General features: G+C 63.2%; 56 protein-coding genes (2 of these 56 cut by a window edge). 41 read left to right on the top strand and 15 right to left on the bottom strand.

Features of this window, described 5'->3' with window-relative positions; all coding sequences use genetic code 11:
- The 14 genes from NKI50_RS11005 to NKI50_RS10940 all read left to right on the top strand — a co-directional run.
- Window positions 1–287, top strand: partial view of a DUF2628 domain-containing protein gene (locus NKI50_RS11005; RefSeq protein WP_023718262.1) — the 3' portion only. Its footprint begins 187 nt before the window's first position; 287 of the gene's 474 nt are visible here — the last part of the coding sequence; its start codon lies beyond the left edge, outside the window; its stop codon occupies window positions 285–287.
- A 1-nt stretch (window position 288) separates the two neighbouring features.
- A complete protein-coding gene (gene hisH, locus NKI50_RS11000; protein WP_023718263.1) occupies window positions 289–939 on the top strand; it encodes an imidazole glycerol phosphate synthase subunit HisH in 651 nt (216 codons plus the stop codon).
- 3 nt (window positions 940–942) lie between these two features.
- Window positions 943–1,233 (top strand): DUF1330 domain-containing protein, encoded by a 291-nt coding sequence (locus NKI50_RS10995; RefSeq protein ID WP_352716511.1) that lies wholly within the window; start codon window positions 943–945, stop codon window positions 1,231–1,233.
- A gap of 2 nt (window positions 1,234–1,235) precedes the next feature.
- Window positions 1,236–1,985 (top strand): 1-(5-phosphoribosyl)-5-[(5-phosphoribosylamino)methylideneamino]imidazole-4-carboxamide isomerase, encoded by a 750-nt coding sequence (gene hisA / locus NKI50_RS10990; RefSeq protein WP_023718265.1) that lies wholly within the window; start codon window positions 1,236–1,238, stop codon window positions 1,983–1,985.
- Complete coding sequence (locus NKI50_RS10985; protein WP_023718266.1) at window positions 1,982–2,818, top strand: arginase family protein; 837 nt, start codon at window positions 1,982–1,984, stop codon at window positions 2,816–2,818. Before hisA ends, NKI50_RS10985 begins: the two co-directional genes overlap by 4 nt.
- Window positions 2,815–3,609: an imidazole glycerol phosphate synthase subunit HisF gene (hisF, locus tag NKI50_RS10980; protein WP_023718267.1), complete on the top strand. Its 795-nt coding sequence runs from the start codon at window positions 2,815–2,817 to the stop codon at window positions 3,607–3,609. The genes NKI50_RS10985 and hisF overlap by 4 nt, the downstream gene beginning before the upstream one ends.
- Window positions 3,610–3,645: 36 nt before the next feature.
- Window positions 3,646–3,972, top strand: a complete 327-nt coding sequence (locus NKI50_RS10975) for a phosphoribosyl-ATP diphosphatase (protein WP_254815934.1) — start codon at window positions 3,646–3,648, stop codon at window positions 3,970–3,972.
- 18 nt (window positions 3,973–3,990) lie between these two features.
- Entirely contained in the window at window positions 3,991–4,950 is a 960-nt protein-coding gene (gene coaA / locus NKI50_RS10970) for a type I pantothenate kinase (protein ID WP_023718269.1), read from the top strand.
- Between the two features lie 76 nt (window positions 4,951–5,026).
- Window positions 5,027–6,034 carry a glycosyltransferase family 2 protein gene (locus NKI50_RS10965; RefSeq protein WP_352716509.1) on the top strand — a complete coding sequence of 336 codons (1,008 nt, stop codon included), beginning with the start codon at window positions 5,027–5,029 and terminating at the stop codon, window positions 6,032–6,034.
- Window positions 6,034–6,804: a class I SAM-dependent methyltransferase gene (locus NKI50_RS10960; protein ID WP_023718271.1), complete on the top strand. Its 771-nt coding sequence runs from the start codon at window positions 6,034–6,036 to the stop codon at window positions 6,802–6,804. The genes NKI50_RS10965 and NKI50_RS10960 overlap by 1 nt, the downstream gene beginning before the upstream one ends.
- Window positions 6,805–6,811: 7 nt before the next feature.
- The gene (locus NKI50_RS10955) at window positions 6,812–7,207 is read left to right on the top strand and encodes a GtrA family protein (protein WP_023718272.1); all 396 of its coding nucleotides are present in this window, start codon (window positions 6,812–6,814) and stop codon (window positions 7,205–7,207) included.
- On the top strand, window positions 7,197–8,771 hold the full coding sequence (locus tag NKI50_RS10950; RefSeq protein WP_156948044.1) for a hypothetical protein: 1,575 nt from the start codon (window positions 7,197–7,199) through the stop codon (window positions 8,769–8,771). Before NKI50_RS10955 ends, NKI50_RS10950 begins: the two co-directional genes overlap by 11 nt.
- 91 nt (window positions 8,772–8,862) lie before the next feature.
- A complete protein-coding gene (locus NKI50_RS10945; RefSeq protein WP_023718274.1) occupies window positions 8,863–10,461 on the top strand; it encodes a hypothetical protein in 1,599 nt (532 codons plus the stop codon).
- A gap of 75 nt (window positions 10,462–10,536) precedes the next feature.
- On the top strand, window positions 10,537–11,280 hold the full coding sequence (locus NKI50_RS10940; RefSeq protein ID WP_352716506.1) for a hypothetical protein: 744 nt from the start codon (window positions 10,537–10,539) through the stop codon (window positions 11,278–11,280).
- Here NKI50_RS10940 and NKI50_RS10935 read toward each other — a convergent pair.
- The 3 genes from NKI50_RS10935 to NKI50_RS10925 form a co-directional block, all read right to left on the bottom strand.
- Window positions 11,202–11,819, bottom strand: coding sequence for an alpha-ketoglutarate-dependent dioxygenase AlkB (locus tag NKI50_RS10935; protein WP_352484500.1), 618 nt, complete (start codon window positions 11,817–11,819; stop codon window positions 11,202–11,204). The two genes, NKI50_RS10940 and NKI50_RS10935, sit on opposite strands and share 79 nt — an antisense overlap.
- Before the next feature lie 131 nt (window positions 11,820–11,950).
- Window positions 11,951–12,388, bottom strand: coding sequence for an alternative ribosome rescue aminoacyl-tRNA hydrolase ArfB (arfB, locus tag NKI50_RS10930; RefSeq protein WP_023718277.1), 438 nt, complete (start codon window positions 12,386–12,388; stop codon window positions 11,951–11,953).
- Window positions 12,389–12,457: 69 nt separating this feature from the next.
- Window positions 12,458–14,068 (bottom strand): phosphoenolpyruvate carboxykinase, encoded by a 1,611-nt coding sequence (locus tag NKI50_RS10925; RefSeq protein ID WP_352484483.1) that lies wholly within the window; start codon window positions 14,066–14,068, stop codon window positions 12,458–12,460.
- A 342-nt stretch (window positions 14,069–14,410) separates the two neighbouring features.
- Here NKI50_RS10925 and NKI50_RS10920 point away from each other — a divergent pair, with 342 nt between their 5' ends.
- The 13 genes from NKI50_RS10920 (at window position 14,411) to NKI50_RS10860 (ending at window position 32,343) form a co-directional block, all read left to right on the top strand.
- Entirely contained in the window at window positions 14,411–15,112 is a 702-nt protein-coding gene (locus NKI50_RS10920) for a response regulator transcription factor (RefSeq protein WP_023677547.1), read from the top strand.
- A gap of 22 nt (window positions 15,113–15,134) precedes the next feature.
- The gene (locus NKI50_RS10915; protein WP_352484482.1) at window positions 15,135–16,919 is read left to right on the top strand and encodes a sensor histidine kinase; all 1,785 of its coding nucleotides are present in this window, start codon (window positions 15,135–15,137) and stop codon (window positions 16,917–16,919) included.
- Between the two features lie 31 nt (window positions 16,920–16,950).
- Window positions 16,951–17,397: an HPr kinase/phosphorylase gene (locus NKI50_RS10910; RefSeq protein WP_352516065.1), complete on the top strand. Its 447-nt coding sequence runs from the start codon at window positions 16,951–16,953 to the stop codon at window positions 17,395–17,397.
- Window positions 17,398–17,561: 164 nt separating this feature from the next.
- Window positions 17,562–17,963 carry a PTS sugar transporter subunit IIA gene (locus NKI50_RS10905; protein WP_023718280.1) on the top strand — a complete coding sequence of 134 codons (402 nt, stop codon included), beginning with the start codon at window positions 17,562–17,564 and terminating at the stop codon, window positions 17,961–17,963.
- Entirely contained in the window at window positions 17,960–18,256 is a 297-nt protein-coding gene (locus NKI50_RS10900; protein ID WP_023718281.1) for an HPr family phosphocarrier protein, read from the top strand. The genes NKI50_RS10905 and NKI50_RS10900 overlap by 4 nt, the downstream gene beginning before the upstream one ends.
- Before the next feature lie 168 nt (window positions 18,257–18,424).
- Window positions 18,425–19,825, top strand: a complete 1,401-nt coding sequence (gene ahcY / locus NKI50_RS10895; RefSeq protein WP_352591225.1) for an adenosylhomocysteinase — start codon at window positions 18,425–18,427, stop codon at window positions 19,823–19,825.
- A gap of 188 nt (window positions 19,826–20,013) precedes the next feature.
- A complete protein-coding gene (locus tag NKI50_RS10890) occupies window positions 20,014–22,575 on the top strand; it encodes a sensor histidine kinase (RefSeq protein WP_352591223.1) in 2,562 nt (853 codons plus the stop codon).
- Between the two features lie 8 nt (window positions 22,576–22,583).
- A complete protein-coding gene (gene tsaE, locus NKI50_RS10885; RefSeq protein WP_352716503.1) occupies window positions 22,584–24,095 on the top strand; it encodes a tRNA (adenosine(37)-N6)-threonylcarbamoyltransferase complex ATPase subunit type 1 TsaE in 1,512 nt (503 codons plus the stop codon).
- 50 nt (window positions 24,096–24,145) lie between these two features.
- A complete protein-coding gene (locus NKI50_RS10880; protein ID WP_352716576.1) occupies window positions 24,146–24,889 on the top strand; it encodes a nucleotidyltransferase family protein in 744 nt (247 codons plus the stop codon).
- The gene (gene addB, locus NKI50_RS10875; RefSeq protein ID WP_352716501.1) at window positions 24,886–28,023 is read left to right on the top strand and encodes a double-strand break repair protein AddB; all 3,138 of its coding nucleotides are present in this window, start codon (window positions 24,886–24,888) and stop codon (window positions 28,021–28,023) included. Before NKI50_RS10880 ends, addB begins: the two co-directional genes overlap by 4 nt.
- Complete coding sequence (addA, locus tag NKI50_RS10870; protein WP_352716499.1) at window positions 28,020–31,532, top strand: double-strand break repair helicase AddA; 3,513 nt, start codon at window positions 28,020–28,022, stop codon at window positions 31,530–31,532. The genes addB and addA overlap by 4 nt, the downstream gene beginning before the upstream one ends.
- A 73-nt stretch (window positions 31,533–31,605) precedes the next feature.
- Window positions 31,606–31,929 (top strand): thioredoxin, encoded by a 324-nt coding sequence (gene trxA / locus NKI50_RS10865; RefSeq protein ID WP_023677558.1) that lies wholly within the window; start codon window positions 31,606–31,608, stop codon window positions 31,927–31,929.
- Window positions 31,930–32,061: 132 nt separating this feature from the next.
- Window positions 32,062–32,343 carry a cupin domain-containing protein gene (locus tag NKI50_RS10860; RefSeq protein ID WP_352484475.1) on the top strand — a complete coding sequence of 94 codons (282 nt, stop codon included), beginning with the start codon at window positions 32,062–32,064 and terminating at the stop codon, window positions 32,341–32,343.
- 47 nt (window positions 32,344–32,390) lie between these two features.
- On the opposite strand, the gene NKI50_RS10855 is transcribed toward NKI50_RS10860, so the two are convergent.
- The 6 genes from NKI50_RS10855 to NKI50_RS10830 all read right to left on the bottom strand — a co-directional run bounded on the left by NKI50_RS10855 (window position 32,391) and on the right by NKI50_RS10830 (window position 38,068).
- Window positions 32,391–32,810: a VOC family protein gene (locus NKI50_RS10855; RefSeq protein ID WP_023718288.1), complete on the bottom strand. Its 420-nt coding sequence runs from the start codon at window positions 32,808–32,810 to the stop codon at window positions 32,391–32,393.
- Between the two features lie 62 nt (window positions 32,811–32,872).
- Complete coding sequence (locus tag NKI50_RS10850) at window positions 32,873–34,198, bottom strand: bifunctional folylpolyglutamate synthase/dihydrofolate synthase (protein WP_352716496.1); 1,326 nt, start codon at window positions 34,196–34,198, stop codon at window positions 32,873–32,875.
- Between the two features lie 62 nt (window positions 34,199–34,260).
- Window positions 34,261–35,187, bottom strand: a complete 927-nt coding sequence (gene accD, locus NKI50_RS10845) for an acetyl-CoA carboxylase, carboxyltransferase subunit beta (protein WP_023718290.1) — start codon at window positions 35,185–35,187, stop codon at window positions 34,261–34,263.
- Window positions 35,188–35,282: 95 nt separating this feature from the next.
- Window positions 35,283–36,122 (bottom strand): tryptophan synthase subunit alpha, encoded by an 840-nt coding sequence (trpA, locus tag NKI50_RS10840; RefSeq protein WP_352484473.1) that lies wholly within the window; start codon window positions 36,120–36,122, stop codon window positions 35,283–35,285.
- A 2-nt stretch (window positions 36,123–36,124) separates the two neighbouring features.
- Window positions 36,125–37,375, bottom strand: a complete 1,251-nt coding sequence (trpB, locus tag NKI50_RS10835; RefSeq protein WP_023718292.1) for a tryptophan synthase subunit beta — start codon at window positions 37,373–37,375, stop codon at window positions 36,125–36,127.
- A 33-nt stretch (window positions 37,376–37,408) separates the two neighbouring features.
- Complete coding sequence (locus tag NKI50_RS10830) at window positions 37,409–38,068, bottom strand: phosphoribosylanthranilate isomerase (RefSeq protein WP_352484498.1); 660 nt, start codon at window positions 38,066–38,068, stop codon at window positions 37,409–37,411.
- A 167-nt stretch (window positions 38,069–38,235) separates the two neighbouring features.
- Between NKI50_RS10830 and NKI50_RS10825 the strand changes: the two genes are divergently transcribed.
- Window positions 38,236–38,454, top strand: a complete 219-nt coding sequence (locus tag NKI50_RS10825; RefSeq protein ID WP_023718294.1) for a hypothetical protein — start codon at window positions 38,236–38,238, stop codon at window positions 38,452–38,454.
- A gap of 9 nt (window positions 38,455–38,463) precedes the next feature.
- Here NKI50_RS10825 and NKI50_RS10820 read toward each other — a convergent pair whose 3' ends face one another.
- The 4 genes from NKI50_RS10820 to NKI50_RS10805 all read right to left on the bottom strand — a co-directional run bounded on the left by NKI50_RS10820 (window position 38,464) and on the right by NKI50_RS10805 (window position 41,830).
- Window positions 38,464–39,222, bottom strand: a complete 759-nt coding sequence (locus NKI50_RS10820) for a M48 family metallopeptidase (protein ID WP_023718295.1) — start codon at window positions 39,220–39,222, stop codon at window positions 38,464–38,466.
- 97 nt (window positions 39,223–39,319) lie between these two features.
- Window positions 39,320–39,796 (bottom strand): DUF2852 domain-containing protein, encoded by a 477-nt coding sequence (locus tag NKI50_RS10815; protein WP_352495238.1) that lies wholly within the window; start codon window positions 39,794–39,796, stop codon window positions 39,320–39,322.
- A 116-nt stretch (window positions 39,797–39,912) separates the two neighbouring features.
- On the bottom strand, window positions 39,913–41,055 hold the full coding sequence (locus NKI50_RS10810) for a benzoate/H(+) symporter BenE family transporter (protein ID WP_352484470.1): 1,143 nt from the start codon (window positions 41,053–41,055) through the stop codon (window positions 39,913–39,915).
- A 4-nt stretch (window positions 41,056–41,059) separates the two neighbouring features.
- The gene (locus tag NKI50_RS10805; protein ID WP_352591209.1) at window positions 41,060–41,830 is read right to left on the bottom strand and encodes an alpha/beta hydrolase; all 771 of its coding nucleotides are present in this window, start codon (window positions 41,828–41,830) and stop codon (window positions 41,060–41,062) included.
- Between the two features lie 214 nt (window positions 41,831–42,044).
- On the opposite strand from NKI50_RS10805, the gene infC reads away from it, so the two are divergent.
- The 7 genes from infC to NKI50_RS10770 all read left to right on the top strand — a co-directional run bounded on the left by infC (window position 42,045) and on the right by NKI50_RS10770 (window position 48,695).
- Window positions 42,045–42,581 carry a translation initiation factor IF-3 gene (gene infC, locus NKI50_RS10800; RefSeq protein WP_023677573.1) on the top strand — a complete coding sequence of 179 codons (537 nt, stop codon included), beginning with the start codon at window positions 42,045–42,047 and terminating at the stop codon, window positions 42,579–42,581.
- A 202-nt stretch (window positions 42,582–42,783) separates the two neighbouring features.
- Window positions 42,784–43,425, top strand: a complete 642-nt coding sequence (locus tag NKI50_RS10795) for a methyltransferase family protein (RefSeq protein ID WP_023718299.1) — start codon at window positions 42,784–42,786, stop codon at window positions 43,423–43,425.
- Between the two features lie 178 nt (window positions 43,426–43,603).
- Window positions 43,604–43,807, top strand: coding sequence for a 50S ribosomal protein L35 (rpmI, locus tag NKI50_RS10790; protein ID WP_006201248.1), 204 nt, complete (start codon window positions 43,604–43,606; stop codon window positions 43,805–43,807).
- A 147-nt stretch (window positions 43,808–43,954) separates the two neighbouring features.
- Complete coding sequence (gene rplT / locus NKI50_RS10785; RefSeq protein WP_006201247.1) at window positions 43,955–44,356, top strand: 50S ribosomal protein L20; 402 nt, start codon at window positions 43,955–43,957, stop codon at window positions 44,354–44,356.
- 96 nt (window positions 44,357–44,452) lie between these two features.
- Window positions 44,453–45,538, top strand: a complete 1,086-nt coding sequence (gene pheS, locus NKI50_RS10780) for a phenylalanine--tRNA ligase subunit alpha (protein WP_023718300.1) — start codon at window positions 44,453–44,455, stop codon at window positions 45,536–45,538.
- A 106-nt stretch (window positions 45,539–45,644) separates the two neighbouring features.
- Window positions 45,645–48,053 (top strand): phenylalanine--tRNA ligase subunit beta, encoded by a 2,409-nt coding sequence (pheT, locus tag NKI50_RS10775; RefSeq protein ID WP_352484468.1) that lies wholly within the window; start codon window positions 45,645–45,647, stop codon window positions 48,051–48,053.
- A 39-nt stretch (window positions 48,054–48,092) separates the two neighbouring features.
- Window positions 48,093–48,695, top strand: a complete 603-nt coding sequence (locus NKI50_RS10770) for a nucleotidyltransferase family protein (protein WP_352484467.1) — start codon at window positions 48,093–48,095, stop codon at window positions 48,693–48,695.
- Between the two features lie 268 nt (window positions 48,696–48,963).
- Here NKI50_RS10770 and NKI50_RS10765 read toward each other — a convergent pair whose 3' ends face one another.
- The gene (locus tag NKI50_RS10765; RefSeq protein ID WP_023718302.1) at window positions 48,964–49,959 is read right to left on the bottom strand and encodes an aldo/keto reductase; all 996 of its coding nucleotides are present in this window, start codon (window positions 49,957–49,959) and stop codon (window positions 48,964–48,966) included.
- A gap of 105 nt (window positions 49,960–50,064) precedes the next feature.
- Here NKI50_RS10765 and NKI50_RS10760 point away from each other — a divergent pair, with 105 nt between their 5' ends.
- From NKI50_RS10760 to NKI50_RS10740, 5 genes are all read left to right on the top strand, one after another.
- On the top strand, window positions 50,065–50,955 hold the full coding sequence (locus tag NKI50_RS10760; protein WP_352484687.1) for a LysR family transcriptional regulator: 891 nt from the start codon (window positions 50,065–50,067) through the stop codon (window positions 50,953–50,955).
- Between the two features lie 60 nt (window positions 50,956–51,015).
- Entirely contained in the window at window positions 51,016–51,594 is a 579-nt protein-coding gene (locus NKI50_RS10755; protein WP_352484688.1) for a cytochrome b, read from the top strand.
- A gap of 68 nt (window positions 51,595–51,662) precedes the next feature.
- Complete coding sequence (locus NKI50_RS10750; protein WP_352484690.1) at window positions 51,663–52,238, top strand: YceI family protein; 576 nt, start codon at window positions 51,663–51,665, stop codon at window positions 52,236–52,238.
- Between the two features lie 154 nt (window positions 52,239–52,392).
- Window positions 52,393–53,379, top strand: a complete 987-nt coding sequence (locus tag NKI50_RS10745) for a Gfo/Idh/MocA family protein (protein ID WP_352484691.1) — start codon at window positions 52,393–52,395, stop codon at window positions 53,377–53,379.
- Between the two features lie 59 nt (window positions 53,380–53,438).
- The gene (locus tag NKI50_RS10740) at window positions 53,439–55,097 is read left to right on the top strand and encodes an FAD-binding dehydrogenase (protein WP_352716492.1); all 1,659 of its coding nucleotides are present in this window, start codon (window positions 53,439–53,441) and stop codon (window positions 55,095–55,097) included.
- Between the two features lie 66 nt (window positions 55,098–55,163).
- Here the strand turns inward: NKI50_RS10740 and NKI50_RS10735 are convergent, their stop codons facing one another.
- The gene (locus NKI50_RS10735) at window positions 55,164–55,910 is read right to left on the bottom strand and encodes a GntR family transcriptional regulator (RefSeq protein WP_352591855.1); all 747 of its coding nucleotides are present in this window, start codon (window positions 55,908–55,910) and stop codon (window positions 55,164–55,166) included.
- Window positions 55,911–56,010: 100 nt separating this feature from the next.
- Here NKI50_RS10735 and NKI50_RS10730 point away from each other — a divergent pair, with 100 nt between their 5' ends.
- Window positions 56,011–56,210: the 5' portion of an autotransporter gene (locus NKI50_RS10730; protein WP_352716490.1), read on the top strand. 355 nt of this gene lie beyond the right edge of the window; only the first 200 of its 555 coding nucleotides appear in the window; its start codon is at window positions 56,011–56,013; its stop codon lies off the right edge, out of view.

Raw genomic sequence — 56,210 nt, 5'->3', positions numbered from 1 at the left:
TGGGCCTGGAAAGCGCAGGCTCGCTTTTGTCCCTCCTTGTCATGCTCTTTGTCGGACTGGAAGGGCAGGCCCTGCGGATCGCAGCACTGCGCCGCCGTGGCTGGCGTGAATGGGGTGTCGTCGAGGCCGACAGGCTCGACGATGCCGACATTCGCTACGCGTTGGAAACCGATGCGGATTCGAATGCACGGTCCCCCGCACAGCGCATCGTCCCGGACGCAGCACTTGCCCGGCCGACGCCGATGGGCATGGCACTGGGGCTGACCCATATTCCGGGAAGGCGCTGAGATGCGGGTCGCGATCATCGATTACGGGTCGGGCAATCTGCGCTCGGCCACCAAGGCCCTCGAGCGTGCCGCTCATGAAGCCGGCATTGCCGCCGCGATTGAACTCACAGCCGATGCCGAGCGGGTCAGGACCGCCGACCGCATCGTCCTGCCCGGCGTTGGCGCCTATGCCGATTGCGCCGCTGGACTGCGCGCTGTGGCCGGCATGTGGGAAGCGGTCGAGGAGGTCGCGATCGTCAAGGGACGGCCGTTCCTAGGCATCTGCGTCGGCATGCAGCTGATGTCGGAGCGAGGCTTGGAGAAAACGGTTACGAAAGGGTTTGGCTGGATCGCCGGCGACGTCAAGGAGATCACGCCGGCCGATCCGACACTGAAGATCCCGCAGATCGGCTGGAACACGATTGACCTGAAGCGCAAGCATCCGCTGTTTTCCGGCATTGCGACGGGCGGGAAGGGGCTGCACGCCTACTTCGTCCACTCCTACCATCTCGATGCACGGAAGGAGGACGAGGTGCTGGCGGTCGCCGACTACGGTGGCCCGGTGACGGCCGCTGTCGCCCGCGGCAATCTCGCCGGAACGCAATTCCACCCCGAGAAGAGCCAGGCGCTCGGCCTCGCTTTGATCACCAACTTCCTGCAATGGAGGCCCTAGGTCATGAGCAAGAAGGGCTATTGGATGGCGATGGTCGATGTCCGCGACCCCGAGGTCTACAAGCAGTACATCGAGGCCAATGCCGCGGCTTTTGCGAAATACGGCGCGAAGTTTCCCGTGCGCGCCGGACAGTATACCAGCCCGGAAGGGCCGACAGGCAATCGCCACGTGCTGGTGGAATTCGAATCCTACGAGACGGCGATCGCCTGCTACGGCTCGCCTGAATACCAGGAGGCCTTGAACTACAGGCTCGCCGGCTCGACCGGCCACTTTGTCATCGTCGAAGGCGCCTGAAGGTGATCCTGTTTCCGGCGATAGACCTCAAGGACGGCAAATGCGTGCGCCTCAAGCATGGCGACATGGCGACCGCGACGGTCTACAATGACGATCCCGCCGCTCAGGCGCGCGCCTTCGAAGAGCAGGGCTTCGAATGGCTGCACGTCGTCGACCTCAACGGCGCCTTCAAGGGCCAGAGCGTCAACAGCGCGGCAGTCGGCGCCATCCTCAAGGCGACGAACAACCCGGTGCAGCTCGGCGGCGGCATCCGCACTCTGGCGCAGATCGAGGACTGGCTCGACCGTGGGCTGGCCCGCGTCATTCTTGGCACTGTGGCGGTGCGCGATCCGGATCTGGTCAGGCAGGCTTGCAAGGCATTCCCGGGCAAGATCGCCGTCGGCATCGACGCCAAGGGCGGCAAGGTCGCGGTCGAAGGCTGGGCGGAGGCCTCGAGCCTCGGCGTCATCGAACTGGCGAGGAAATTCGAGGGCGCCGGCGTTGCTGCCATCATCTACACCGACATTGATCGAGACGGGGTGCTGACCGGCATCAACTGGGACGCCACCATCGATCTCGCCGAGGCGGTTTCGATCCCGGTCATCGCCTCGGGCGGGCTCGCCTCGATCGCCGACATTGTGCGCATGACCATGCCCGATGCGCGGAAGCTCGAAGGCGCGATCTCCGGCCGCGCGCTCTACGACGGCCGCATCGACCCGGCCGAGGCACTGGCGATCCTGCGTGGCAAACCGATGGCAGGGGCGTCATCATGAAAGTCTCGATTATCCTCGCCCCCTATGACAGCGGGCACCATCATGAAGGGTGCGGCCAGGGGCCGGACGCCATCATCGGCGGTGGGCTCGTCGAAGCTCTGACCGTGGCCGGCCATGACGTCGCCGTCGAAGATATCGGCAAGGTGGGAGACGAGCAGGGGCGCGAAATCGCAACCGGCTTCGCCGTCTGCAACGCCGTCGCGGCCAAGGTCGGCCTCGCCCGCGACGGAGGAGGCTTCCCCATTGTCCTTGCTGGAAATTGCCTGACCGCCGCCGGTGCGGTTGCCGGTGAAGACGCGGATTCGATTATCTGGATCGATCAGCATGGCGATCTCAACACGCCAGAGACGTCCGCCTACGGCTTTCTCGACGGCATGGCGCTGGCGGCGACACTCGGGCTCTGCTGGCGTCCGATGGCGGCAGCAATTCCGGGATTCCGGCCGATGGACCCGGCGCACTGCATGCTGGTCGATGCCCGCGACCTCGATCCCGACGAAAAGCGCCTGCTGGAAACTTTGCCGATCGTGCGCGCCGAATGTGCCGGTGCGCTCGATATGGTGGGAAAGCTCACAGCGGCAGGGGCTGTTCGGGGACATCTGCATCTGGACCTGGATGTCCTCGATCCGGATGTGCTGCAGGTGAACCGCTACACGCATCCGGGCGGTCCGAGTCCGGAACAGCTGCGGCAGCTTGCCTGCGGGCTGGCCAGATCCATCCCGATCGTGGGCGTGACGCTCTCGGCCTACGATCCGGCCTTTGATTCCCAGTCCGAGGTTCCGTCCGTCGTCGGCCAGCTGCTTGTCGACTTTCTTGCGGCGATCGAGAGGATCTGATGCTGAAAGCCCGCGTCATCCCCTGTCTCGACGTCAAGAACGGTCGCGTCGTCAAGGGCGTCAATTTCGTCGACCTGGTCGATGCCGGCGATCCCGTCGAAGCGGCAAAAGCCTATGACGCGGCCGGCGCCGACGAGCTCTGCTTTCTCGACATCACTGCCTCGTCGGAAAACCGCGAGACCATCTTCGATGTCATTACCCGAACGGCCGAACAATGTTTCATGCCGCTGACTGTCGGTGGTGGCGTCCGCCAGGTCGCCGACATCAGGAAGCTGCTTCTGGCCGGCGCCGACAAGGTGTCGATCAATACGGCGGCGGTGAAAACCCCAAATTTTGTCGCCGAGGCTGCCGACAAGTTTGGCAACCAGTGCATCGTCGTCGCCATCGACGCCAAGAAAGTGTCCGCTGCGGGCGAGGCTGATCGCTGGGAGATCTTCACCCATGGCGGCCGCGAGAAGACCGGCATCGATGCCGTCGAGTTCGCTCGGCGGATCGTCGATCTCGGCGCCGGCGAGATCCTGTTGACGTCGATGGACCGCGACGGCACCAAGGCCGGCTACGACATAGCGCTTACCCGCGCGGTCGCCGACGCCGTACGCGTGCCGGTCATCGCTTCCGGTGGCGTCGGCACGCTCGATCACATGGTCGAAGGCATTCGCGACGGCCATGCGGGCGCGGTGCTGGCAGCCTCGATCTTCCATTTCGGCACCTACAGCATCGCCGAAGCCAAGATGCATATGGCTCAGGCCGGACTGCCGATGCGGCTGGACTCGCCGGGTAATCGGTCCTAGAGCCTTTCCGGCTAAGAAGAGGCTGTAAACGCCGTTATGACCGAGTTCTCACTCTCCGATCTGGAGAAGATCATTGGCGAACGCGCACGTTCCGGCGATCCGGATTCGTGGACGGCCAAGCTCTTTCAGCGCGGCATGAGCAAGGCAGCGCAGAAACTCGGCGAAGAGGCGGTCGAAACGGTGATCGCAGCCGTCAGCGCCGACCGGGACGCGCTTGTTTCGGAAAGCGCCGATCTCATCTATCATTGGCTTGTCGTTCTCGGCATAGCGGACATTCCGCTGAGCGATGTGCTCAACGAGCTTGAACGCCGCACCGGTCGTTCGGGCATCGCCGAAAAGGCGTCTCGGCTGGACCGGGGCTGATCGCTGCGGAGGAACTCGATGGACCAGCTCGCTCCTACCGAGAAGTATTCACCCTATCGGTTCTTCTCGGCGGAGCAATGGTCGCGGTTCCGCGCCGATACGCCGATGACGCTCACCGAGGACGAGGTCCGTCGTCTGCGGTCGCTGAACGATCCGGTCGATCTCCACGAGGTCGAGCGCATCTACCTTTCGATGTCGCGGCTGTTGTCGGCCCATGTCGAAGCCAGTCAACTCCTGTTCAGGCAACGCCAGGTTTTTTTCAACGCGCTGGACGTGGCCAAGACACCGTTCATCATCGGCATTGCCGGTTCCGTGGCGGTTGGCAAATCGACCACGGCGCGCGTGCTAAAGGAGCTGCTGGCGCGCTGGCCGTCGAGTCCCAAGGTCGATCTGGTCACCACCGACGGTTTCCTGCTGCCGAACGAAGTCCTGCGCCGCAACAATCTGATGGAGCGCAAGGGCTTTCCCGACAGCTACGACGTCGGCGCGCTGCTGCGTTTCCTGTCCGGCATCAAATCGGCGCAGCGCAACGTCCGCGCGCCGGTCTATTCGCACCTGACCTATGACGTTATCCCGGGCGAGTTCCAGACCATCGACAGGCCGGACATCCTGATCTTCGAGGGCATCAATGTCCTGCAACCTGGCAAGCTGCCGAAGGACGGCAAGATCGTGCCTTTCCTGTCAGATTTCTTCGACTTCGCCATCTATATCGATGCCGAGGAGGCGCTTATCCATCACTGGTATATCGCCCGCTTCATGCGGCTGCGCGAAACCGCCTTCCGCGACCCAGCCTCCTTCTTCCACCGCTATTCGCAACTTTCCGAGGATGCGGCCCGCGCCATCGCCGAGGGCCTGTGGACCAACATCAACCTGAAGAACTTGCGCGAGAATATATTGCCGACCCGCGCCCGCGCCGATCTCATCCTGCGCAAGGGCGCCAATCATCTGGTCGAGGAAGTGGCGCTCCGAAAACTGTGAAATCCCGATTCATTCCTTAAAGTCATCTTAACCCCGTCTTCCTATTGTCAGGCCTGATCTGCGGGCTCGGCAAACAATGAATGCGCCATTCCTAAATATTGATCGGCCGGCAGCGGACCGCGTCGCACATCCGGGCAGCGGCGCCGCCACGATTGCCCTGATCGTGCCGGTCCACAATGAGGAAGGCGCGATTGCCCCGTTCCTGAAGGCGGTGTGCGAAAGCACCGCTCCGCTGAAGGACAATGGCGTTGCCCTCGAGTTCATCTTCGTCAACGACGGCAGCAGCGATACGACGCTCGAAAAGCTGATCGAAGCCCAACAAGCAGACCCTCGCATCCACATAATCGACCTTTCACGCAATTTCGGCAAGGAAGCCGCGATGACCGCGGGCCTCGACAGCTGCGATGCCGATGCCGCGATCCCGATGGACGTCGATATGCAGGATCCGCCGCATGTCATCCCCTTGCTTGTGGAAAAGTGGCGCGAGGGGTTCGAGGTTGTTCTTGCCAAGCGAGCCAACCGGTCGAGCGACAGCTTTCTCAAGCAGCGCTCCGCCTCGATGTTCTACCGCGTTCACAACTGGATCGCGCAGCAGAAGATCCCGCACGATGTCGGCGACTTCCGTTTGATCGACCGTCAGGTCATCCAGGCGCTGCGGTCTTTGCCCGAACGCCGTCGTTTCATGAAGGGCCTGTTCGCCTGGGTCGGGTTCCGCACCGCAAGCGTCGAATATGTCCGCGATCAGCGGATCGTCGGCCAGTCGAAATTCTCCGGCTGGAAGCTGTGGAACTTCGCGCTCGAAGGCATCACCAGCTTCTCCACCGCTCCGCTTGAAATCTGGACCTATGTCGGCGCGACGATTTCCGCGCTGTCGTTCCTCTACGGCCTGCTGATCGTCGCCAAGACAATGATCTTTGGCGTTGATGTGCCCGGCTACGCCTCGCTGCTGGTCAGCGTTCTTTTTCTTGGCGGCATCCAGTTGCTCGGCATCGGCATCATCGGACAATACCTCGGCAGGGTCTACGCCGAGATCAAGCAGCGTCCGATCTACATTGTGCGCCGCAAATATGAGGGAATGAGCTAATGGAGCTCGACGCCTACCGACAGATGGCCGCCACCGAAGACGAGCATTGGTGGTTCTGCGGGCGTCGCGCCATCGCAGAGGCGGTCATTCGCAGCATCGACCTGCCCGAAAAGGCGCGCATCGTCGAGATCGGCGCCGGCACCGGCGGCAACATCCGGATGCTGGAGCAGTTCGGCACCGTGACGGCAGTCGAGATGAGCGATCTCGCACGCAGGATTGCCTGGGAAAAGACCGGCCGCGACTTCCTTGCCGGACATCTGCCGGACAACATTCCTGTCACGCCGCAAAGCTGCGACCTGGTTTGCCTGTTCGACGTGCTGGAACATGTCGCCGAAGACGAGGCATCGCTTGCCGCGATCCGCCAGATGCTGAAACCAGCCGGCAGCGTCATCCTTACGGTGCCCGCACACCAATGGTTGTGGAGCACGCATGATGTGGGGCTGCATCATATGCGGCGCTATTCACGCAATCTGCTGCGTGAACGAATTGAAAGGGCTGGTTTCAGGATCGACCGGCTGAGCTACACAAATGCCGCACTCTTTCCTGTAGCGGCACTGGCACGGCTGGTGGATAGGTTGCGCAAGCCCGCCTTGCCAGCCGGCCATGCAACGCCGTCGAAACCACTGAATGCGGCGATGAAGGCAGTGTTTTCGGCGGAAGGCCGCATCATACCAAATGCAAGCCTGCCCTTCGGTGTTTCGCTGCTGGCGGTATTCCGCAAGGACGACGCCGTCGAAACCGGTCGCCTCGACGAGAAATTGGCAGCTTGACCGCGCAATGGGCACCGGTTCGTATCGTCGACTATCGCGCTTTGCGCTAATTGGCATTGCGTCGACGCTGATCTATGCCGTTTGTGCTCTCCTGCTGTCGCGTGGGCAGGCGACGGCGGCCCTGCCGGCGGCGCTCACATCGTTTGCGGCCTACGCCGTTGCCGCGCTGTTTTCTTACACCGGGCATAAATATTTCACCTTCACCTCGGGCGGCAGCCACGCGATGGAACTGCCCCGCTTTCTCCTGCTCACCGCTTCCGGCCTCGCTGTCGCAATCGCCCTGCCGGGGCTTTTGACCCAGATGCTCGGCGTCCCTGCCGCAGTCCCGATCCTGCTTACCTGCATTGCCGTGCCGGTCATCAACTATGTCGTCCTCGGACGCTGGGTGTTTCGTGGTCTCTAGCGCGCGATCCCTCAGTGAACTGCTGCCCGGTGCCAACCGTTTCTCGCCGTTTGCGGGCGTGGCGGGCGCCCCGTTGCTGCTGGCCTGCCTGGTCGTCATATACGCCGTCTGGCTGACAACAATTGCGATACCGACCAATGTCGACGTGTCATGGCTTCTGGTCGTCTGTGATCGGCTGCTTGGCGGAGAGCGGCTCAACACCGACATCATGGAGACCAACCCACCTTTCTCGATCTGGCTCTACATGCCGTTCATGCTCCTGGAAAAGCTCACCGGCATACGTGCGGAATTCTGGCTGACGCTTGGTGTCGTTTGCCTGAGCCTGGCCAGTCTTTTCGTTTCTGTCCGCATTCTCGCGCGCGATGAACCGGTTTACCGGCAGCCCCATGCGTTCTGGGCAGCAGCGGCGGCCCTGGGCTGGGTTCTCTGTTTCATGCCGGATCAATTCGGCCAACGCGAGCACTTCGCGTTGATTGCCATTCTGCCTTGGGTGGCGTTGCAATGCACACGTCAGCGGAACCCGGATTTCAGCGCCGGCTCGCGCCTGGAGCACATGGTCGCGGGCTTCGGCGCGGCGATCGTGGTCATGGTCAAGCCGCCCTATTTTGCGCTGGCCTTCATGTTGCCGTCACTCTGTCTTGCGGTTGAAAGGCGGTCGCTGAAACCGCTCTTCGTCGTGGAGAACCTGCTTGGCGCTACGATCGTGGCCGCCTATGTCGCGTCCATCGCGCTCTTCGACCGTGCTTATTTAAGCGAAGTCCTGCCCTTGGTCAGCGAGGTCTATCTTCCGTTGAGGGCCTCTACCGCCGATATGCTGGCGAACTGGCCGAAAGTGGTGCTGCTTCTGGCCGCCGCTACCGTGCTTGCGGCCGGCGGCCTGAGGCAGACGAACTGGGACGTCAGGATTCCGCTTCTGACCGCACTGGGGTTCATTCCGGCCTTCATCGTCATGGGCAAGGGTTGGCCCAATCACGCCCTGGCGATGGTCGTTGTTGCAACACTTGCATTTGGCATCCAGCTTCTGCGGTTCGGCACATTCCGCAGTGCAGGCTTCATTCGCAAGGCCGCCCTGATCTTCGGCTGCGTGCTGGTGCTGCAACTAGCGGTCAGGGCACAGTACGCGGCGCTGACGACGGACAACGGCCCGATCGGGCGCTCTGTCGCCGCGATCCGCGCAACGGTCGAAACCCCGACCATCATGTCGATCGCCGACCGGATGCAGGTTGCCCATCCCCTCGCCAGGCTGGTCGACGGCAGGTTCATATCACGCCATCCGAGCGCCTGGGCGGTCTCCAACGCTGACACGCTCGCCCGCGCCACCGGCGATCTCGAACGGAGACGGGAACTTGAAAGCATCCGCGATCGGGTGATCGGCGAATACGCCGCCGAGATATCAGCGAAGAAGCCCGATGTCGTGCTGTCAGGCTCGCCCGCGCGGACAGCCCTGATGCTGCAGGACAAGCGGATCGGAGCCGCCTTGGCCGACTATCGTCTGCTGCACCACGAGCCGGAAATCACTGTCTATCTGCGTTACACGGCGCCTGCGCCGCTCCAAACCAATTGAGCAGAGGCTCCCGGAAGACCATGGCACGGCTGGATCCAATCGCTCCGCTGGACGACGTATGGCTCGAGCTCGAGAGCCTCGGTGCAACATCATGAGCGTCTCGAACGACATTGACGGCTTGAGCCGGTGGCGCGGCCGGAATATCGCGGCGGCGCTGCTTCCTAGCCGCAATGTCCTGGCCATTGCCGCAGTCACCGTGTTCTCCATCGTCTGGCAGCGGCGTTGGGGGACTGTTCCCGATACTAGCTGGCTGATCACGGTATGCGAGCGGATGCTCTCCGGTGAGCGGCTTTACTCGCAGATCCACGAGACCAACCCTCCATTCAGCGTATGGCTCTATCTGCCGCCAGTGGCTGTGGCCAGATTGCTGGGCGCCGCCCCGGAAATCCTGGTTGAGGCCTGGACATACCTTGCCGTGCTTATCGGACTTTCGCTCTCGGGCGTGATCGTCAAGCGCGGGGGTTTCACCGAAACTGCATCACTGTTTGCACTGGGGCCAGCGTTTTGCGCAATGCTGGTGATCTTCCCCGGCAACGCCTTCAGCGAGCGAGAGCATATCGGCATGGCGCTTTTCATGCCGCTGCTTGCGCTTCACGCCTGGCGTGCGCGCAGAGATGCAGCCGCCCAACCAGGCCCGGGGATCGCCGTACTCGCCGGCCTGTCGGGCAGCATTTTGCTGCTGGTCAAGCCCTACTATGCGATCATGGTGTTGGCGCCAGCGCTGGTCGTTGCAGTGCGCCGGCGCAGCCTGAAATCGATCTTCGCCCTGGAACACTGGGTCATTGGCGGCATCTGCATTGTCTATCTCGGCGCGGTCACGCTGATCCATCCGGAATTCCTGCGCGACATCTATCCCCTCTTGGCGGATGTTTATGGAAAGCTCGGCATCTTTTGGCCCATCGTGATCGGCCACGGTTTCGCGTGGTGTTTCCTCGTCTTCCTGATTTGGTGGCTGTGGCCGGCCGGGCGGTTTCCAGAGCTGGCGGCGGTAGCGCTGGCTGCATCGATCGCCGGCATGTTTCCCCTGTTCTACCAAGCGAAAGGCTGGTCTTATCATGCCTATCCCGCGATCTTTTGCGCCGTGGCAGCCATTTTGTGCCTGCTGGCAGTGCCCAGGATCGTGCGGCAGCCGTCGAAGCTGTTGGCGTTCGTGACGGCGCCTTCGCGAGCTTGGGCACTGGCGGGGGTGGCAATCGCTTTCTTGCCATACTGGAGCACCCAGAAACCGGGGCCGGCGCTGGTTGCCGCCATTCGCGCCGCGACCGATCGGCCTACTATTGCGTTGATCAGTTCGGATATGTCCTCGGGACATCCGTTGACCCGCATGATCGATGGGCAGTTCGTTTCGACCCATGTCAGCGATTGGCTCGGAGTGTTCGCGCTTTCCCTGTCCCGGCAGGCAGCCCTTTCCGGTGATACCGCTGAAGCCACGCGTTACCAGGCCATCATGGCGCGTTACGTCGAAAGCAAACGCAAAGAATTCGCGCGTCTGCGCCCGGATATCATTGTCTTCAAGAAAAACAACGCGATGTGGACAAGCCAACTGACAGAGCGTTTTGGCTTTGACGCCATCCTGGCGCACTACCGCATTCTCGTCGAGGACGAGACCGAGCGCATCTATCTGCGCGACGATTATGTCCGGTCGGGCGACCGGCCACCCGAATTGAGCAAGGCCTCGGAAAAACCATGACGCGGCTGGTGGTCGTGGCCGGTCGGCCATTTCCCAGAGCTGGCTGCCGTAGCGCTGGCAGCATCTATTGCCGGCTTGTTCCCGCTGTTCTACCAGGACAAAGGCTGGACGTATCATGCCTACCCATCGATTTTTTACGCTGTAGCGGCTAGTCTTTGCTTGCTGGCCTTGCCGAGAAGCGAGCGGCAATCGGCAGGGCTGCTCTCCCGCCTGGCGGCTCCCCCGCGAGCCTTGGTGTCGCTGGCGATTGTGGCTGCCTTCTTACCGAACTGGGGCACTCAGAAGCCAGGCGCGGTGTTGGTCGCCGTGATACGCGCCGCGACCGATCGACCAAACGTCGCCTTGATCAGTCCAGATATAGACACTGGACATCCACTAAGCCGCATGATCGGCGGCCAGTTCGTTTCGGCCGATCCCAATGACTGGCTTGGAGCGTTTGCAATGGCTCTGTCCCGGCAAGCCACGCTTTCGCGTGACGTCGCCCAAGCCACGCATTACGAGATGATCATGGAGCGTTACGCTGAAAGCAAACGCCAAGAATTTGAGCGTCTGCGCCCTGATATTATTATCTCTACGAAAGTTATCAGGAAAGATGATGGCCCTTGGACAAGCCAACTGATGGAGCGTTTTGGCTTTGACGCGATCCTGGCGCACTTATCGCATTCTCGTCGAGGACGAGACCGAGCGCATCTATCTGCGCGACGATTATGTCCGGCCGGGCGACCGGCCACCCGAACAGCCTATTTCGGCATCGTCACCCGACGCAGCGTCAGATTGATGCGGCCGCCGTTCTTGAGCAATGCCGAGGTCGAGGGGTAGATGCGGTCAACGCCGTGAAAGCAGAGGCGGCCTTCGCCGCCGAGCACGACGACGTCGCCGCTCTTCAATCTGAACGATTTGGTGGCGCCGTCGCGCATGGTCTGGCCGACCCGGAACAGGCAATCGTCGCCGAGTGAGGCCGAGACGACAGGCGCGGAGAAATCGCTCTCGTCGCGATCCTGGTGAAGACCCATCTTGGCATCCTGGGAATAGAAATTGACCAGGCAGGCCTCCGGCGGGTGCGCATAGGCAGATACGTCCCGCCACAGTTCGAGCAGCATCTCCGGGATCGGCGGCCATGGCCTTCCGGTCACCGGGTGAGTCGGCTGGTAGCGATAGCCGTGCTCCTTGTCGGTGACCCAGCCCAGCGGGCCGCAATTGGTCATGCGCACGCTCATCTCCTTGCCGGTACGCGGCATCGCCGGCACGAACAGCGGGGCTTCCTGCACGACCTCCCTGATATCTTCCACCAGCACTTCCTGCATGGCGCGCGACAGGTAACCAGGCATATGGCGGACGCCTTTGGGCAGCACGAGCATCGGGTCGCTTGATCCGTTGGTCTGGAAAATCAGAATGCCACCGTCAAACGAAAACGGCGACCCGAAAGCCGCCTCCGGCAGTGGCTGCACATTTCACACCGGCGATCTGGGATCCGAAGCCGATTCGGCTGTCAGTCATCCTCGACCCGGCCACGCATTTTCTTGATCGAGCCGCGCCCGGCTTTGCTCTTCAGCCGTCTTTCGACCGCGCCCTTGGACGGCCTTGTCTTCTTGCGCGGCGGTGGCGGCGGTTCGGCGGCCTTGGCGACCAGTGCCGTCAGCCGCGCCCGGGCGTCCGCCCGGTTCTGCTCCTGCGTGCGGAAGCGTCCGGCTTCGATGACGATGACGCCGTCCTTGGTGGCGCGCTGGCCGGCAAGCTTGATGGTCCGTTCGCGCACACGCTCCGACAGGCCCGGTGCATTGGCAGCATCGAAGCGCAATTGCACCGCCGTCGCCACCTTGTTGACGTTCTGGCCGCCCGGGCCGGACGAACGGATGAAGTCCTCGTGCAGGTCACCCGGATTAATCACCGCATCGTCGGTGATGATGATTTTTTCGTCGGCGTTCATGCCGCAGTCATGGCGCGGCAGGCGAAAAAAGAAAAGGCCCGATCGAAGCCGGGCCTTGAAGCGCGACGGCTATTCAGCCGCTACCTGCATGCGTGGTGCAGCGCCGAGCACGGTTGCGTCGACATGGGCCTCGAACTTTTCGAAATTGTCGACGAACATGCCAACCAGCCTTGCCGCCTGCCGGTCATAGGCGGGCTTGTCGATCCAGGTCGATCTCGGGTCGAGAATGGCGCGGTCGACGCCGGTAACCGTCACCGGCACGTCGAAACCGAAATTGGCGTCGGTCCGGAAGTCGGCCGCTTTCAGCGAGCCGTCGAGTGCTGCCGCAAGCAGCGCCCGCGTTGCCTTGATCGGCATCCGCTTGCCGGTGCCGTAAGCGCCGCCGGTCCAGCCGGTGTTGACCAGCCAGCAATCGACGCCGTGGCGGGCGATGAGCTCGCGCAGCAGATTGCCGTATTCCGACGGATGCCGCGGCATGAACGGTGCGCCGAAGCATGTCGAAAATGTCGCTTCGGGTTCAGTAACGCCTTTCTCGGTCCCCGCCACCTTGGCGGTATAGCCGGAGAGGAAATGGTACATCGCCTGCGCCGGGGTCAGCCGCGCGATCGGCGGCATCACGCCGAACGCGTCGGCGGTCAGCATGATGATATTCTTCGGGTGGTTGGCGCGCCCCGTCTTGCTGGCGTTCGGAATGAAGTGGAGCGGGTAGGCGCAGCGTGTGTTTTCGGTCAGCCCGCCATCGTCGAAATCCGGCACGCGACCGGCGTCGAGCGCGACATTCTCCAGCACCGTGCCGAAGCGCTGGGTGGTGGCGAAGATCTCCGGCTCGGCTTCGGCCGAAAGCTTGATCGTCTTGGCATAGCAGCCGCCTTCGAAATTGAAGATGCCGTGCGGTCCCCAGCCATGCTCGTCATCGCCGACCAGCGTGCGCGACGGGTCGGCCGACAACGTCGTCTTGCCGGTCCCGGAAAGGCCGAAGAAGACGGCCGCGTCGCCGGCGAGTCCTTCATTGGCAGAGCAATGCATCGGCATCACGCCTTTTGCCGGCAGCAGATAGTTGAGCACGGTGAATACCGACTTCTTCATCTCGCCGGCATAGGAGGTACCGCCGATCAACACGATCATGCGCGAAAGATCGACGGCGATCACCGTTTCGCCGCGCGTGCCGTGGCGGGCGGGATCGGCGCGGAACGACGGCAGGTCGATGATCGTCAAATCGGGCACGAAATGCTCGAGTTCGGCGGCTGCCGGCCGGATGAGCAGATTGCGGATGAACAAGGAGTGCCAGGCAAGCTCCGTGATCACCCGGGTCGGCAGCTTCAGCTCCTCGTCGGCGCCGCCGACCAGGTCCTGCACATAAAGGTCCTTTCCAGCCGCATGGGCGCGAAAATCGGCAAGCAGCGTATCGAACTGCCCCGGCGAAATCGCTTTGTTGTTGTCCCACCATACATGCGGCGCGGTGCTTTCGTCGCGCACCACGAATTTGTCCCTGGGCGAGCGGCCGGTGTGCTGCCCGGTTTCGGCGGCAAGCGCGCCATGCGCGGTGAGTCGGGCCTCGCCACGGCGGATTGCCTCCTCGTAGAGCGCGGCCGCGCCGAAATTATAGCGCACCACGCCCGTGGTTCTCAGGCCGATCCGATCGATTGTACATGCAGGATTGCGTTTGCCGGCTTCCGACATGGGTGTCCCTTCTTCGATTTACCGCGTCTTTACCGGCGAATTCCGGAACCCCCATTGCAGGAGCTAAAAACGTCAAAACCAGAAAAGGCGAATGATATCAAATCATTAATCGATTTAAATATTTTGAAAGTTGTTTAAATCGTTTATATGTGCAAAAACACTGATGGTTGCCCAAAGGATTGGCGATGTTCATTCGTCCAATCCATATCGAGGTACAATTGTGGCCGCCGGCATGCCGCGCGTGACAGCGGATAGAGCCTATGCCACATTTTGTACCTAATTTGTCCTGCAAAAGCCCCTTCTCGACGAAAGAAGGGACAGCTCATGAGGGAGCCGCTTGAAATGGCAACAATCGCGCTTGTCGACGACGATCGCAACATTCTGACTTCGGTTTCGATCGCCCTCGAATCCGAGGGTTATCGGGTTGAAACCTACACGGATGGGGCGTCGGCGCTGGAGGGACTGGCGGCGCGCCCGCCGAACCTCGCCATCCTCGACATCAAGATGCCGCGCATGGACGGCATGGAGCTGCTGCGCCGGATGCGCCAGAAATCCGACCTGCCGGTGATCTTCCTGACCTCCAAGGACGACGAGATCGATGAACTGTTCGGCCTCAAGATGGGCGCCGACGACTTCATCCGCAAACCCTTCTCGCAGCGTCTTCTGGTCGAGCGCGTCCGCGCCGTGCTGCGCCGCGCCAGTACCCGCGAGGCGGCCGCCAAGGCGCCCAACCAGCAGGCTCGGTCGCTTGAGCGCGGCCAGCTTGTCATGGACCAGGAGCGCCACACCTGCACCTGGAAGGGCGAGCCGGTGACGCTTACCGTCACCGAGTTCCTCATCCTGCATTCGCTGGCCCAGCGTCCAGGCGTCGTAAAAAGCCGTGATGCGCTGATGGATTCGGCTTATGATGAGCAGGTCTATGTCGATGACCGCACCATCGACAGTCACATCAAGCGGCTGCGCAAAAAGTTCAAGGCCGTCGATGATGACTTCGAAATGATCGAAACCCTTTACGGAGTCGGATATCGGTTCCGCGAAGCTTGAGTCGAGCGGGAGCTGCTATTCGATGGCAGTGGAAGTAGAGCGAGTGAGACGATCGGGCGCCGCCAGGCGCCCGCCGCGGATTCTGCCCGCCTTCGTGTCGAAAATCACGGTGCCGATGCGCCGGTTTCTCGGCCATCACATCTTTTCCAGCCTGACGCGGCGTATTCTCTTTCTCAATCTTGCCGGCCTGGCCGTCCTGGTCACCGGCATTCTCTACCTCAACACCTTTCGAGACGGGCTGATCGACGCCCGTGTCGAGAGCCTGATGACCCAGGGCGAGATCATTGCCGGCGCGATTGCCGCATCGGCGACGGTCGAGACCGATTCGATCAGCATCGATCCGGAAAAGCTGCTTGAGTTGCAGGCTGGCGAAAGCCTCGGCCCGGGCTCCGATCAGCTCGACAATCTCGATTTCCCGATCAATCCGGAGCGCGTGGCGCCGGTGCTCAGGCGGTTGATCTCGCCGACGCGCACGCGCGCCCGCATTTACGACCGCGACGCCAACCTGCTGCTCGATTCCCGCCATCTCTATTCGCGCGGTCAGATCCTTCGCTACGATCTGCCGCCGGTCGAAGAGGAGCAGCCGGATCTTCTGGAGCGCATCCAGAAATTCGTCTTCGATTTCTTCCGCAATAAGCAGCTGCCCGTCTATCGCGAGCAGCCGGGCGGCAACGGTGCTGCGTTTCCCGAAGTGGTCAAGGCGCTTACCGGCAGTCCGTCGACGATCGTGCGGATCTCGGAGCAGGGCGAGCAGATCGTTTCCGTGGCGGTGCCGATCCAGCGCTTCCGTGCCGTTCTCGGCGTACTGATGCTGTCGACCGAAGGTGGCGACATCGACAAGATCGTCGCGGCCGAGCGCAAGGCGATCCTGCGCGTGTTCGGCATCGCCGCGTTGGTTACCGCTATCCTGTCGATGCTGCTGGCCTCCACCATCGCCAACCCGCTGCGCCGGCTTTCCGCGGCGGCGGTCAGGGTTCGCCGCGGTGTCAAGAACCGCGAGGAAATTCCCGACTTCTCCGACCGCCAGGACGAGATCGGCAATTTGTCGATCGCCGTGCGCGACATGACCAATGCGCTCTACGCCCGCATTGAGGCGATCGAAAGTTTTGCCGCGGATGTCTCGCATGAATTGAAGAACCCACTCACCTCGCTGCGCAGCGCGGTGGAGACATTGCCGCTGGCCAAGAACGACAATTCGCGCAGCCGGCTGATGGATATCATCCAGCACGATGTGAGGCGCCTGGACCGCCTGATCACCGATATTTCCGATGCCTCCCGTCTCGATGCCGAACTGGCGCGGGAAGACGCGGGAACTGTCGACCTGAAGAAGTTCATCACCGATCTGGTCGCCGTCTCGCGCGAGGCCACACGCAACAAGAAGGCGGTCGAGATCGAATTCAAGGTCGCCAAACTGCCGCAGGGCGTGAAAGGCTACTTCGTCGTCGGCCATGATCTGAGGATCGGCCAGGTGATCACCAACCTGATCGAGAATGCCCGCTCGTTCGTTCCCGAAGAACGTGGCCACATCACCATATCGCTGGCGCGCGCCGGCAAGTTCAACATCGTCACCGTCGACGACAATGGCCCCGGCATCCGGGCCGACAACATCGATCGCATTTTCGAGCGGTTCTATACCGACCGGCCGGCCGGCGAGGCGTTCGGCCAGAACTCGGGCCTTGGCCTGTCGATATCCCGGCAGATCGTCGAAGCCCATGGCGGCACGTTGAGCGCCGAGAACATCCCGGGCACCAAGCCTGGCGAGATCAAGGGCGCCCGCTTCGTGGTGACGCTGCCGGCCGAAGGCTGACGGATGAATTCCAATCACGCCTGGTCCTATTGTGCAGCCTGAAAACATTCACGGCACCGCCATCCTGATAGGTGATTGCGGCATTCTCATCACCGGACCGTCCGGCTTGGGCAAGACGACGCTGGCGCTCGCCTTGATCGATCATTGCAGCCAGCGCGGGCTGTTTTCGCGGCTGATCGGCGATGACCAGCTCTTTGCTGCCGATTGCGAGGGGCGGCTGGTCTGCCGCGCACCAGTCAGCATAGCCGGCCTCGTCGAGGTGCCGGGATTCGGCCCCAAGCCGATACCATTCGAGCCAAGCTGCGTGATCGACCTCATTATCCGGCTGGTGCCAGCCGGCAAAATGGCCCGCTTCCAGGAAGACTGCAGCGAACTCGTTTTCGGCGTACCAGTGCCGCGCATCGATCTTGCCGGGCGCAATGTCGCGGCGGCCTTGCCGGCAGTGATGTCGCGCCTGTCGATTGCGCCTTTCCTGTGATCCGATTTGGATTTTTTGCTGCAATGCGTCAAATTGGTCTGGGCCGGCGCAATTTTGGGCTTGTCAACGGGCCTTGCGTCGACAAGATAGCGCTCCCGCCACCTGGAACGGTCGGCGAGCATAAAATGCGCCTGTGAAGCGGCGATGACGGGAGCCACCAAAGAATGATCGGACTCGTGCTTGTAACGCACGGTCAACTGGCCGCCGAGTTCCGCAATGCCGTGGAACATGTCGTAGGGCCACAAGACAATTTCGAGACCGTGGCGATCGGTGCCGACGATGATATGGAACAACGCCGCCGCGACATTATCGACGCAGTCGGCCGCGTCGATACCGGATCAGGCGTCATCGTTTTGACCGACATGTTCGGCGGCACGCCCTCCAACCTCGCCATTTCCGTGATGGAATCCGGCCGCATCGAGGTCATTGCCGGCATGAACCTGCCGATGCTGATCAAGCTGTCCAGCGTTCGCAAAGGCGACAACATGGCGGCCGCGCTGGATGAGGCGCAGGCTGCCGGCCGCAAATACATCAACGTCGCCAGTCAGCTCCTGAGCAGCAAATGAGCGCGCTGTTGCCGGAAAAGGACAAGATCGTTCGCGACTTTCCGATCGTCAACCAGCGCGGCCTGCACGCGCGCGCCTCGGCCAAGTTCGTTCAAATTGCCAGCGGCTTCAATGCCACGGTCCAGGTCGAGAAGGACGGCGTCAAGGTCGGCGGCACCTCGATCATGGGCCTGATGATGCTGGCGGCGAGCCCCGGCTATTCGATCCGCGTCACCGCCAGCGGCCCGCAGGCCGAAGAGGTCATCGATGCGCTGGAGCAACTGGTTGCTTCCCGTTTTGGCGAGGAATGCTGACGGCGCTCTCTCGTGTTGGTCGCCGCTGAAGACATGCACGGATAAAGATTTCTTTATATCCCATTGTCGTCCGACTCCCGATCTGCTAGTCAGGCCGGCAACTCGCGCCCTCCGACACGCCTTCGGGGCGGGGCGCGTCCCGCAATCAATTCGCATCGGAGCACTGCCATGACGGGTAGCAAGGATTATGTGGTCGCCGACATCGCGCTTGCCGGCTGGGGCCGCAAGGAGATCGAGATCGCCGAAACCGAAATGCCGGGCCTGATGGCCTGCCGCGAGGAATTCGGCGACAAGAAGCCGCTCAGGGGCGCGCGCATCACCGGCTCGCTGCACATGACCATCCAGACCGCGGTGCTGATCGAAACGCTTAAGGCGCTCGGCGCCGATATCCGCTGGGCTTCCTGCAACATCTTCTCGACCCAGGACCACGCTGCCGCGGCCATTGCCGAGGCCGGAATTCCGGTGTTTGCCGTCAAGGGCGAGACGCTGGAGGATTATTGGGTCTACACCGACAAGATCTTCCAGTGGGCCGATGGCGGCACCTCCAACATGATCCTCGACGACGGTGGCGATGCTACCATGTACATCCTGATCGGCGCCCGCGCCGAGGCCGGCGAGGATGTGCTGTCCAATCCGGGCAGCGAAGAGGAAGAGATCCTGTTTGCCCAGATCAAGAAGCGCATGCAGGCATCGTCGGGCTTCTTCACCAAGCAGAAGGAAGCAATCCGCGGCGTCACCGAAGAGACGACGACCGGCGTCAATCGGCTCTATCAGTTGCAGAAAAAAGGCCTGCTGCCGTTCCCGGCGATCAACGTCAATGATTCCGTCACCAAGTCGAAATTCGACAACAAATATGGCTGCAAGGAATCGCTCGTCGACGGCATTCGCCGCGGCACCGACACGATGATGGCCGGCAAGGTCGCGGTCGTCTGCGGCTATGGCGACGTCGGCAAGGGCTCGTCGGCTTCGCTCAAGGGTGCCGGTGCCCGCGTCAAGGTCACCGAGGTCGATCCGATCTGCGCGCTGCAGGCAGCGATGGACGGTTTCGAGGTGGTCACGCTCGAAGACGCGGCACCGACGGCCGACATCGTCATCACCACCACCGGCAACAAGGACGTCGTTACCCTCGACCACATGCGCCTGATGAAGGACATGGTGATCGTCGGCAACATCGGTCACTTCGACAACGAGATCCAGGTGGCGTCGCTGCGCAACCTGAAATGGACCAACATCAAGCCGCAGGTCGATATGATCACCTTCCCGGACGGCAAGCGGATGATCCTTTTGTCGGAAGGCCGTCTGCTCAACCTCGGCAACGCCACCGGCCACCCGAGCTTCGTCATGTCGGCGTCCTTCACCAACCAGGTGTTGGCGCAGATCGAGCTGTACACCAAGCCCGGTCAGTACGAAAACCAGGTCTACGTCCTGCCGAAGCATCTCGACGAAAAGGTCGCGCGCCTGCATCTCGACAAGCTCGGTGCCCGCCTGACCGAACTATCCGGCGAACAGGCCGCCTATATCGGCGTCACTCCGCAGGGACCGTTCAAGCCGGAACACTACCGCTATTAACCACGGCGAAACTTGCCACTAGATATTGAAGCCGGGCGATTGACTTTTCGCCCGGCTTTATTTTTGCGCTGATTGATTCTTCACGCCGATTCGCGCAAGCGCTATGGTGCTGATTCGCGGTCCGGGGACGAGGCCCGGGCGCACGCATCAGGGCGGTCTTGCATTCAGGCGGCGAAGAGGACCAAGACATGCCGGGGGATAACCCGCCTTGCGCGGGACAGGCCGTTTCCGGCGGCCATAACGATTCGATCACGGGCTCCGCTGCCAGAGGCGGCAGCCTTTTATGCCGTGCCGGCAGCCGTGTCGGGGTGCTGCTTGCTTCTTCCGCGCTGGTTGGTCCGCTGCTTGGCTTTGCCGCACATGCCCAAACCCGCGTGGCGCAAAAGGCCGGGCTGTCGGTCAGCACGGTCGAGGTCATGCAACTCGCCATGTTTGTCGGCGTCATGGGGGCGGCATTGCTGTCGGCCATCTTTCTGATCCGCGAAAGGGCGCGCACCGCGGCGGAAAATGCCGAGCTCAGGACCCGCATCGCCGACGTCAATGCCGCGCTGCAGCGCTCCGAGGCGCTGCTCCATTCCCGCGACCAGCGCGTGGTCGTATGGGCCGCCGAAAACAAGAAACCCGAGCTTGTCGGAACATTGCCGATCGAGAGCGGCGCGCCGGAGGACCGGGCGGCCTTCCTGGCTTTCGGCCGCTGGCTGATGCCGCGTTCGGCGGCCGCGTTGGAACATGCCGTGGCGGCGCTGCGGGACAAGGCAAAGCCCTTCGATCTGGTCATCGAATCGCAGGCCGGCCAGCCGCTCGAGGTTCACGGCCGCAAGAGTGCGGCGCATGTATTGGTTCGCTTCGTCTCGCTTTCGGAGACACAGCGAAGCCAGGCCAGGCTGAAGATCGAGAACCAGCGCTTGGCCGCCGACCATGAGACGCTGATCGGACTTCTCGATGCGCTCAAGATGCCGTCATGGCTACGCACCGTCGACGGGCGGCTGAAATGGGTCAACCGGGCCTATGCCGAAGCGGTCGAGGCCGAGAATGCCGAATCGGCGGTTCGTGACAGCAAGGAATTCCTCGGCGGCCAGGCGCGCGACACGATTGCTGCGCAACACAAGTCGCAGCCCGTCTTCGAACAGACGCTCTCCACTGTGATCGAAGGCGACCGCCGTATGTTTGCCGTGACCGACTTTGCCGGGGCGGATGGTTCGGCTGGTCTTGCCTGCGACATCAGCGCCATCGAGGCCATTCGCGCCGAGTATGAACGGACCGTGCAGAGCCACGCCGATACGCTCGATCAGCTCAACACTGCCGTGGCGATTTTCGATACCGACGAGAAATTGCGGTTTTTCAATCAGGCGTTCCAGAAACTATGGGGCCTCGACAGCGGCTTCCTGCACAGCGCGCCGGACAACGCCTTGCTGCTCGACCGCCTGCGCAGCGAAGGCAAGATTGCCGAGCAGCCCGAATGGCGGCGCTGGAAAGAGAGCTTGCTCGGCGCTTATCGCGCGGTTGAATCGCAGGAGCATTGGTGGCATCTGCCGGACGGCAAGACCATTCGCGTCGTCGCCAACCCGCAGCCCAAGGGCGGCGTCACCTGGGTGTTCGAGAACCTGACCGAGAAGATGGACCTTGAAAGCCGCTACCAGACCGCAGTGCGGGTCCAGGGCGAAACGCTCGACAACCTTGCCGAAGGCGTCGCTGTGTTCGGCCCCGACGGCAGGCTGAGATTGTCGAATCCGGCTTTCGCGGCACTGTGGGGGCTGGATGCCGATGCCTCAAAACCCAACGTCCATGTCTCGACGATCCGCGACCTTTGCGACCGCCGTGCCGTCGATAGTCCGTGGGGCGGGTTCGTTGCCGCCATCACCGGCTTCGACGACGAGCGCCGCGACCGCCACGGCCAGACCGAACTGAACAACGGCACCGTTTTGCGCTACGCCGTCATCCCCTTGCCCAACGGCCAGGTGATGATGACCTTCGTCGACGTTACCGACAGCGTCAATGTCGAGCGGGCGCTGAAGGACAAGAATGAGGCGCTGCAAAAGTCCGACCAGATCAAGAACGAATTCGTGCAGCACGTCTCCTATGAGCTGCGCTCGCCACTCACCAACATCATCGGCTTTACCGAGCTTCTTTCACTGCCGTCGACTGGTCCGTTGAACCAGAAGCAACGCGAATATATCGGGCATGTCGGCTCGTCCTCCTCGGTCCTGCTCACCATCGTCAACGACATCCTCGATCTGGCGACGGTGGATGCCGGCATCATGGAACTCGACATTTCCGAAGTTCACATCGATCGAACCATTACAGCCGCCGCCGAACTGGTCGCCGACCGACTGGAGGAACATGCGATCAAGCTTAGGATCGACGCAGCGGCCGCGCCGAAAACCTTCCACGGCGACGAAATCCGGGTCCGCCAGATCCTCTACAATCTGCTCAGCAATGCCGCCAATTACGCGCCGGAGGCGAGCACCATAACGCTCGCCTGCCGCCAACTTGCCGACGGCGTGGAATTTTCCGTTCACGATGACGGCCCTGGCATGCCGCCGGACCTGCTTGACTCGGTGTTCCGGCGCTTCGAGCCGCGCACCAATGGCGGCCGCCGCCGCGGCGCCGGGCTCGGCCTGTCGATCGTCAAGAGCTTTGTCGAACTGCATGGCGGCAGCGTCCGCATCGAGACCGGCAGGGACAAGGGCACTACGGTTGTTTGCGCCTTTCCCGACACGCCGTCCGGCATCCGCGCGGCGGCCGAGTAGCGCGTTCGATGGCGGTATTGGTGCTGGAGCGTTTTCTCGCCGACGAGGCTGCGACGGCAAGGCTTGGTGAGGACCTCGCCATGTCGCTGCGCATTGGCGACGTGCTCGCTCTCAAGGGCGATCTCGGCGCCGGCAAGTCGACCTTGGCGCGGGCGCTGGTCAAGGCACTGGCCGACGATGCCGGCCTCGACGTGCCGAGCCCGACCTTTACGCTGGTCCAGAGTTACGACACGCGTGTGCCGGTCCATCATTTCGATCTCTACCGCTTGGGCGCGGCATCCGAGTTGGACGAGCTGGGTTTCGACGAGGCGCTGACGCAAGGGGCCGCACTGGTCGAATGGCCGGAACGGGCAGAGGCATATTTGCCGAAAACCTCGGTGCTGGTCGAACTTCTCCAGCAGGGCGACGGCCGATTGGCGAGACTATCGGGAGGGGGCGCCGCCTTCGAGCGCGCGGCGCGATCGCTGGCCATGCGCGATTTTCTCGGCCAGGCCGGTTGGGGCGAAGCGCAGCGGCGATATTTCATCGGTGATGCCTCGGCTCGCTCCTACGAGATCGTCACGCTCGCCGGATTTCCGCCGCGCGTGCTGATGAACTCGCCAAGGCTGGTGCTCGGACCGCCAGTCCGCGACGGCAAACCCTATGCCGAGATCGCCCACACCGCGCAATCCGTTTCGGCGTTCGTCGCCATTGACCGTGCCTTGCGGGCCGGCGGCGTCAGCGTCCCGGAAATCCATGCCCAGGATCTCGACCAGGGTTTTCTGCTGCTGGAGCATCTCGGGTCCCAAGGGTTCCTGGACAAGCGCGGCCAGCCGGTGGCCGAGCGCTACGCGGCGGCGGCCGAACTGCTTGCCATGATGCACGGCAAAACATGGCCGGCCAGCATGCAGGCCGGCCCCGGCGTCTTCCACGAGGTGCCGCCTTTCGATCGCGACGCCATGATGATCGAGGCCGAATTGCTGGTCGACTGGTATGTCCCTGCGATATCAGGCGCTCCGCCAAGCGAGGCGTTCCGCGCCGGTTATCGCAGCGAATGGAATGCGGTGCTCGATCGGCTCGAGGGGCGCGAATACACGCTAATGCTGCGCGACTTCCATTCGCCCAACCTGATCTGGCGCGGTGATCGTTCCGGTCACGATCGTCTCGGCGTCGTCGATGTCCAGGATGCGCTCATCGGTCCGTCAGCCTACGACGTCGCCTCGCTCGCCATGGACGCGCGCGTCACCATTTCACCTGAAATCGAAAAGCACACGCTCGCCGCCTATATCGCCGCGCGACGCGACGCCGGCGTCTTCGACGAAGACGAATTCCGCGAAACCTATGCAATCATGGCCGCACAGCGCAATTCCAAGATCCTCGGCATTTTCGTGCGGCTCGAAAAACGCGACAGCAAGCCTTATTATCTGAAGCATCTGCCGCGCATCCGCGATTATCTTCGCCGGGCGCTGGCGCATCCGGCGCTGGCCGGGCTGCAGGATTTCTACATCGCCCACGGCTTGCTGGAGGAACGCTCGATTTGAAGGCTAAGGATTTGGGCCTGAAAGCGTCGGGACCGATGCCGACGACCGCCATGGTGCTTGCCGCCGGGCTCGGCAAGCGCATGCGGCCGATCACCGAGACCATGCCGAAGCCGCTGGTCAAGGTCGCCGGCAAGACATTGCTCGACTGGGGGCTGGACAGCCTAGCCGAAGCCGGTGTCGCCAAGGCCGTCGTCAACGTCCATTACCTGCCGCAACAGATCGTGGACCATGTAGCCCGCCGCAGTGCGCCGAGAATCGTCATCTCGGATGAGAGCAGCGGCCTGCTCGACTCTGCCGGCGGCATCGTCAAGGCATTGCCCAAGTTAGGGGCACCCTTCTATGTGCTCAACGCCGACACCTTCTGGATCGACAGCGGCGTTTCCAATCTCAGGCGACTTGCCCTTGCATGGGAGGGCGCGACAATGGACATTCTGCTGATGCTTGCGGATCTCCAGTCGGCAACCGGACATAGCGGCGGCACCGATTTCCTGATGGCGCCGGACGGCGCGTTGCGGCGTGCGAACAACGATCCGGCCGGCCTGATCTATGCCGGCGCCGCAATCGTCCATCCGCGCATCTTCAAGGACGCGCCGGCCGGCCCGCTGTCGCTCAACGCCTATTTCGATGCGGCAATCGCCGCCGGCCGCCTGTTCGGCATGACGATGCGTGGCCATTGGATCACTGTCGGTACACCCGACGCGATCCCGCGGGCGGAAGCAGCGGTCGCCGCCGCGCTTGCCGGCACGCCTGATGCTCTTGCTGAGGCACCCGGCGCTCTTACCGAGTCGAAATGAGCGGCTCCCGCCGCGTTTTCTCGATCCCGCCCGGAGCGCCGTTCCTGCCGACGCTGGCCGAGGCGCTGCTTGCAGGGCGCCTGGTTCCCGGCCTTGCCTATGATGGCGATCCGCTGGTGCTGGCCGATCTCACCATCTACGTGCCGACGCGCCGTGCAGCGCGGGCGCTCCGCGGCGTCTTCGTCGATGCTCTCTCGCGCTCGGGAAGCCGTTCGGCGATCCTGCCGGTCATCCGCCCACTTGGTGAGTTTGATGAAGATGAAGCCGCCTTCGAGACGGAAGCTTCGGCCGCCATCGACTTTGCGCCGCCGATCGCCGCGGTCGAGCGTCTTCTGCTGCTTGCGCCGCTGGTGCGGGCGTGGAAACGCCGCCTGCCGGCACATGTCGCGGCATTGTTCGACGAGGAGATCGTCATCCCGGCCTCCGCCGCCGACGCCATCTGGCTGGCGCGCGACCTTGCACGGCTGATGGATGAGATCGAGACGGAAGGCACGGATTGGGCGAGGCTCGCCGACCTTGTAACCGGCAACCTTGCAGGCTGGTGGCAGGTGACGCTCGATTTCCTGACCATCGTGACTGAGAACTGGCCGAAGCTGCTCGAGGAACGCCGTCGCTCCAATCCGGCAGCGCATCGCAATGCCCTGATAAGGCTGGAAGCGGCGCGGCTGAAGCGCAATCCACCCGCCGGGCCGGTGATCGCCGCCGGCTCTACCGGCTCCATCCCCGCCACGGCCGAGCTGCTTGCCGTAATCGCCGGTCTGCCCAATGGCGCTGTTGTGCTGCCCGGCCTCGACCGGACGCTGGACGAGCCGTCCTTTGCCGCCGTCAGTGCACCTGGTGCGCGGCCGGCTTTGCTTGGCCATCCGCAATACGGCCTGGCAAAGTTGATCGGCAAGATCGGGGTGCTTCGGGCCGATGTCGGGGAGCTTGCTGTTGCGCCGCGGCCACTTGCGCTGCGCGCCGCACTTGTCGGCGAGGCGCTGCGGCCGGCGGAGACCACCGAGCTCTGGGCCGAGACGCGCGCGCGCTTCACCGCTGGCGATAGTGCCGAGGCCTTCGCTGGTGTGACGCTTCTCGAGGCCGCCAGCGAACGCGACGAAGCCGTGGCGATCGCCGTTGCGCTCAAACAGGCCGTCGAACGGCCCGGCCAGCGCGCCGCACTGGTCACCGGCGACCGCGCGCTGGCGCGACGCGTCTCGGTCGAGCTGTTGCGCTTCGGCGTCGCCGCCGACGATTCCGGCGGCACGCCGCTCATCAACACGCCAGCCGCCAGCCTGCTCCGGCTGGCGCTTCAGGCGGCGTTCCGCCCGGGCGATCCGGTCGCCCTGCTGTCACTGCTCAAGCATCCCTTGCTTGGCCTCGGCCTGGAGCGGGCAAGCGTCCGCCATGCGGCCGAAATCGTCGAACTCGTGGCGCTGCGCGGCGGCACCGGTCGCCCGGACGTCGCGTCGCTGCCGCAACTCTTCGGTGCCCGGCTTGCCGAATTCGACGACGGCGGCAATCGCCGCCCGCCTTTCTGGCGATCGCGCCTCTCGGTCAGGCGCATCGAACAGGCGCGCGATCTGCTGATCCGGCTAACGGCTGCGCTGGCGCCGCTGGTTGCCTTTCGCGGCGAGGAGAATGCCGATCTTGCCACGCTTGTGCGCGCCAGTGTCGGCGTGCTCGAAAGCCTCGGCCGCGCTGCTGACGGAAGCCTCAGCGAACTCTATGCCGGCGATGCCGGTGAAAAGCTTGCCGAGCTCTTGCGCGGTCTGGTCGCGGCCTCGGTGTCGTTCTCCTTCGCCGCGGACGAATGGCCCGATGTGATGGAGGCGCTGATTGCGCCCGAAATGGTCAAGCCGGCGCAGGGCACCGACAGGAGCATCGCCATCTGGGGCGTGCTGGAAGCGCGGCTTCAGGATATCGACACGCTGGTCGTCGGCGGACTCAACGAAGGCGTGTGGCCGCGCAAGCCGGAGAGTGACCGCTTTATGTCGCGGCTGATGAAGACCGGCATCGATCTTGAACCGCCGGAGCGGCGCATCGGCCTTGCCGCCCATGATTTCCAGATGGCCATGGGCGCCAAAAAAGTGGTGCTGGCTCGCTCCGCCCGTTCCGGCGACGCTCCGTCGGTGCCGTCGCGCTGGCTGCAGCGTATCCTTACCTTCGTCGGCGAGGACCATGCTGTGGCACTTCGCCGGCGCGGCGATGAACTGCTTGCCTGGGCGCGTGCGCTTGATGCCGGCGAAAAGCAGGACTTTGCGCCGAGGCCGCAGCCGAAACCGCCGCTCGCCCTGCGGCCGCACCACTTCTCGGTCACCGAGATCGAGACGCTACGTCGCGACCCATATGCGGTCTATGCCAGAAGGATACTCGGCCTGATGCCACTCGATCCGGTCGTTCGTGATCCGGGCGCTGCCGAGCGCGGCACGCTGTTTCACGCCATTCTGCACCTCTTCTCAGCGAGGGTGGCCGACCCGCGCGCGCCGGAGGCGCTGGACGGGCTCATCGCCGCCGGCCGGTCCTGCTTTGCCGAGGCTGCCCTGCCCGCCGATGTCGAGGCGGTGTGGTGGCCGCGCTTCGAAAAGCTTGCCGCCGGCATTATCGAATGGGAGCGCGGCCGGGCCGCCGCCGTGGTACGGCGGCACGCCGAGGAACGCGCCGAAAAGACCGGCGTCGGCCGATCCGGCGTGACCCTGTCCGGCTATGCCGATCGCATCGATCTGCTGGCCGGCGGCATGGCCGACATCCTCGATTACAAGACCGGCTCCTCGCCATCCAAAGCGCAGGCGCACACGCTGCTCGCGCCGCAACTGGCGCTGGAGGGCGCGCTGCTGCGTCGCGGCGCCTTCAAGGAGCTTGGCGCATGCGAGCCGTCGCAATTGGCCTTCGTGCGGCTGAAGCCGAACGGAGAGGTGTTCGAGGAATCGATCCTCGAATACAACCGCAAGCCGCGAACCGCCGCCGATCTCGCCGAAGAGGCTTGGGCGCGGCTGGAAAAACTGCTGATCCACTACGCCGACCCGGCGACCGGCTATCTGTCGCGGGCGCTGCCGTTCCGCGAAGGTGAGACCGACGGCGACTACGACCATCTCGCCCGCGTGCTGGAATGGTCCGCCGGCGGCGACGCCGACGAGGAGGGAGGGGAGGCGTGAAGAAGGCCTATCCCATCCCGAGCGACACCGCCGCCAGCCAAGCGAGCGCCTCCGACCCGCATAACTCCGCATGGGTGTCGGCAAACGCCGGATCGGGCAAGACCCATGTGCTCGCCGAGCGCGTCATCCGGCTTTTGCTGCGCGGCACCGATCCGTCCAAGATCCTGTGCTTGACCTATACGCGCGCCGCCGCCGCCAACATGTCGAACCGGGTGTTTTCGACCCTATCGCAATGGACGGCGCTTGGTGATGCCGAGCTCTCGACACGGATAGAGGCGCTGGACAGCCGCCAGCCCGACCGCGAAACCATGCGCCAGGCGCGGCGGCTGTTTGCCGAGGCGCTGGAAACACCGGGCGGGCTGAAGATCCAGACCATTCACGCCTTCTGCGAATCGGTGCTGCATCAGTTCCCGCTGGAAGCCAACATCCCGGCGCATTTCGAAATGCTTGATCCGCAAATGGAGGCTTCGCTGTTCGCCGCCGCCCGCCGCGACATGATCTCCGGCGGCGTTGCAGGCGATGCGGCACTGGCCGAGGCTTTCGCCACCGTGCTGGAGCGCGGCGGCGAACATGGGCTCGACGCGTTGCTAGGCGAGATCGTGCGCAAGCGCGACGGTTTGCGCACCTTCGTCGCCGCGGCCGGCGGCGATGGTTTTCAGGCGCTGTTCGACGAGTTCCATTTCCGCGCCGGCCAGACCGCCGAAGGCATCGCCGCCTCGGTCTGGCCGCTGCCCGGCTTCCTGCCGGATTATCTCGTCACCTTTTCACGGGCGGCCGAGGCCGCCGATGCGCGCATCGTGCTGAACAATCTGCTGCCATACGCCCGTCTTGCCTTTGCCGAGGACGATCCGGTCCGACGCCTGAATTTGCTCTCCAAGGCTTTCTTGAGGGCCGATGGCGAGCCTTATGATCCGGCAAAGACGTTCAAGAAGGCGCTGCTCGACCGGCTGCCCGATCTTGCCGAACGTTATCTCGTGGCGGTCGACGCTATTCTCGAAATCTCCGACCGCCTGGCCTTGTTCAGGATGTTGGAAGGCACGCGTGCCGCGCTGACCATCGCCGACTGGCTGATCGCCCGCTACGAGCAATTGAAGCGCGCCCGCGGCTTCCTCGACTTCAACGACCTGATCACCCGCACTGTCAATCTACTGGCGCGGCCCGACGCCGGCCCATGGGTGCAATACAAGCTCGACCAGGGCATCGACCACATCCTCCTCGACGAGGCGCAGGACACCAGTCCCGACCAGTGGGACGTGGTCAAGCGGCTGGCGGAGGAGTTCTTTGCCGGGCTCGGCGCCCGCGACGCCGTCCACCGCACCATCTTTGCCGTCGGTGATGAAAAGCAGTCGATCTATTCCTTTCAGGGGGCCGCCCCGGATTCCTTTGCTGACAGCCGGCTTTTGTTTGCCGGCAAAGTTAGAAGCGCCGCCGCCGCCTTCGCCGATCTCAAGCTGACCTGGTCGTTCCGCTCGACCGACGACGTGCTTGCGGCGGTGGATCGTGTCTTTGCCGACCCGAACGTGCGGCGCGGCATCAGCCACGATCCCGATCCGCTCGACCACAAGGCGATCCGCACCGATGCGCCGGGTTATGTCGAGGTCTGGCCGTCGATCGGCGCCGATGTCGTCGACGAACCAGACGATTGGACGCAAGCGGTCGACCATGCCCATGCGCCGGCAGTACGCGTCGCTGAAAACGTCGCGGCAACCATTGCCGGCTGGATCGGCGGCGGCGAGACTATCGAAGGCCGCGGCAAGAAACTGCGGCCCGGCGACGTGCTGGTGCTGGTGCGCAAGCGCGATCGCTTCGTCCATGCGCTGACGCGGGCGCTGAAGCGCCGCGACATTCCGGTGGCCGGCGCCGACCGGCTCAGCCTGCCCGGCCACATCGCGGTGAAGGACCTGATCGCACTCGGCCATTTTCTCATCCAGCCGCAGGACGATCTGTCGCTGGCCGCCGTGCTGCGCAGCCCGATCTTCGATGTCTCGGAAGAGCAGCTCTTCGCACTTGCTGCCGAGAGGCCGTCGGGCGTCTCGCTGATCGCCTCGCTGCGCCGGCATGCCGGCGAAAGCGAGGCGTTGGCCGCCGTCGTCAGCCGGCTCGACACATGGTCGAACGAAGTCGCATTCAAGCCGGTGTTCGAATTTTACGCCGGAGCTCTCGCCCGCGACGGCCTGCGCAAGAAGATGATCGCGCGGCTCGGTCCGGAGGCCGGCGACATCCTCGACGAATTCCTGAATTTCTGCCTGGCCGAGGAGCGGACCGGCCTGCCGGGACTGGAATCCTTCCTGTCGACATTGGAAAACGCCGGCCCCGAGATCAAGCGCGAAATGGACCAGACCCGCGACGAGGTTCGCGTCATGACCGTGCATGCCGCCAAGGGCCTGGAAGCGCCGGTGGTATTCCTGGTCGATGGCGGCTCCGCGCCGTTCAGCGACCAGCACCTGCCGAGATTGATGCCGTTCGAAGGGTCGGGCGACTGCTGGGAGGGCAAGGGCTATCTCTGGCGGTCGGCCAGCGATGTCGCCAATGGATTTTCACGCGCCGCATCGGCCCGCGCCCGCGAGCTCGCCGACGACGAATACCGCCGGCTGCTCTATGTCGGCATGACTCGCGCCGAGGATCGGCTGATCGTCTGCGGCTACCATGGCAAGCGGGCGCAGAATACCGGCAGCTGGCACTCGGTCGTCAGCCGCGCGCTGGTCGGCGCCGCTGAAAGCGCGGAACGCCGGCATCCCGCCACTGGCGAGACCGTGCATCGTTTCCAGGTGACGAAGCTGCCGCCCATGCCACTGGCGGCAGTGGATGAGGCACGGCAGGCGGAACGCTTTGCGCCACTGCCGGAAACCCTGTTCCAGCCTTTGCCGCCTTTCGAGGAACTGCCGCGGCCGCTCTCGCCGTCCGGCGCCTCGGTGCTGATCGACGAGGCGCGGCAAGCGGTGGCCGACACGCGTTCGCCGGTATTGGATGCCGACGCCGAGCCCGGCTTTGCCGTGATTCGCGGGTTGGCGCTGCACAAATTGCTGCAGATGCTGCCCGGCATCGCCGAGGGAAAACGCCAGGATGCCGCCGAGCGCTATTTGGCGCGCGCCGGAGCTCAATGGCCTGAAGACGAGCGCGACAAAGCCTTGGCTGGCGTTTCCAGAATTCTTGCCGACAGCCGCTTCGCGCCGCTGTTTGCACCAAACTCGCGCGCTGAAGTCGCCATCATGGGCAGCCTGGAGGTGAGGGGCAAACTGCGCTCGATCTCCGGCAAGATCGACCGGCTGGCAGTAACGCCGGACAAGGTTTCGATCGTCGACTACAAGACCAATCGGCCAGCGCCAGCTACGCTCGCCGAAGTGCCGCAAGCCTATGTTCTGCAACTCGCACTTTATCGCGCGCTGCTTCAGCCGCTCTATCCGGGACGCGAGGTCTCGGCGGCGCTGCTGTTCACCGAGGCGCCGCGGCTGATCGAACTGCCGGCGGCCGCAATGGACGACGCGCTTGCTAGACTCACGGGAGCGTGACACAACACTTGCTTGAAGACGGACACGATCACCACCACATTTGGTGCGACGAACAAATCGAAAGGATCTCAGCATGGCCACCGTCAAGGTCGACAAGAGCAATTTCCAGGCCGACGTGCTCAACGCCAAGGAGCCGGTCGTGGTCGATTTCTGGGCGGAATGGTGCGGCCCGTGCAAGATGATCGCCCCGGCGCTTGAGGATATCGCCATCGAACTCGGCAGCAAGATAAAGATCGCCAAGCTCAACATCGATGAGAATCCTGAGCTGGCCGCGCAGTTCGGCGTGCGCTCGATCCCGACGCTGATGATCTTCAAGGGCGGCGAAGTCGCCGATATGAAGGTCGGTGCTGCGCCGAAAACGGCATTGTCGCACTGGATCAACGGCAGTCTCGCCTGATCCGATCAAAATTTTGCAGAAAAGCCCGGCCTCGCGCCGGGCTTTCTTTTGCTGGCGTCATTGGTGGGCCGCTCTGGCACTCGCGGCTTGCCGCCCCGTATTCTTCTCTTCTGAATACAAAGGAGAAGCGATATGATCGGATCCGCCAAGGCCACCGTCTTCATCGACAATGAGCGCGTCATCGTCACCGAATACCGCTTCGCCCCGGGCGACAACACCGGCTGGCACCGCCATGGCCACGACTATGTGATCGTGCCGTTGACCGACGGCAAGGTGAAGCTCCTGACCAAGGATGGCGAATCCTTCGCCGAAATGAAGAAGGGCGCGCCCTATTTCCGCAACGAGGGCGTCGAACATGACGTCATCAGCGCAAACGATGGCGAATTCGCCTTCATCGAGGTCGAGCTGAAGTAGTCCACCAACCATCGGCTGCGCCGCTACAATTGTCCGGCGAGGCGCGATCACCAATCCGCGATGCGATCGCCGCCGACGAATTGTGCGCTTTTCTCAGTGTATTCGAACAGTTCGATCTTCACGCCGTTGGGGTCGCGGATCCAAGCCTGGTAGGTGTCATCGCACGCGCGTTTCTTGGAAGTGACATCAACCCCCTCTGACCTCAGATGGGCGATCGCGGCGTCGATGTTTTCCACTTCGAGGCAGAAGTGGTTGATCTGGTTCAAGTCGCTATAGCTCGCGCCGTCTTTCTGGAACACTTCGACATGGCTACGGCTCCCGCAATTGAGATAGAAGCCGAAAATCTTGCCGTCGCGCAGGAAATTGAACTGCGTATCCATGCCGAGGACGTCCCGATAGAAGCTTCGCGTCTTCTCCAGGTCATTCGCGAAAATGCAAACGTGAGCGAGCTGCTTTACCTTGATCATGATTGGCTCCTCGCGGTGATCTGATAGGTGTGGCGTCATCATGGCCCGGGTGGAGGCACGCCTCAAACCGGCGGTGTGCCGTTTTCGGCCAATACCGCACCGGCCAGGTAAAGCGATCCGCCGATCAGGATTCGCGGCGACGGTCCGTCCCACGTGTCGCGCAGCAGCATCAGCGCATTGGCGACGGAACTGACGGGTTCGGCCGACAGGCCGGCCTCGATGGCGCGCGTCGCCAGTTCGTCGTTCGGCACGCCCGCGTCGCTCGTGCTCACCGGCACGGTGTAAACGTGCCGCACCAGCCCTTTGAAGGCACGGAAATAGCCGCTTTGGTCCTTGGTGTTGATCATGCCCGAGATCAGGAACAGCGGCCGCGGGTTCTTTTCCTCTTGCTCGGCCAGCGCCTCGGCGACGACCACGCCAGCGCCGGGATTGTGGCCGCCGTCGAGCCAGATGTCGGCGCCCTTCGGCGCCAGTTCGCTCAGCCGGCCCTGAGGCAGCTTTTGCATGCGGCCCGGCCAGGCGACATTCGTCATCGCCTTCTCGGCGGCGCGGTGGCTGATCTCGAAGCCCGCCGCCTTGACCGCTGCGATCGCCGCTGCCGCATTGGCGAATTGATGGCGCCCCGGCAGGCGCGGCGGCGGCAGGTCCATCAATCCGTCTTCGTCCTGATAGACCATGCGGCCGTTTTCCTCATAGGCGAGGAAATCCTGGCCATAGACGAAGGCGGGGCAGTCGAGCCGTTCGGCGGTTTCGATGAGCACCTGCTGCGCCGTCTCGCTTTCCTGCGCGCCGATGACGACCGGGCATCCACGCTTGATGATGCCGGCCTTTTCGGCGGCGATCAGTTCAACGCGGTCGCCGAGATAGGCTTCGTGGTCGAGCGAGACCGGCATGATCACCGACACGGCCGGCTCGGCGATGACATTGGTGGCGTCGAATCGGCCGCCAAGGCCGACCTCGAGGATGACGGCATCGGCCGGATATTCGGAAAACAGCACGAAGGTGACTGCGGTGAGGATTTCGAACACGGTGATCTTCTGGCCTTGATTGGCCTTGGCGACGCGGGCGATGGCTTCGGCGAAGACCTTGTCGTCCACCAGCCTGCCGCCGCCATCGGCGGCCAGTCGGTAGCGCTCATGCCAGTTCACCAGATGTGGCGATGTGTGGACATGGACGCGGTAGCCGGCGGCTTCGAGCAGCGCCCGTGAAAAGGCGGCACAGGAGCCCTTGCCGTTGGTGCCGGCGATGTGGATGACCGGCGGCAGCTGGTCCTGCGGGCTGCCGAGGCGCTCGAGTAGCCGCGAAATGCGGTCAAGCGAAAGGTCGAAGCCCTTCGGGTGAAGCGCCATCAGGCTTTCGATTTCGCGGTCGGCGGCAAGCGTGGTCATGAAGGAATCCTAAGCGTGCGCACAACGGCACACAACAGCCGCCCGCGCCGCATGATGTCGTGTCAGGCTTGCGGCCTGGCCTCGACCGGGATCACCGACGGCGGCAGGATTTCCGGCTCCTGCGATTTTTGCTCTTCCGGCAGCTTGAGCAGCATTCTCAGCAGCCGCGCAATCGTCTGGCGCATCTCCAGCCGTGACACCACCATGTCGACCATGCCGTGTTCCATCAGATATTCGGCGCGCTGGAAGCCGTCGGGCAGCTTTTCCCTGATGGTCTGCTCGATGACGCGCGGGCCGGCAAAGCCGATCAGGGCGCCGGGCTCCGCAATGTGCACGTCACCCAGCATGGCGTAGGAGGCGGTGACGCCGCCGGTCGTCGGGTTGGTCAGGACGACGATGTAGGGAAGGCCGGCCTCCTTCAGTCTGTCGACGCCGACCGTGGTCCGCGGCAACTGCATCAGCGACAGGATGCCTTCCTGCATACGGGCGCCGCCGGAGGCCGCAAACAGGATCAGCGGCCGCTTGCGCTGCAGGGCGACCTCAAAGCCATGCACTATGGCGTCACCGGCCGCCATGCCGAGCGAGCCGCCCATGAAGGCAAAATCCTGCACCGTCACCACCACCGGCAGGCCTTCGACGGTACCCAGCGCATTGATAATGGCGTCTTCCATGCCGGTCTTGGCCTTGGCATCCTTCAGCCGGTCTACATAGCGCTTCTCGTCGCGGAACTTGAGTGGATCCTGCACCACCTTGGGGTTTTCCAGCGTTTCGTATTTGCCGTCGTCGAGGAAGAACTTCAGCCGTTCCTTGGCCGATATCTTCATATGGTGGCCGGAGGACGGGATGACGAACTGGTTCTGCTCCAGATCCTTGTGGAACACCATTTCGCCGGTCTCGGGATCCTTGATCCACAGGTTTTCCGGCATGTCGGTGCGGCGGCCGAGCATCGAATTGATCTTCGGGCGGACGTAATTGGTGATCCAGTTCATCGCTTCGGCTCCTGTCCTTACGAAGAGTTAGACCATGATCCCGAAAAGTGGAAACCGGTTTTCGGCAAAGATCATGGTCAGCCAGATGATCAAGACTATTCGGCGGCAGCAAGGCGAGCCGCGCGAACCCCTTGCGACAGCCCGCTGACCAGCGTGGCGACAGCTTCTGCCGGATCGGCGGTCTTTTCGCCCTTCGGCCCGAGCACGTTGGCGACCGCATTGACGATCGCCGTGCCGACGACGACGCCGTCGGCCGAGGCACCGATGGTGCGCGCCTGCTCGGCGGTCTTGACGCCGAAGCCGACGCAGACGGGCAGGTCGGTATGGCTCTTGATGCGCTTGACCGCTGCCGCCACCTTGCCGGTGTCGGCCAGCGCCGAGCCGGTAATGCCGGTCATCGAGACATAGTAGACGAAGCCCGACGTGTTCTGCAGCACCTTGCGCAGGCGCTTGTCGTCGGTGGTCGGGGTCGCCAGCCGGATGAAGTTGATGCCGGCCTTGAGTGCCGGGATGCAAAGCTCCTCGTCCATCTCCGGTGGCAGGTCGACGACGATCAGCCCGTCTATGCCGCTGGCCAGCGCGTCGCTCAGGAAGCGCTTGACGCCGTAGATGTAGATCGGATTGTAGTAGCCCATCAAGACAATCGGCGTTTCATTGTCGCCGGCGCGGAATTCCGAGGCCATCTTCAGCGTCTTGACCAGGGTCTGGCCGCCCTTCAGCGCCCGCAGGCCGGCCGCCTGGATCGCCGGGCCGTCGGCCATCGGATCGGAAAACGGCATGCCGAGCTCGATGATGTCGCTGCCGGCGCCAGGCAGCGCTTTCATGATCGACAGCGACGTGTCGTAGTCGGGGTCGCCGCCCATGAAATAGGTGACGAGTGCCGGTCGGCCTTCGGCCTTCAGCTTCGCCATGCGGCGGTCGATACGGGTGGTCATGATCAGATCTCCATGCCCAGCATATTGGCTACCGTATGCACGTCCTTGTCGCCGCGGCCGGACAGATTGACGATGACGATCTGGTCCTTGTCCATATCAGGCACGATCTTCACCGCCTGCGCGATGGCGTGGGCGGATTCCAGCGCCGGAATGATGCCCTCGACGCGCGTCGTCAGCTGAAACGCCTCCAGCGCCTCGTCGTCGAGGATCGGCACATAGTCGACGCGGCCGGAATCGCGCAGCCACGAGTGCTCTGGCCCGACGCCAGGATAGTCGAGCCCGGCCGAGATCGAGTGGCCGTCCATGATCTGGCCGTCGGCGTTCTGCAGGAGGTAGGTACGGTTGCCATGCAGCACGCCGGGCGCGCCGGCACTCATCGAAGCGCAATGCTCGATGCCATCGAGGCCGCGGCCGCCGGCTTCGACGCCGATGATGCGAACCTCTTTGTCGTCGAGGAAGGGATGGAACAGGCCGATGGCGTTGGAACCGCCGCCGACACAAGCGATGATGGTGTCCGGCAGCCGGCCTTCCTGCTCGAGGATCTGGGCGCGCGCCTCGGTGCCGATCACCGACTGGAAGTCGCGCACCAACTCCGGATAGGGGTGGGGGCCGGCGGCTGTGCCGATCAGGTAGTAGGTGTCCTCGACATTGGTCACCCAGTCGCGCAACGCCTCGTTCATGGCGTCCTTCAGCGTGCCGTGGCCGGCGGTCACCGGCCGCACTTCCGCGCCCAGAAGCTTCATGCGAAAGACGTTGGGGCTTTGCCGGGCGACATCGGTCGCGCCCATATAGACGATACAGGGAAGCCCAAAGCGCGCCGCCACTGTAGCGGAAGCGACGCCATGCTGGCCGGCTCCGGTCTCGGCGATGATCCTCGTCTTGCCCATGCGCTTGGCGAGCAGGATCTGGCCGAGGCAGTTGTTGATCTTGTGCGAGCCGGTGTGGTTCAGATCCTCGCGCTTGAAATAGACCTTTGCGCCCCCGCCGAGGCCCTTCGCTGCGGAAACCTCGCGAAGATGCCTGGTCAAGCCTTCGGCGAAATAGAGCTTCGACGGCCGCCCGGCGTAATGCGTCGAGAGATCGGTCAGTTCGGCCTTGAAGTCCGGATCGTTCTTGACCTCGTTCCAGTGCCGCTCCAGCTCAAGGATCAGCGGCATCAGCGTTTCGGCAACGAAACGACCGCCAAAAATGCCGAACATGCCCTGCTCGTCGGGGCCGGTGCGGAAGGAATTCGGTATCGCCGGCTTATCCATCGCCGATCTCCTGGTCTGTGGTTTGAAGCGTGGTCAGGCGGCGCGGTTGTCGCGTGCTGCCCCGACGGCCCGGAAAAATTGTTCGATCAGCGCCGGTTCCTTGACCCCCGGCGCGCTTTCCACGCCCGAGGAAAGATCTATTCCGGGCGGGTTCGCCAGCCGAAGGGCGTCGCCGATATTGCCGGCATTGAGCCCACCGGAAAGCATGTAATCGACGCCGGCGTCAAGGCCGGCCAGAATGCGCCAGTCGAAGGCAAGACCGTTGCCGCCCGGCAGTTCCGAACCCTTAGGCGGCTTGGCATCGAACAGAAAGCGGTCGGCAATGCCGATGAAGGGTTTAACCCGCTCGAGATCGGCAGCCTCGCTGACCGGCAGTGCCTTCATCACCGGCAAGCCGTAGCGCGCCTTCACCTCAGCCACCCGGTCGGGCGTTTCGGCGCCGTGAAGCTGCAGCATGTCGGGCTGCATTTTTTCGACGATCTCGTCCAGGAACGCGTCGCTGGCGTCGACCGTCACCGCAACCGCCTTGGTCTTGCCGCGCGCCGCTTCGCGCAGGCGGCCGGCTTCCACCGGCTCGACATAGCGCGGGCTTTTGGCAAAGAAATTGAAGCCGACATGGCTGGCGCCGCCGGCCAATGCCGCGGCCAGTGCCTTGTCAGTCTTCAATCCGCATATCTTGATGTCCAGCGCCATGGCGCGGGATTGGCACGAAACGACCAAAGAGTCGAGAAAAAGCATCCTGTTTGCCGCCGGCGCGGAACGCGCTACCTTGCTAATGTAAGAGCGGAACGCGCCACCTTGCTAATATAAGAGCGCAACGCGCTACCTTGCTCAGGCACAAAGGCGGGAGAACAAAGACCATGCCGGAAAAGACCGTCGCGGAACTCAGGCAAAAGCTGGCGCAGGCCCATGAGGTCATCGCTCATTTGATGGACAAGGCAGCCTTCAACGGCGCGGAGGCGCATCGGGCGCTGGCTTATTTCAGCAACGATGGCTTCGAGAAGGATTTCCTGCCCTGGCCGCGCCATGTCGACGAGGGATTGCGGCCGGAGGAGTTGAACGCCGCCAACGACGATTGAATCGGACAACTACTCGAACGTGATCGCCTGCAGCGCGCCGCCATTGCGCTTGAGCCAATCCTTGCAGCGCTCGGTGTCCGGGCACAGCTGCTCGCATAATTTCCAGAATTTCGGGCCGTGGTTCATCTCCTTGAGATGCGCCACCTCGTGCGCCACGAGGTAGTTTATCACCGGCCGCGGCGCCATCATGATGCGCCAGGAAAACGACAGATTGCCGTCCGACGTGCAGGACCCCCAGCGGCTCGACGTATCCTTGAAGCGGATCGCCTTGGCGCGCTTGCCGACCGCAGCACTGTGCTTGGTCACCAGCGCCTCGATCTCGCGCTTGGCTTCGCGCTTGAGGAAATCGGCGATGCGGCGCGGCAGATGCAGGCGCTCACCGTGCACGATCATCAGCGGACCGCGCTCGTCGCGCGACAGCGTGACTGTACCGCGTTTCGACGGTTCATGGACGATGCGATGCGGCACACCGCGCACCGGTATCTTGATGCCGGGCCGCACCTGCGGCCGGTTGGGCACCTTGGCCAGCCTTTGCTCCAGCCAGTCCTGATGACGGTCGAGGAATCTTTCCACCTCGCCGCGCCGCAGCCCCGGCGGCACGGTGATGCGCAGGCCGCGGCCGCCGGAATCGATGCGCAGCGTCAGGCGCCGCGCCCTGTCGTTCTCGACGATCTTGAGCGGCAGCGTGCGGCCGGCAACGCAATGCTCGCGCTCCACGACGGGCGTGGGCTTGGGTTTCGTCGGGGTGCGAAAGAAGCCGAAGGACATTCCGGGACGATACGTGATTCGAGGGAAACGACTAGAACAAAAAAGAAACGGCGCCGCTGACGCGACGCCGTTGGATTATCTATCTGGGCACGGGACGTTACTCGTCGAGCAGGCCTGGCGTGGACTTGCCGGTGGTTTTGTTGTTCGTCGTCGACCCGGTCGTGGGAGACGTCGACTTGTTGCGGTTGGCCATGAAACGATCGAACTCTTCCTGGTCCTTGGCGCGGCGCAATTCGCGGGCATATTCGTCGAACTCGCTCAGCATCTCGTCGAGCTTGCGGCGTTCCTCGGCAAGCCGCTCGAGTTCCTTTTCGCGCCAGTCGTCGAAAGCGACGTTGCCGGTGCGGGCGGAGCCATGGCCCCAGCGCGCGGCCTTGTCGGAACCGCGGCGGCAGCCGGCGAAGATGCCGTCGGTGGCGCGGTTGACGTCACGCTTGAAGCCGTCGAGCCGGTCGCCCCAGATGATGTAGGCGAGCATGGCGAAGCCGAGCGGCCAGAACACCATGAACCCGATCACCATCAGCGCGATGGTCGCCGGCGTCCAGGCCGGACGGATCAATGCAGATGTGTTCATTTCTCCCAATCCTTCAGTTGGAGACAGCCAAATCCGGCTGCGTGGAATCGAAATGGGATGGAGAAAACGGCGATTCAAGACAGCAACCGCCAAAACCGGACAAGCGGCTGAAATGATTATCGCTTTTTGAGCATTTCAAGGAAAAGCACGACCAATCCGGCGATCAGGCCCCAGAACGCCGCACCGACGCCGAACAGCGTCAGCCCCGATGCGGTGACGGCGAAGGTGACGGTAGCGGCCATCCGCTCGTCCTCGTCTTTCAAGGCGATCGACAGCGCATTGGCGAGCGGTGCCATCAGCGCCAGGCCGGCGACCAGCGCGATCAGGCTCTGCGGCAATACGGCGAAGATCGCCACCAGCGAGGCGCCGAACAGGGCAAAGACAAGATAGGCCAGCGCGTAGAACGGGCCGGTCTTCCAGCGCTCGGCCGGATCAGGATGCACGTCGGGTCCGGTGCAGATCGCCGCCGAGATCGCCGCCAGATTGGTCGTCGAGGCGCCGAACGGCGCCGTCAGCAGCGAAAACAGGCCGGTGACGCCGATCAGCGGCCCGGGTTCGGGATGATAGCCGGCTGCCCTCAGCACGGCGAGGCCGGATAGGTTCTGCGAGGCCATGGTGACCAGATAGAGCGGCAATGCCAGGCCGATGATCGAAGCGGCGGTGAACTGCGGCATTACCAGCGTCAAGCTCGAGAGTTCCGGTGCCGGCAGACCGCCGACCCGGTCGGTAAGAAAGGCCGCGAGACCGCCGCCGATCAGCACCAACAGCACCGACAGCGCCGGGTTGAACAGGCGGATGACGAAGAAGACCGCAACCAGCGGCAGGATCAGCCAGGGGTCGACGGGCACGGTCTTCACCGCATTGATGGCGAAGGTTACGACGATGCCGGCCAGCATTCCGGACGCGACCGAAGCCGGTATTCTGGCGATCAGCTTGGTCAATGGCCCGAACAGGCCGGTGGCGACCAGCAGGACCCCGGTGACGATGAAGGCGCCAACCGCCTCGCCCATCGAAAAGCCGGTCGATGCGGCGATCAGCGCGACGCCCGGCGTCGACCATGCGGTGATGACCGGCATTTTCGTGCGCCACGACAGCCACAGGCTCTCGATGGCCATCGCCAGGCAGAGTGCCGTCACCCAGCTTGCGGTCTCGACCTGCGTTGCGCCGACCGCCTTGGCGGCGGCAATGACGATGGCCAGCGTACCGCCGAAGCCGACGATCGCCGCCACAAAGGCGGACACCGGAATGGAAATGCGCATGTCTCTATCCCGCCTGCCGCACCATCGCGTCCACCGCCCGCACCAGCATATCGAGATCCTGAGGTCGCGACAGGCGGTGGTCGCCGTCCGGAATGAGCGACAGCGTGACGTCGTCGGCCGGCAGCAGGCCGACCAGCTTGAGCGCATGGCTCGACGGCACGTCGGGATCGGCCAGGCCTTGCAGGATATGGACCGGACAGTGCGTGTCGACCGGCCCGGTCATCACCCGGTTGCTGCGGCCGTCCTCGATCAGTGCGCGGGTGTAGATGTACGGTTCGACGGAATAGTCCGACGGCTCTTCGAAGAAACCCTTTTTCCTGAGGTCGCGCTTCTGCGCCCCAGTCAGCACCGGCTCCACCAGTTCGAACGTGAAATCGGGCGCCGGGGCCAGCAGCACAAGGCCGGCGACGCTGTTCTCGCCCGCCTTACGCAATTCCTGCACCATGCGCAGCGCGATCCACGCGCCCATCGACGAACCAACCAGGATTTGCCTGCCCTGGGTGAAGCGGCGGAAAACCGCCAGGCTCTCGCCCAGCCATTTCGAGATGGTGCCGTCGGCAAAGGCGCCACCCGATTCGCCATGGCCGGAATAATCGTGGCGCAGGAAGGCCCGGCCGTCTTTGCGCGTCCATTCCGACAGGGTTTCGGCCTTGGTGCCCAGCATGTCGGATTTGTAGCCGCCAAGCCAGACGATGCCGGGCTCGGCACCTGCCGCATGCCTGACGGCGATGCTCGTCCCGTCGACGTCTAGGAAGATCGGGGTGGTGGTGCTCATGGTGTATTCCCTCGCGCCGGTCTTTTGGCACAAGCGGGGGTTCAACGAAAAGTGCTCTGTTACTTTCTTCGCTTGGTGCAGAGGAGCATTCATCGAGCAGGTGATTTCCTGAGAATGCTGTGCTATTGACTCCGGCCGCGCGCTCACCACATTGCGCGTTCGCAATTCTGAACTGAAGAACCCCTTAACGAAACGGCTCAAGGAGACCACGACCATTCGCAGACCTTTCAAAGCAGCGGCGCCCACCAAGGAAGGCCCGCGCTCCAACCGTGATATCCGGGTTCCCCGGGTCCAGCTAATCGACGCCGAAGGCCAGAACCGGGGCGATGTCTCCATCAACGACGCATTGCTGCTCGCCGAAGAGGCTGGGCTCGATCTGGTCGAGATATCGCCCAATGCAGTGCCGCCCGTCGTAAAGATCCTCGATCTCGGGAAGCTGAAATACGCCAACCAGAAGAAGGCGGCCGAGGCGCGCAAGAACCAGAAGGTCATCGAGATCAAGGAGATCAAGATGCGCCCGAACATCGACAGCCACGACTATGAGACCAAGATGAAGGCCGTCCGGCGCTTTTTCGAGGAAGGCGATAAGGTCAAGCTGACATTGCGCTTCCGCGGTCGCGAGATGGCGCACATGGAACTCGGCATGCAGCTTCTGAATAAGGTTCGCGAGGAAGTGGCGCCCATCGCCAAGGTCGAAGCCGAACCGAAGCTCGAAGGCCGCCAGATGATGATGGTGCTGGCGCCCCGCTAAAGCGCGTTGCGCTTTAGTTCTGTTTTGTGCATGTCGTTGTCCCAAAACCGCTGCGCACTTTTGGGCGACATGCATTAAATCCGCCTGAATCATGTTGCAAGGCGTCCCGGCGATCGGCGGGGCGCCTGTTTTCTTGGCCAGACGCTGCGATCGCCGGCGAGAGCAACGACGCTCTGGTTCCCTCGACGATCGGATTCCCGACATGGTCAATGAAGTCAGATACGCGCAAGTTAAGCACGGGCTTGGCAGCTACCAGCATATGCGCAGGATGGTACTTGCCGTTCTCATCATGGTGATGTTCGCGGCGCTGCTGTTCGGCCAGTCGGTTTTCCCTCCCGATACGCCAGTGCATGAAACGATCGAAATGGTCGGCGTCGTGCTGATCTTTCTCGGCATCGTCGGGCGCTTGTGGTCGACGCTTTACATCGGCGGACGCAAATCCTCCGAAGTGGTGACCGGCGGACCCTATTCGATCACGCGCAACCCACTCTACCTTTTCTCCACTTTAGCTGCCGCTGGTGTCGGCGCACAGATCGGCTCCATCGCGGCCACGATCGGCTTTGGAGCGCTCTGCGCGGGTGCCTTTTACATCGTTATCCTGCGCGAGGAGAAATTCCTCAAGGAGGTTCTCGGCGCGCCATACCAGGCCTATCTGGCGAAAGTGCCGCGCTTCTTCCCGAAACTGTCACTGTATCAGGAAGGCGACACCGGCAGCTTCAAGCCGCGCCTGCTGCGAACCACGTTACTGGACGGGCTGGTGTTCCTCCTTGCCTTGCCGGCTTTCGAACTGATCGACGGCGCCCAGCAGTCGGGCATATTACCGGTGCTGTTCCGTTTCCCCTGAGCACTACAAGGTTGCTGAGCGCTGGGTGTTGCGCGCGCCCTCGCTTTGACGTATATGACCGCGTTCCAAAAAAACCGCCCGGCAGGGCATGCCGTGGCGGTTTCATTTGCTTTTCGGGCTTTGGTCGGACTGAAGCGAACAAAAAGCGCATTGGTGCGCATATAAACGGAGTAGCAAAATGCCCAAGATGAAGACCAAATCGGCCGCCAAGAAGCGGTTCAAGATCACAGGTACGGGTAAAGTTCTGTCGGCTGCGGCCGGCAAGCGTCACGGCATGATCAAGCGTTCCAACAAGTTCATTCGAAATGCCCGCGGCACGATGGTTCTGGCTGAACCGGATGGCAAGAAGGTCATCAAGAATTTTCTGCCGAACGGCCTCTAGGGCATGATGCCAAAAAGTTGCAAACTTTTTGGAAAACATCATGCGCCAAATAAGGGCATTCGGTCTGGACACGCATTTGTTTTACGCAATTCCGAACGGAAAACCGCTAGGCACTTTTCCTGGAATTGCTTTTAAGGAGATCATGACATGGCACGCGTAAAGAGAGGCGTCACCTCGCACGCCAAGCACAAGAAGGTCCTGAAAGCCGCCAAGGGTTTTTACGGCCGCCGCAAGAACACCATTCGCATCGCCAAGCAGGCGGTGGAAAAGTCGCTGCAGTACGCCTATCGCGACCGCAAGAATCGCAAGCGTTCGTTCCGCGCGCTGTGGATCCAGCGCATCAATGCGGCGACGCATGAGCATGGCTTGACCTATGGCCGTTTCATCGACGGTCTCAACAAGGCCGGCATCGAGATCGATCGCAAGATCCTGTCGGACATGGCCATCCACGAGCCGCAGGCTTTTGCCGCACTCGTGGCCAAGGCCAAGGTCGCGCTCGAATACCTCAAGAACACCACGCCGAACGCTTTTGAAAGCGCTGTCGCTTAAGACCAGCGCTTCCCAAGCTATTCGACACTTGATTTGGGAAACCCGCGCTGGCAGGGCTGGCGCGGGTTTTTCTTTGCTTCCAATCGGGTCTGGAACATGAGTGACATGGAAACTCTCGAAAATTCCCTGATGGCCGAGATCGCCTCTGCCGCCGACGAGCAAGCAATCGAGGCGGTGCGTGTCTCTGCCCTCGGCAAGAAGGGTTCGGTCTCCGAGATACTGAAGACACTCGGCTCGATGAGCGCCGAGGAGCGCCAGGTCAAAGGCCCGGCAATCAACGGCCTCAAGAACCGCGTCACCGAGGCACTTTCGGCCCGTCGCGCCGAGCTGAAAGATGTGGCGATCACGGCACGGCTTGCCGCCGAGAAGGTCGACGTCACCTTGCCGGTGCGACAATCGCCGGCCGAGCGCGGCCGCATCCATCCGATCAGCCAGGTTATCGACGAGATCGCGGCGATCTTCGGCGATCTCGGCTTTGCCATCGCCGAAGGTCCCGACATCGAGACCGACTATTACAATTTCACCTCGCTGAACTTCCCGGAAGGCCACCCGGCGCGCGAGATGCACGACACCTTCTTCTTCCAGCCGGACGAGCAGGGCGAACGCAAGCTTTTGCGCACCCACACCTCGCCGGTGCAGATCCGCACCATGGAGATGCAGAAGCCGCCGATCCGCATCGTCATTCCTGGCAAGACCTACCGGCAGGATTCCGATGCCACCCACTCACCGATGTTCCATCAGGTCGAGGGATTGGTGATCGACAAATCGGCCAACGTCGCCAACATGAAGTGGGTACTGGAGGAGTTCTGCAAGGCCTTCTTCGAGGTGCCGAGCGTCAAGATGCGCTTCCGGCCGTCCTTCTTCCCGTTCACCGAGCCCAGCCTCGAGGTCGACATCCAGTGCGACCGTTCGCGGCCGGGCGAGGTGCGCTTCGGCGAAGGCTCAGACTGGCTGGAGATCCTCGGCTGCGGCATGGTCCACCCCAATGTGCTCCGTTACGGCGGGCTCGATCCCGACGAATATCAGGGCTTCGCCTGGGGCATGGGCATCGACCGCATCGCCATGCTGAAATACGGCATGCCCGACCTGCGCGCCTTCTTCGACGCCGATGTGCGCTGGCTGTCGCATTACGGTTTTAGGCCGCTCGACATGCCGACGCTGTTTGGCGGGCTAAGCGCGTGACAACCGGGCCGCAGCAAATCCGCGGGCAGCTAGCCTTCCTGCACATGTCCGACGCGCGGCCGCATAGCTTCAAGCCCAGCGTGCCCAGACCAGACGGAACACAGTCATGAAACTTACCCTCTCCTGGCTCAAGGATCATCTCGAGACCGATGCCTCGCTGGCGGAAATCGTCGAACGTCTCACCTCGATCGGCCTCGAGGTCGAGCATGTCGACGACCGGGCGAGCTTGAAACCTTTCGTCATCGCCAAGGTGCTGACGGCAGTCCAGCATCCCGACGCCGACCGGCTGCGCGTGCTGACCGTCGACACCGGCGACGGCAGGGCGCCGGTGCAGGTTGTCTGCGGCGCGCCGAACGCCCGCGCGGGCCTGATCGGCGCCTTTGCAGCACCCGGCACCTATATTCCCGGCATCGACGTGACGCTGACCGTCGGCAAGATCCGCGGCGTCGAAAGCCACGGCATGATGTGCTCCGAGCGCGAGCTCGAACTGTCCGAGGAGCATGACGGCATCATCGACCTGCCGGCCGATGCGCCGGTCGGCACCAGTTTCGCCGCCTATGCCCATCTCGACGATCCGCTGATCGAAATCAATCTGACGCCGAACCGGCCGGATGCGACCAGCGTTTATGGCATCGCCCGCGATCTGGCGGCGAGCGGGCTCGGCACGCTGAAGAGCGCGCCGATAGAGCCGATCCCCGGCAAGGGCGAGACGCCGGTCAAGGTGACGATCGAAGCGCCGGAGCTCTGTCCCGGCTTTGCGCTGCGCCTGGTGCGCGGCGTCAAGAACGGACCGTCGCCGAAATGGTTGCAGCAAAGGCTTCTCGCCATCGGCTTGAGGCCGATCAGTGCGCTGGTCGACATCACCAATTATGTCACCTTCGATCGCGGCCGGCCGCTGCATGTCTTCGACGCTGCGAAGGTCACCGGCAATCTCACCGTGCGCCGGGCACGCGACGGCGAAAAGGTGCTGGCGCTCGACGGCCGCGAATACACGCTGACGCCGGAGATGTGCGTCATCGCCGACCAGGATGGTATCGAGTCGATCGCCGGCATCATGGGTGGCGAGCATTCCGGCTGCGACGAGAACACCACCGACGTGCTGATCGAGTCGGCACTTTGGGACCCGATCGCCACCGCCCGCACCGGCCGCACGCTCGGCATCATCACCGATGCACGCTACCGCTTCGAGCGTGGCGTCGACCCGGAAATGATGATTCCCGGTGTGGAGCTGGCGACGAGGCTGGTGCTCGATTTCTGCGGCGGTACGCCGACGCAAACCGAAGTCGTCGGCTATGCCGGCCATCGGCCGAAGATCGTCTCGTTCCCATTGTCGGACGTGAAGCGGCTGACCGGCATCGAAGTGCCGCGCTCGACGAGCCTCGACATTCTTGCCCGCCTCGGCTTCAAGCCGGAGGGCACGGGCGATGTCGTCAATGTGGCGGTCCCGTCCTGGCGGCCGGATGTCGACGGCAAGGCCGACCTGGTCGAGGAGGTCATGCGCATCCACGGCGTCGACAATATCGCGCCGCAGCCGCTCGGCAGCCACGACGCGGTCAACGCCAAGATCCTGACTGTGCTGCAGATCCGCACCCGCGCCGCCAAGCGGGCACTTGCCGTGCGCGGCATGATGGAGGCCGTCACCTGGTCGTTCATTCCGGCAAAACACGCCGATTTGTTCGGCGGCGGCCAGCAGGCGCTGAAGCTTGCCAACCCGATCGCCGCCGATATGTCGGACATGCGGCCGTCGCTGCTGCCGGGCCTGATCGCGGCCGCGCAGCGCAACGCCGACAAGGGCATCGGCGATGTCGCGCTGTTCGAAGTGTCGGGCACTTACGAGGGCGACGGCGCCGACCAGCAGCGGCGTGTTGCCGCCGGCGTTCGGCGCGGCACCGCCAAGCTCGAGGGCTCCGGCCGCCATTGGGCAGGCAATGCCGGCGCCGTCGGCGTCTTCGATGCCAAGGCCGACGCCATCGCTGCACTCGAAGCCTGCGGCGCGCCGGTCGAGCGGCTGCAGATCGAGGCCGGCGGCCCGGCCTGGTATCATCCCGGCCGGTCCGGCACGATCAAGCTCGGGCCGAAGGTCGTGCTCGGCACGTTCGGCGAATTCCATCCGAAGACGCTGGAGGGGCTTGACGTCTCCGGTCCGCTTTGCGGGTTTGAGGTGTTCATCGATGCCGTGCCCGAGCCGAAGGCCAAGCCGACGCGGACAAAGCCGAGGCTCGATCTGTCCGCCTTCCAGGCGGTCAAGCGCGATTTCGCCTTCGTCGTCGACAAGGCGGTCGAAGCCGGCACACTCGTTCGCGCCGCCCTTGCCGCAGACCGGAAGCTGATTTCCGGCGTCTCGGTGTTCGATGTTTTCGAGGGTGCAGCGCTCGGCGCGGCGAAGAAGTCGATCGCCATCGAAGTTTCGATCCAGCCGGTCGAAAAGACGCTGACCGACGAGGATTTCGAGGCGCTGGCCAAGCGCATCGTCGAGAATGTCGGCAAACAGACCGGCGGCGTGCTGCGCGGCTGAGGGATTGCGGACGCATGGCGAATCGCCCTCCAAAGGGCGATGAACCATTTGCGCTATTCAGGGCTGCCCTTCGAGGAACAGCGTGCAGCCTTTCTCGATATCGTCTCGGCCGATCCGCTGGTCGGCGAGACGCTGTCGCGGGTACGGGCGCTCGACCTCCCCGACTGGCTGGTCGTGTCCGGCGCGCTTTACAACAGCGTCTGGAATCATCTGACGGCGAAGCCTTCGGGATATGGCATTCGTGATGTCGATCTGTTCTATTTCGATGAGAGCGATCTGTCTTACGAGGCCGAGGACACGGTCATCCGCCGGGCGGCGAAGCAGTTCGAAGGACTGACGCTGCCGGTCGAAGTGCGCAACCAGGCGCGGGTGCATCTGTGGTTTGAGGCGCGCTTTGGCGGTTCCTATCCCAGACTGTCGTCGTCCGCCGAGGCGCTGTCCTATTTCGCTTCGAAAACCCATGCGGTCGGCGTTAGATTCGGCACCGATGGGCAACTCGCGCTCGTGGCGCCGTTCGGGCTCGACGACATCTTCTCGTTTCGCGTTACCCCGAACCGTGCACTAGATAATCAGCAGACGCACGAGATGAAGGGCGCGCGTGCGAGGGAGAACTGGCCGGAGATCAGTGTCGTGCCTTGGTAGGAAATGTCGGCGGGACAGCACCCCCCTCTGTCCTGCCGGACATCTCCCCCTCAAGGGGGGAGATCGGCAGCTTCGGCGATCCGCTCGCTCCTGCAACGTCCGTGATTGGCGAAAGCCGAGGTGACGTCCAATCTCCCCCTTGAGGGGGAGATGTCCGGCAGGACAGAGGGGGGTGCCTCGCGCCAATATCTCGCAATTATTTGCATTGCGGTGCGACCGAAAACGGGGCGCCGAAACGCCCCGTTTCGATTACGCCGTCGATCGCCGTTCAACCGTTGACCAGGGCCAGCAGCTCCTCGGTATAGCGCTTGCCGACCACCTTTTCCGGCGACAGCGCGTCGCCGATGGACGCCACTTCGGCCTGGCTCAGCACAATATCGGCTGCCGCCGTATTCTGCTCCAGATGGCGGATTTTTCGCGCGCCGGGGATCGGGACAATGAAGTCGCCCTGATGCAGCACCCAGGCGAGCGCCAGCTGCGCCGGCGTCACGCCCTTCTCGGCGGCCATCTTTTCCAGCACGGCGACGACCGCCGCATTGGCCGCCATGGCGTCGGCCTGGAAGCGCGGCAACCCGCGGCGCCAGTCGTCGGCGCCGAGAACATCGGGCTTGGCGATCGTGCCGGTGAGCAGGCCGCGGCCGAGCGGGCTATAGGGGACAAAGCCGATGCCGAGCTCGCGACAGACGGCAAACACCTCCTCCTCCGGATCGCGGCTCCACAGCGAATATTCGCTCTGCACCGCGGCGATCGGATGCACCGCATGCGCCCGGCGGATGGTCGCCGCACTCGCCTCCGACAGGCCGAGCGCCCGCACCTTGCCCTCGCGCACCAGCTCGGCCATGGCGCCGACCGTATCCTCGATCGGCACGTTGGGATCGACGCGGTGCTGGTAATAGAGGTCGATGACCTCCGTATCCAGCCGCTTCAACGACGCTTCGGCAACCGCCTTGACGTGTTCCGGGCGGCTGTCGACGCCGGCCATGCGCTCCATGCCGCTGCCTTCTTCCAGGATTTTGAAGCCGAATTTCGTCGCAATCGTCACCTTGTCACGCACCGGCTTCAGCGCCTTGCCAACCAGGATTTCGTTCTCGTAGGGGCCATAGACTTCGGCCGTGTCGAAGAAATTGACGCCGATGTCGACAGCGTGGCGCAGCGTGGCGATCGCGTCCGCCTCCGGCTGGCCACCATAGGCAAAGCTCATCCCCATGCAGCCGAGGCCGACCGGGTAGACGTCAAGTTCATTGCCGAGCTTGCGGGTTTGCATCACGTATCTCCTTGTTGTGATGGTTGTGATGCCGCAGAGATAGCGTCTTGCGCTGCGTTCGATAATCGGCTCTAATTTGCACAGGCTGTTCCAAAAAATAGATCAATGAAGCGAACCCATCTTTCACAGCTCGCTGTACTGGCAACGGTCGCCCAATGCGGCAGTTTTCGCGGCGCGGCCAAGGAACTGGCAATCGCGCCATCGGCGGTCAGCCACGCGGTTTCCAGCCTCGAAGCGCGCCTCGGCGTGCGCCTTCTGGCGCGCAGCACGCGCAGCGTCGCTCCGACCGAGGAGGGCGCGCAGCTGCTCGAGCGCCTCAGGCCGGCGCTGTCGGAGATCGACCTGGCGCTGGAATCGGCGATCGAGGCGCGCGACCGGCCGGCCGGCAATCTCAGGCTGACCGTGCCGCGCACCGCGGCCCACCTGACGCTGACGCCAAGGCTCGGCGCCTTTGCCGCTGCCTATCCCGACATCGTGCTGGAGATCGTCATCGAGGACCGCTTCACCGATGTGGTCGAGGGCGGCTTCGATGCCGGCGTGCGGCTGGGCGAGAGCCTGCAGCGCGACATGATCGCCGTGCGCATCGGGCCGGACCTTCGCGGCGCAGTCGTCGGCGCGCCATCCTATTTCGAGACCATGCCCAAGCCGCAGCATCCGCGCGATCTTGCCGGTCACCGCTGCATCCGCTTCCGCTTCTCCAGCGGCATTCTCTATCGCTGGGAATTCGAGAAGAACGGCGAGGAGATCGAAATCCCGGTGAAAGGGCCGCTGATCCTCGACGAGGACCATCTGATTGCCAACGCCGCGGTCGACGGCGCCGGGCTCGCCTTCGTGTTCGAGGACTATGTCCGCGACGCGCTCGCCGCCGGCAAGCTTGTTCGCGTGCTGGAGGACTGGTGCCCGCTTTTCGACGGCTTCTTCGTCTATTACCCAAGCCGCCGCCAGATGCGGCCGGCGCTCAGGGCCTTTGTCGATTTCTTCAAGGTCGGCGAGTAAGCCAACCCTCCCCATACGGGAGAGGTGGAAGAAAGCCGACCTGGCATTCGTTCACCGACCATGTCAGCACTGCCCAAAAACCAGGCCACCGGCTACGGCTGGACGGCGATCATCCTTCACTGGCTGATCGCGGCGCTCTTTATCGGCCAGTTCGTGCTCGGCTTCGTCATGGTGCGACTGTCCAGCCAGCGCACCGCCTTCGAACTGATCCAGCTGCATAAATCCTTCGGCTTCCTGCTGCTTGGGCTGGTCATCCTGCGCATCGCCTGGCGCCTTGGCAGACCGGCCCCGCCGCTGCCGCGCTCGGTCGGCCCGTTCGAGCGCCGCATCGCGCCACTTGTCCATCTTGCGCTTTATGCGTTTCAGCTCGCTCTGCCGCTGTCCGGCTGGGCGCTGGTCTCGGTCTCGGTGCTGGAGATCCCGAGCGTGCCGTTCAATCTGTTTGTTATGCCCAATCTGCCGCTTGGCGAATCGGACGTGGCTGAAAGCTTCTGGGCAGCGACGCACTGGTATCTCGCCTATGCCGGCATCGGACTTGTCGCTTTGCATCTGGCCGCGGCGCTGCGTCATCATTTCTGGCTGAGGGATACCGTGCTGATGCGCATGATCACGGCTTCGTCACATCGCGACACGGAATAGAGCGGGCGGCTCATTCGTTCATGGGGCGAGGACGCAAGAAAGCGTTGCCTGCCAAGAGGACCATTTCCATGTACGCGCGCATCTTCGGATTTGCGGCAGCCGCCGCTTGTTTTGCTATGCCTGTTTTCGCCGCCGTCGCCCTTGGCGACGCGGCCGGCAGCTACACCATCAGCCCGGGGAGTTCCAGCATCCACTTCTCGATCGGCAAGCTCGGCGGCGGAGGGCTCGACGGTGCTTTCTCCCGCTTCAAGGGCAGTATCCTCATCGACAACAGCGATGTCGGCCGGTCCCAGGTCAATTTCACCATCTTCCCCGAAAGCGTCGGTACCGGCCAAAGTCGCATCGACGCCTTTCTTCGCTCGGACGCGGTTTTCGACGCGGCCAACAATCCGGAGATCCAGTTCCGTTCGACCAGCGTCAAACGCACCGGCGCCACGTCAGCCCTTGTCACCGGCCGGCTGACGGCGCGCGGCAAGACCTTTCAGGAAAAGTTCACGGCCGAGCTCGGCGGCCTCAGGGCGGGCACGATAAAATTCCATGTCACCGGCAAGGTGTTGCGGTCGCGCTACGGCATGGATGTCGGCACGCCGATTTACTCCAACGTCGTCGACTTCGACATGACGCTGACGGGTAGAAGGGGATAGTCTTTGCAGGACCTGGGTTCGTCGCCCCCGCAAGAGCAGCGCCGGCATCCGGAAAAGCCGCAGATGATCGCCCTGTTCGCCGCCAGGCTCCCGCATTGGCTTTTCTCCTGAATTAGGGCAAACCTCAAGGCCTGCAATCGAGAGGAGAAATCTGATGTTCCGATGGGGTGTTTTGTCGACGGCCAAGATCGGCCGCGAGCAGCTTTTGCCGGCAATCGTCGAGGCGGAGAACGGCGTGCTGTCGGCGATCGCCAGCCGCGATCTGTCGAAAGCCCGGGCACTGGGCGAACGCTTCGGCGCGCGCCACGCTTTCGGCTCCTATGAGGAGCTGCTCGCCTCCAGCGACATCGACGGCGTCTACATTCCGCTGCCGACCTCGCAGCATGTCGAATGGACGGCCAAGGCGATCGAGGCCGGCAAGCATGTTCTGGTCGAAAAGCCGCTGGCGCTCGATGCCAAGGATATTCCGCCGCTGATCAAGCTGCGCGATGCCAGGAAGGTGCTGGTCTGCGAAGCTTTCATGGTCGTCTACCATCCGCAATGGATCAAGGTGCGCGAGCTGATCGCCAACGGCGCCATCGGCCGGCTGCGCCATGTCCAGGGCGCGTTCTCCTATTACAATGTCGACCCCAACAACATGCGCAACAAGCTCGATCTCGGCGGCGGCGCGCTGCCCGACATCGGTGTCTACCCGACGGTGTCGACACGCTTTTCGACGGGCAAGGAGCCGCTGCGCGTCCAGGCGACGATCGAGCGCGACAAGACGTTCGGCACCGACATCTATTCCTCGATCCGCGCCGATTTCGGCGATTTCGAGCTGTCGTTTTACCTGTCGACGCAGATGGCGGCACGCCAGGTGATGGTGTTCCACGGCGAGAAGGGATTCATCGAGGTGTTCTCACCGTTCAACGCCGGGCTCTATGACCATCACCGCGTCGAGCTGCACAACCAGAACCACAGCGAGGCGCAGGTATTCCGCTTTCCCGGCACGCAGCAATACCGGCTGGAAGTCGAGGCCTTCGCGCGGGCGGCACAGGGCGGCAAGGACCGCGTTTTCACCCTGGAAGAATCGGTGCTCAACCAGAAGGTCATCGATGCCATCTTCCGCGCCGGCGAGAAGGAAGGCTGGGAGACAGTCTAGGCCGGCCATGATCCCAAAAAATGAGGGACCGGTTTTTGGACGAGATCATGGCCAAATAGATGCCAAACGACGCGGATGTGATCATTGTCGGCGCCGGCCTTGCCGGTCTTGTCGCGGCGGCCGAACTGACTGAGGCCGGCAAGAAGACAATCATCGTCGAGCAGGAGCCGGAGCAGTCGCTTGGCGGCCAGGCGTTCTGGTCGCTCGGCGGCATCTTCCTTGTCGATTCGCCCGAACAGCGGCGCATGCGCATCCGCGATTCGTATGAGCTGGCGCTCGAGGATTGGCTGGGCACTGCAGCCTTCGACCGCACGGAAGATCTCTGGCCGCGCCGCTGGGCTGAGGCCTATGTCGGCTTCGCCGCCGGCGAGAAGCGCTCCTGGCTCATGCAGCGCGGCCTGAAATTCTTTCCGGTGGTCGGCTGGGCCGAGCGCGGCGGCGGCAATGCCGTCGGCCACGGCAATTCGGTGCCGCGCTTCCATGTCACCTGGGGCACCGGGCCTGGTGTGCTCGAACCGTTCGTGCAGCGCGTGCGCGAGGCCGAGAAGCGCGGGCTGATCAGCTTCAGGTTCCGTCACCGGGTCAACGAATTGAGCCGGGCGGGTGCTGCCGTCGACGGCGTGCGCGGCGACATATTGGCGGCGAGTGATGCCGAGCGCGGCCGCAAGAGCTCGCGCGAGATCACAGCCGATTTCGAGTTGAAGGCGCAGGCCGTCATCGTCGCCTCCGGCGGCATCGGCGCCAATCACCAGCTGGTCCGGGAGAATTGGCCGCAGCGGCTGGGTGCGCCGCCGAAACGCATGATCACCGGCGTTCCCGACCATGTCGACGGCCGCATGCTGGCGATCGCCGAGGCTGCCGGCGGCAGGCTCATCAACCGCGACCGCATGTGGCACTATGTTGAGGGCGTCAGGAACTGGGCACCGATCTGGACCGATCATGCGATCCGCATTCTGCCCGGCCCGTCATCGCTGTGGCTCGATGCGCGCGGCAAACGCCTGCCGGTGCCGCTCTATCCCGGCTTCGACACGTTGGCCACGCTCAGCCACATCATGAGCACCGGATACGACTATTCCTGGTTCATCCTGACCAAAAAGATCATCCAGAAGGAGGTCGCGCTGTCCGGCTCCGAGCAGAACCCCGATCTGACGGGGAAAAGCTGGCGCCAGGTGCTTGGCCGTGCCACCAGCGGCGTGCCCGCGCCGGTCAAGGCGTTCATGGAGAAGGGTGAGGATTTCATCGTCGAGCCCGAACTGCCGGCGCTGGTCGCCCGCATGAACGCACTGGCCGGAGGCGAGCCGCTGCTCGAACTGGCGCAGGTCGAGCGCGAAATCCGCGCCCGCGACCGGCAGCTCGACAATCCGTTCTCCAAGGACATGCAGATCACCGCGCTGCGCGGCGCGCGAGCCTATCTCGGAGACCGGCTGATCCGTACCGCAAGACCGCACAAGCTGCTCGATCCCGCCAATGGCCCGCTGATCGCCGTCAGGCTCGGCATCCTGACCCGCAAGACGCTCGGCGGGCTTGAGACGGACCTCGACAGCCGCGTGCTGGGCGCCGGCGGCCAACCGGTCGAAGGGCTGTACGCGGTGGGCGAGGCCGCCGGTTTCGGCGGCGGCGGCATGCACGGCTATGCAGCGCTCGAAGGCACGTTTCTCGGCGGCTGCATCTTTTCCGGCCGCAGTGCCGGACGAGCGGCGGCGCGAGCGGTGAGGTGAAACAAGGCCCGCCGGCAGTCGTTGCGCCAAGGGTGGCGGGGTCGCACCGATTGGCCAAACCGCCCTCTAAGCGAAGGGCTGCAAATTGACGTCTTGAAGCTTGGAACCGGCAAGCAAAGCCTCGAGCACCTGCTTCTTCAAAAACAGGCACTGCGCACGAGCAAGTTTCACGATGGCCGAAACGTCGCCTGCCTCGCAGGCAAGAACCAGTTCCTTTTGCTGGGCGATGATCAACTGGGTGAAGTCGCGCGACTTGAAGCCCAGGTGGAGAACCCGCGCCGACTGGTCGAGTATCTGGTCCAGTAGATGCGCCAGTCGTAAATTTCCCGAGAGCTCCGCCAGGGCCAGACGAAAAGCACGATCGGCCGCAAGGAAGGCAATGTGGCTGCGTAGCGTCTCCGGCTTCAGCACTTTTTTCGCTGCCAGCCTGATATCCTCCAGCCCGCGCTCGGTCATGTTCGATGCCGCCACCCTGAACACTTCCGGCTCGATCAAGCTGCGGACATCGAAGATCTCGTTGACGTCCCGCAGACTGAGCGTCGCAACGACGTAGCCGCGGCGCGGCTCGCTCCTGACCAGCCCTTCCTGCATCAGGCGGGCCAACGCCGCGCGGATGGTCGCCTTTTTGATCAGGTATCGATCGCCGATCTGTTTCTCGGTCAGCGCTTCGCCGGGGCGCAGCACGCAGGCAATGATGTCGTTCCTCAGCTGCTCATATGCCTGTTCCCTGCGAAGGACGTCGGCGGCTGACAGTGCTGTCGCCTCGACCGTGGCCGGTCTTGCCGGTTCGGCGGTCAACTTCGTCGTTTTCATATTCTGTCCGTCTGGCTGTCCCGTTGACGCTGGCCTCAGCATTCGCTAGCGTGAGCATCTCAGATTGTAAATCTGAGCATTTCAGGGAGGATAAACTGATATGCCTTTGCCCGCCAACTCGCCTCTCTACGCCGTTGCCGACAATATCGTCAATGCCGCGAAGGGGCCAGATCCCCTCGAAGCGGTAAGGGCGGTCCTGGGCGACTACACCAACCGTTTTCACGCATCGGGAACACTCGCTCACGAAGAGGACGACGACGAGGTGCTTCTGCATGCGGGCCCGAACCTGACGATCTATCA

Source organism: Mesorhizobium sp. M0563 (genome assembly GCF_040321065.1).
Taxonomy (GTDB): Bacteria; Pseudomonadota; Alphaproteobacteria; order Rhizobiales; family Rhizobiaceae; genus Mesorhizobium.
The sequence above is the reverse complement of the archived record's forward strand: the minus strand, read 5'-3'. Positions and strand labels throughout refer to the sequence as shown.

What these genes read in the sequence shown, in the direction of transcription:
- hisH (WP_023718263.1), top strand. Translation starts at nt 289, where the DNA reads ATGCGGGTCGCGATCATCGATTACGGGTCGGGCAATCTGCGCTCGGCC.
- NKI50_RS10995 (WP_352716511.1), top strand. Translation starts at nt 943, where the DNA reads ATGAGCAAGAAGGGCTATTGGATGGCGATGGTCGATGTCCGCGACCCC.
- NKI50_RS10985 (WP_023718266.1), top strand. Translation starts at nt 1,982, where the DNA reads ATGAAAGTCTCGATTATCCTCGCCCCCTATGACAGCGGGCACCATCAT.
- NKI50_RS10975 (WP_254815934.1), top strand. Translation starts at nt 3,646, where the DNA reads ATGACCGAGTTCTCACTCTCCGATCTGGAGAAGATCATTGGCGAACGC.
- coaA (WP_023718269.1), top strand. Translation starts at nt 3,991, where the DNA reads ATGGACCAGCTCGCTCCTACCGAGAAGTATTCACCCTATCGGTTCTTC.
- NKI50_RS10965 (WP_352716509.1), top strand. Translation starts at nt 5,027, where the DNA reads ATGAATGCGCCATTCCTAAATATTGATCGGCCGGCAGCGGACCGCGTC.
- NKI50_RS10960 (WP_023718271.1), top strand. Translation starts at nt 6,034, where the DNA reads ATGGAGCTCGACGCCTACCGACAGATGGCCGCCACCGAAGACGAGCAT.
- NKI50_RS10955 (WP_023718272.1), top strand. Translation starts at nt 6,812, where the DNA reads ATGGGCACCGGTTCGTATCGTCGACTATCGCGCTTTGCGCTAATTGGC.
- NKI50_RS10945 (WP_023718274.1), top strand. Translation starts at nt 8,863, where the DNA reads ATGAGCGTCTCGAACGACATTGACGGCTTGAGCCGGTGGCGCGGCCGG.
- NKI50_RS10935 (WP_352484500.1), bottom strand. Translation starts at nt 11,819, where the DNA reads ATGCTCGTGCTGCCCAAAGGCGTCCGCCATATGCCTGGTTACCTGTCG.
- arfB (WP_023718277.1), bottom strand. Translation starts at nt 12,388, where the DNA reads ATGAACGCCGACGAAAAAATCATCATCACCGACGATGCGGTGATTAAT.
- NKI50_RS10925 (WP_352484483.1), bottom strand. Translation starts at nt 14,068, where the DNA reads ATGTCGGAAGCCGGCAAACGCAATCCTGCATGTACAATCGATCGGATC.
- NKI50_RS10920 (WP_023677547.1), top strand. Translation starts at nt 14,411, where the DNA reads ATGGCAACAATCGCGCTTGTCGACGACGATCGCAACATTCTGACTTCG.
- NKI50_RS10915 (WP_352484482.1), top strand. Translation starts at nt 15,135, where the DNA reads ATGGCAGTGGAAGTAGAGCGAGTGAGACGATCGGGCGCCGCCAGGCGC.
- NKI50_RS10905 (WP_023718280.1), top strand. Translation starts at nt 17,562, where the DNA reads ATGATCGGACTCGTGCTTGTAACGCACGGTCAACTGGCCGCCGAGTTC.
- NKI50_RS10900 (WP_023718281.1), top strand. Translation starts at nt 17,960, where the DNA reads ATGAGCGCGCTGTTGCCGGAAAAGGACAAGATCGTTCGCGACTTTCCG.
- ahcY (WP_352591225.1), top strand. Translation starts at nt 18,425, where the DNA reads ATGACGGGTAGCAAGGATTATGTGGTCGCCGACATCGCGCTTGCCGGC.
- NKI50_RS10890 (WP_352591223.1), top strand. Translation starts at nt 20,014, where the DNA reads ATGCCGGGGGATAACCCGCCTTGCGCGGGACAGGCCGTTTCCGGCGGC.
- tsaE (WP_352716503.1), top strand. Translation starts at nt 22,584, where the DNA reads ATGGCGGTATTGGTGCTGGAGCGTTTTCTCGCCGACGAGGCTGCGACG.
- NKI50_RS10880 (WP_352716576.1), top strand. Translation starts at nt 24,146, where the DNA reads ATGGTGCTTGCCGCCGGGCTCGGCAAGCGCATGCGGCCGATCACCGAG.
- addB (WP_352716501.1), top strand. Translation starts at nt 24,886, where the DNA reads ATGAGCGGCTCCCGCCGCGTTTTCTCGATCCCGCCCGGAGCGCCGTTC.
- trxA (WP_023677558.1), top strand. Translation starts at nt 31,606, where the DNA reads ATGGCCACCGTCAAGGTCGACAAGAGCAATTTCCAGGCCGACGTGCTC.
- NKI50_RS10860 (WP_352484475.1), top strand. Translation starts at nt 32,062, where the DNA reads ATGATCGGATCCGCCAAGGCCACCGTCTTCATCGACAATGAGCGCGTC.
- NKI50_RS10855 (WP_023718288.1), bottom strand. Translation starts at nt 32,810, where the DNA reads ATGATCAAGGTAAAGCAGCTCGCTCACGTTTGCATTTTCGCGAATGAC.
- NKI50_RS10850 (WP_352716496.1), bottom strand. Translation starts at nt 34,198, where the DNA reads ATGACCACGCTTGCCGCCGACCGCGAAATCGAAAGCCTGATGGCGCTT.
- accD (WP_023718290.1), bottom strand. Translation starts at nt 35,187, where the DNA reads ATGAACTGGATCACCAATTACGTCCGCCCGAAGATCAATTCGATGCTC.
- trpA (WP_352484473.1), bottom strand. Translation starts at nt 36,122, where the DNA reads ATGACCACCCGTATCGACCGCCGCATGGCGAAGCTGAAGGCCGAAGGC.
- trpB (WP_023718292.1), bottom strand. Translation starts at nt 37,375, where the DNA reads ATGGATAAGCCGGCGATACCGAATTCCTTCCGCACCGGCCCCGACGAG.
- NKI50_RS10830 (WP_352484498.1), bottom strand. Translation starts at nt 38,068, where the DNA reads ATGGCGCTGGACATCAAGATATGCGGATTGAAGACTGACAAGGCACTG.
- NKI50_RS10825 (WP_023718294.1), top strand. Translation starts at nt 38,236, where the DNA reads ATGCCGGAAAAGACCGTCGCGGAACTCAGGCAAAAGCTGGCGCAGGCC.
- NKI50_RS10820 (WP_023718295.1), bottom strand. Translation starts at nt 39,222, where the DNA reads ATGTCCTTCGGCTTCTTTCGCACCCCGACGAAACCCAAGCCCACGCCC.
- NKI50_RS10815 (WP_352495238.1), bottom strand. Translation starts at nt 39,796, where the DNA reads ATGAACACATCTGCATTGATCCGTCCGGCCTGGACGCCGGCGACCATC.
- NKI50_RS10810 (WP_352484470.1), bottom strand. Translation starts at nt 41,055, where the DNA reads ATGCGCATTTCCATTCCGGTGTCCGCCTTTGTGGCGGCGATCGTCGGC.
- NKI50_RS10805 (WP_352591209.1), bottom strand. Translation starts at nt 41,830, where the DNA reads ATGAGCACCACCACCCCGATCTTCCTAGACGTCGACGGGACGAGCATC.
- NKI50_RS10795 (WP_023718299.1), top strand. Translation starts at nt 42,784, where the DNA reads ATGGTCAATGAAGTCAGATACGCGCAAGTTAAGCACGGGCTTGGCAGC.
- rpmI (WP_006201248.1), top strand. Translation starts at nt 43,604, where the DNA reads ATGCCCAAGATGAAGACCAAATCGGCCGCCAAGAAGCGGTTCAAGATC.
- rplT (WP_006201247.1), top strand. Translation starts at nt 43,955, where the DNA reads ATGGCACGCGTAAAGAGAGGCGTCACCTCGCACGCCAAGCACAAGAAG.
- pheS (WP_023718300.1), top strand. Translation starts at nt 44,453, where the DNA reads ATGAGTGACATGGAAACTCTCGAAAATTCCCTGATGGCCGAGATCGCC.
- pheT (WP_352484468.1), top strand. Translation starts at nt 45,645, where the DNA reads ATGAAACTTACCCTCTCCTGGCTCAAGGATCATCTCGAGACCGATGCC.
- NKI50_RS10770 (WP_352484467.1), top strand. Translation starts at nt 48,093, where the DNA reads ATGAACCATTTGCGCTATTCAGGGCTGCCCTTCGAGGAACAGCGTGCA.
- NKI50_RS10765 (WP_023718302.1), bottom strand. Translation starts at nt 49,959, where the DNA reads ATGCAAACCCGCAAGCTCGGCAATGAACTTGACGTCTACCCGGTCGGC.
- NKI50_RS10760 (WP_352484687.1), top strand. Translation starts at nt 50,065, where the DNA reads ATGAAGCGAACCCATCTTTCACAGCTCGCTGTACTGGCAACGGTCGCC.
- NKI50_RS10755 (WP_352484688.1), top strand. Translation starts at nt 51,016, where the DNA reads ATGTCAGCACTGCCCAAAAACCAGGCCACCGGCTACGGCTGGACGGCG.
- NKI50_RS10750 (WP_352484690.1), top strand. Translation starts at nt 51,663, where the DNA reads ATGTACGCGCGCATCTTCGGATTTGCGGCAGCCGCCGCTTGTTTTGCT.
- NKI50_RS10745 (WP_352484691.1), top strand. Translation starts at nt 52,393, where the DNA reads ATGTTCCGATGGGGTGTTTTGTCGACGGCCAAGATCGGCCGCGAGCAG.
- NKI50_RS10740 (WP_352716492.1), top strand. Translation starts at nt 53,439, where the DNA reads ATGCCAAACGACGCGGATGTGATCATTGTCGGCGCCGGCCTTGCCGGT.
- NKI50_RS10735 (WP_352591855.1), bottom strand. Translation starts at nt 55,910, where the DNA reads ATGAAAACGACGAAGTTGACCGCCGAACCGGCAAGACCGGCCACGGTC.